Source organism: Carnobacterium sp. FSL E2-0243 (assembly GCF_038003605.1).
Taxonomy (GTDB): Bacteria; Bacillota; Bacilli; order Lactobacillales; family Carnobacteriaceae; genus Carnobacterium; species Carnobacterium maltaromaticum.
In genome coordinates this window covers 173,015-230,685 of sequence record NZ_JBBOPM010000001.1, presented here as the reverse complement: position 1 = coordinate 230,685, position 57,671 = coordinate 173,015, and the positions used below count along the sequence as shown (strand labels likewise).

General features: G+C 35.6%; 51 protein-coding genes and 3 other annotated features (2 of these 54 running past the window's edge). Of the genes, 8 read left to right on the top strand and 43 right to left on the bottom strand.

Annotated elements, in window-relative coordinates; translation table 11 throughout:
• The 13 genes from MHI00_RS01010 to pplA form a co-directional block, all read right to left on the bottom strand.
• Window positions 1-334, bottom strand: the start of a protein-coding gene (locus MHI00_RS01010) for a LacI family DNA-binding transcriptional regulator (RefSeq protein WP_010052023.1). 602 nt of this gene lie to the left of the window's left edge; 334 of the gene's 936 nt are visible here — the first part of the coding sequence; its start codon is at window positions 332-334; its stop codon lies beyond the left edge, outside the window.
• A gap of 67 nt (window positions 335-401) precedes the next feature.
• Entirely contained in the window at window positions 402-704 is a 303-nt protein-coding gene (locus MHI00_RS01005; RefSeq protein ID WP_010052022.1) for a hypothetical protein, read from the bottom strand.
• A gap of 203 nt (window positions 705-907) precedes the next feature.
• Window positions 908-1,273, bottom strand: a complete 366-nt coding sequence (gene rplL / locus MHI00_RS01000) for a 50S ribosomal protein L7/L12 (RefSeq protein WP_010052021.1) — start codon at window positions 1,271-1,273, stop codon at window positions 908-910.
• A gap of 74 nt (window positions 1,274-1,347) precedes the next feature.
• Window positions 1,348-1,851, bottom strand: a complete 504-nt coding sequence (rplJ, locus tag MHI00_RS00995; protein ID WP_010052019.1) for a 50S ribosomal protein L10 — start codon at window positions 1,849-1,851, stop codon at window positions 1,348-1,350.
• Window positions 1,852-2,067: 216 nt separating this feature from the next.
• Window positions 2,068-2,198: a sequence feature (ribosomal protein L10 leader region), on the bottom strand.
• Window positions 2,199-2,242: 44 nt separating this feature from the next.
• Complete coding sequence (gene rplA / locus MHI00_RS00990; RefSeq protein ID WP_010052018.1) at window positions 2,243-2,932, bottom strand: 50S ribosomal protein L1; 690 nt, start codon at window positions 2,930-2,932, stop codon at window positions 2,243-2,245.
• Window positions 2,933-3,036: 104 nt separating this feature from the next.
• On the bottom strand, window positions 3,037-3,462 hold the full coding sequence (gene rplK, locus MHI00_RS00985) for a 50S ribosomal protein L11 (RefSeq protein ID WP_010052017.1): 426 nt from the start codon (window positions 3,460-3,462) through the stop codon (window positions 3,037-3,039).
• A gap of 347 nt (window positions 3,463-3,809) precedes the next feature.
• Window positions 3,810-4,727 carry an alpha/beta hydrolase gene (locus MHI00_RS00980; protein ID WP_341110250.1) on the bottom strand — a complete coding sequence of 306 codons (918 nt, stop codon included), beginning with the start codon at window positions 4,725-4,727 and terminating at the stop codon, window positions 3,810-3,812.
• Between the two features lie 80 nt (window positions 4,728-4,807).
• Window positions 4,808-5,356 carry a transcription termination/antitermination protein NusG gene (gene nusG / locus MHI00_RS00975; RefSeq protein WP_010052014.1) on the bottom strand — a complete coding sequence of 183 codons (549 nt, stop codon included), beginning with the start codon at window positions 5,354-5,356 and terminating at the stop codon, window positions 4,808-4,810.
• Between the two features lie 130 nt (window positions 5,357-5,486).
• Window positions 5,487-5,660, bottom strand: coding sequence for a preprotein translocase subunit SecE (gene secE, locus MHI00_RS00970; RefSeq protein ID WP_010052013.1), 174 nt, complete (start codon window positions 5,658-5,660; stop codon window positions 5,487-5,489).
• 27 nt (window positions 5,661-5,687) lie between these two features.
• Window positions 5,688-5,840, bottom strand: coding sequence for a 50S ribosomal protein L33 (gene rpmG / locus MHI00_RS00965; protein ID WP_010052011.1), 153 nt, complete (start codon window positions 5,838-5,840; stop codon window positions 5,688-5,690).
• Between the two features lie 119 nt (window positions 5,841-5,959).
• On the bottom strand, window positions 5,960-6,901 hold the full coding sequence (gene menA, locus MHI00_RS00960; protein WP_187958231.1) for a 1,4-dihydroxy-2-naphthoate polyprenyltransferase: 942 nt from the start codon (window positions 6,899-6,901) through the stop codon (window positions 5,960-5,962).
• 135 nt (window positions 6,902-7,036) lie between these two features.
• The gene (locus tag MHI00_RS00955) at window positions 7,037-8,146 is read right to left on the bottom strand and encodes an FAD:protein FMN transferase (RefSeq protein ID WP_016356677.1); all 1,110 of its coding nucleotides are present in this window, start codon (window positions 8,144-8,146) and stop codon (window positions 7,037-7,039) included.
• Window positions 8,147-8,389: 243 nt separating this feature from the next.
• Window positions 8,390-9,328, bottom strand: coding sequence for an extracellular electron transfer flavoprotein PplA (gene pplA / locus MHI00_RS00950; RefSeq protein WP_010052004.1), 939 nt, complete (start codon window positions 9,326-9,328; stop codon window positions 8,390-8,392).
• A gap of 354 nt (window positions 9,329-9,682) precedes the next feature.
• On the opposite strand from pplA, the gene MHI00_RS00945 reads away from it, so the two are divergent.
• The 6 genes from MHI00_RS00945 to MHI00_RS00920 all read left to right on the top strand — a co-directional run bounded on the left by MHI00_RS00945 (window position 9,683) and on the right by MHI00_RS00920 (window position 14,682).
• The gene (locus MHI00_RS00945; protein WP_010052003.1) at window positions 9,683-11,545 is read left to right on the top strand and encodes an FAD-dependent oxidoreductase; all 1,863 of its coding nucleotides are present in this window, start codon (window positions 9,683-9,685) and stop codon (window positions 11,543-11,545) included.
• Between the two features lie 208 nt (window positions 11,546-11,753).
• Window positions 11,754-12,236: a NusG domain II-containing protein gene (locus MHI00_RS00940; protein ID WP_010052002.1), complete on the top strand. Its 483-nt coding sequence runs from the start codon at window positions 11,754-11,756 to the stop codon at window positions 12,234-12,236.
• 50 nt (window positions 12,237-12,286) lie between these two features.
• Entirely contained in the window at window positions 12,287-12,844 is a 558-nt protein-coding gene (locus MHI00_RS00935) for a Gx transporter family protein (protein ID WP_010052001.1), read from the top strand.
• The gene (locus tag MHI00_RS00930) at window positions 12,841-13,821 is read left to right on the top strand and encodes a polyprenyl synthetase family protein (protein ID WP_010051999.1); all 981 of its coding nucleotides are present in this window, start codon (window positions 12,841-12,843) and stop codon (window positions 13,819-13,821) included. Before MHI00_RS00935 ends, MHI00_RS00930 begins: the two co-directional genes overlap by 4 nt.
• Window positions 13,822-14,215: 394 nt before the next feature.
• A complete protein-coding gene (locus MHI00_RS00925; protein ID WP_010051997.1) occupies window positions 14,216-14,401 on the top strand; it encodes a class II bacteriocin in 186 nt (61 codons plus the stop codon).
• Between the two features lie 14 nt (window positions 14,402-14,415).
• Complete coding sequence (locus MHI00_RS00920; RefSeq protein ID WP_010051996.1) at window positions 14,416-14,682, top strand: carnobacteriocin-BM1 immunity protein; 267 nt, start codon at window positions 14,416-14,418, stop codon at window positions 14,680-14,682.
• A 302-nt stretch (window positions 14,683-14,984) separates the two neighbouring features.
• On the opposite strand, the gene MHI00_RS00915 is transcribed toward MHI00_RS00920, so the two are convergent.
• From MHI00_RS00915 to guaB, 18 genes are all read right to left on the bottom strand, one after another.
• The gene (locus MHI00_RS00915) at window positions 14,985-15,566 is read right to left on the bottom strand and encodes an ECF-type sigma factor (RefSeq protein WP_056999229.1); all 582 of its coding nucleotides are present in this window, start codon (window positions 15,564-15,566) and stop codon (window positions 14,985-14,987) included.
• A gap of 60 nt (window positions 15,567-15,626) precedes the next feature.
• Window positions 15,627-16,169 (bottom strand): NYN domain-containing protein, encoded by a 543-nt coding sequence (locus tag MHI00_RS00910; RefSeq protein WP_332552848.1) that lies wholly within the window; start codon window positions 16,167-16,169, stop codon window positions 15,627-15,629.
• A 38-nt stretch (window positions 16,170-16,207) separates the two neighbouring features.
• Window positions 16,208-16,966, bottom strand: coding sequence for a 23S rRNA (guanosine(2251)-2'-O)-methyltransferase RlmB (gene rlmB / locus MHI00_RS00905; RefSeq protein ID WP_016356678.1), 759 nt, complete (start codon window positions 16,964-16,966; stop codon window positions 16,208-16,210).
• A 97-nt stretch (window positions 16,967-17,063) separates the two neighbouring features.
• Window positions 17,064-17,486 carry a Mini-ribonuclease 3 gene (locus MHI00_RS00900; protein WP_010051989.1) on the bottom strand — a complete coding sequence of 141 codons (423 nt, stop codon included), beginning with the start codon at window positions 17,484-17,486 and terminating at the stop codon, window positions 17,064-17,066.
• A 1-nt stretch (window position 17,487) separates the two neighbouring features.
• On the bottom strand, window positions 17,488-18,897 hold the full coding sequence (cysS, locus tag MHI00_RS00895; protein ID WP_341110230.1) for a cysteine--tRNA ligase: 1,410 nt from the start codon (window positions 18,895-18,897) through the stop codon (window positions 17,488-17,490).
• A 159-nt stretch (window positions 18,898-19,056) separates the two neighbouring features.
• Window positions 19,057-19,566 carry a serine O-acetyltransferase EpsC gene (epsC, locus tag MHI00_RS00890; protein WP_015077802.1) on the bottom strand — a complete coding sequence of 170 codons (510 nt, stop codon included), beginning with the start codon at window positions 19,564-19,566 and terminating at the stop codon, window positions 19,057-19,059.
• A 360-nt stretch (window positions 19,567-19,926) separates the two neighbouring features.
• Window positions 19,927-20,149 (bottom strand) — a binding site (T-box leader).
• A 58-nt stretch (window positions 20,150-20,207) separates the two neighbouring features.
• Window positions 20,208-21,680, bottom strand: a complete 1,473-nt coding sequence (gltX, locus tag MHI00_RS00885) for a glutamate--tRNA ligase (protein WP_010051986.1) — start codon at window positions 21,678-21,680, stop codon at window positions 20,208-20,210.
• A 148-nt stretch (window positions 21,681-21,828) separates the two neighbouring features.
• Entirely contained in the window at window positions 21,829-22,302 is a 474-nt protein-coding gene (gene ispF, locus MHI00_RS00880; RefSeq protein ID WP_341110223.1) for a 2-C-methyl-D-erythritol 2,4-cyclodiphosphate synthase, read from the bottom strand.
• Window positions 22,302-23,000, bottom strand: coding sequence for a 2-C-methyl-D-erythritol 4-phosphate cytidylyltransferase (gene ispD / locus MHI00_RS00875; protein WP_287431505.1), 699 nt, complete (start codon window positions 22,998-23,000; stop codon window positions 22,302-22,304). Before ispD ends, ispF begins: the two co-directional genes overlap by 1 nt.
• A gap of 249 nt (window positions 23,001-23,249) precedes the next feature.
• On the bottom strand, window positions 23,250-24,365 hold the full coding sequence (locus tag MHI00_RS00870) for a PIN/TRAM domain-containing protein (RefSeq protein WP_015077806.1): 1,116 nt from the start codon (window positions 24,363-24,365) through the stop codon (window positions 23,250-23,252).
• Window positions 24,366-24,435: 70 nt separating this feature from the next.
• Window positions 24,436-25,812: a DNA repair protein RadA gene (gene radA / locus MHI00_RS00865; RefSeq protein ID WP_010051982.1), complete on the bottom strand. Its 1,377-nt coding sequence runs from the start codon at window positions 25,810-25,812 to the stop codon at window positions 24,436-24,438.
• A gap of 537 nt (window positions 25,813-26,349) precedes the next feature.
• Complete coding sequence (locus tag MHI00_RS00860) at window positions 26,350-31,704, bottom strand: hypothetical protein (RefSeq protein WP_341110203.1); 5,355 nt, start codon at window positions 31,702-31,704, stop codon at window positions 26,350-26,352.
• Between the two features lie 38 nt (window positions 31,705-31,742).
• Entirely contained in the window at window positions 31,743-32,879 is a 1,137-nt protein-coding gene (locus MHI00_RS00855; RefSeq protein WP_010050008.1) for a DUF916 and DUF3324 domain-containing protein, read from the bottom strand.
• An 84-nt stretch (window positions 32,880-32,963) separates the two neighbouring features.
• The gene (locus MHI00_RS00850) at window positions 32,964-33,662 is read right to left on the bottom strand and encodes a WxL domain-containing protein (RefSeq protein WP_341110201.1); all 699 of its coding nucleotides are present in this window, start codon (window positions 33,660-33,662) and stop codon (window positions 32,964-32,966) included.
• Between the two features lie 35 nt (window positions 33,663-33,697).
• Window positions 33,698-34,354 carry a WxL domain-containing protein gene (locus MHI00_RS00845; RefSeq protein WP_015075258.1) on the bottom strand — a complete coding sequence of 219 codons (657 nt, stop codon included), beginning with the start codon at window positions 34,352-34,354 and terminating at the stop codon, window positions 33,698-33,700.
• A 27-nt stretch (window positions 34,355-34,381) separates the two neighbouring features.
• The gene (locus MHI00_RS00840; protein WP_341110198.1) at window positions 34,382-35,359 is read right to left on the bottom strand and encodes a WxL domain-containing protein; all 978 of its coding nucleotides are present in this window, start codon (window positions 35,357-35,359) and stop codon (window positions 34,382-34,384) included.
• 36 nt (window positions 35,360-35,395) lie between these two features.
• Entirely contained in the window at window positions 35,396-35,611 is a 216-nt protein-coding gene (locus MHI00_RS00835; RefSeq protein ID WP_010050003.1) for a hypothetical protein, read from the bottom strand.
• 631 nt (window positions 35,612-36,242) lie between these two features.
• Complete coding sequence (guaB, locus tag MHI00_RS00830; protein ID WP_010050001.1) at window positions 36,243-37,724, bottom strand: IMP dehydrogenase; 1,482 nt, start codon at window positions 37,722-37,724, stop codon at window positions 36,243-36,245.
• Between the two features lie 760 nt (window positions 37,725-38,484).
• Here guaB and allW point away from each other — a divergent pair.
• Both allW and allB read left to right on the top strand, forming a co-directional pair.
• The gene (gene allW, locus MHI00_RS00825) at window positions 38,485-39,951 is read left to right on the top strand and encodes an allantoin permease (protein WP_010050000.1); all 1,467 of its coding nucleotides are present in this window, start codon (window positions 38,485-38,487) and stop codon (window positions 39,949-39,951) included.
• Window positions 39,952-39,991: 40 nt separating this feature from the next.
• Entirely contained in the window at window positions 39,992-41,359 is a 1,368-nt protein-coding gene (gene allB, locus MHI00_RS00820; RefSeq protein ID WP_341110194.1) for an allantoinase AllB, read from the top strand.
• A gap of 45 nt (window positions 41,360-41,404) precedes the next feature.
• Here allB and MHI00_RS00815 read toward each other — a convergent pair whose 3' ends face one another.
• The 12 genes from MHI00_RS00815 to MHI00_RS00760 all read right to left on the bottom strand — a co-directional run.
• Entirely contained in the window at window positions 41,405-41,722 is a 318-nt protein-coding gene (locus MHI00_RS00815; RefSeq protein ID WP_010049997.1) for a PTS sugar transporter subunit IIB, read from the bottom strand.
• 29 nt (window positions 41,723-41,751) lie between these two features.
• Window positions 41,752-43,182, bottom strand: coding sequence for a 6-phospho-beta-glucosidase (locus MHI00_RS00810; RefSeq protein WP_010049995.1), 1,431 nt, complete (start codon window positions 43,180-43,182; stop codon window positions 41,752-41,754).
• A 44-nt stretch (window positions 43,183-43,226) separates the two neighbouring features.
• Window positions 43,227-44,525: a PTS sugar transporter subunit IIC gene (locus MHI00_RS00805; RefSeq protein WP_010049993.1), complete on the bottom strand. Its 1,299-nt coding sequence runs from the start codon at window positions 44,523-44,525 to the stop codon at window positions 43,227-43,229.
• A gap of 295 nt (window positions 44,526-44,820) precedes the next feature.
• On the bottom strand, window positions 44,821-45,564 hold the full coding sequence (locus tag MHI00_RS00800) for a MurR/RpiR family transcriptional regulator (RefSeq protein WP_010049992.1): 744 nt from the start codon (window positions 45,562-45,564) through the stop codon (window positions 44,821-44,823).
• A gap of 167 nt (window positions 45,565-45,731) precedes the next feature.
• Window positions 45,732-46,793, bottom strand: coding sequence for a GGDEF domain-containing protein (locus tag MHI00_RS00795; protein ID WP_187957687.1), 1,062 nt, complete (start codon window positions 46,791-46,793; stop codon window positions 45,732-45,734).
• A 247-nt stretch (window positions 46,794-47,040) separates the two neighbouring features.
• Window positions 47,041-51,054, bottom strand: a complete 4,014-nt coding sequence (locus MHI00_RS00790) for a 5'-nucleotidase C-terminal domain-containing protein (RefSeq protein ID WP_341110183.1) — start codon at window positions 51,052-51,054, stop codon at window positions 47,041-47,043.
• A 591-nt stretch (window positions 51,055-51,645) separates the two neighbouring features.
• A complete protein-coding gene (locus tag MHI00_RS00785) occupies window positions 51,646-51,996 on the bottom strand; it encodes a zinc ribbon domain-containing protein YjdM (protein WP_010049986.1) in 351 nt (116 codons plus the stop codon).
• Window positions 51,997-52,217: 221 nt separating this feature from the next.
• Complete coding sequence (locus tag MHI00_RS00780) at window positions 52,218-53,297, bottom strand: AOC03_06830 family ribosome hibernation factor (RefSeq protein WP_010049985.1); 1,080 nt, start codon at window positions 53,295-53,297, stop codon at window positions 52,218-52,220.
• 302 nt (window positions 53,298-53,599) lie between these two features.
• Window positions 53,600-54,799 (bottom strand): M20 family metallopeptidase, encoded by a 1,200-nt coding sequence (locus MHI00_RS00775; protein WP_056999466.1) that lies wholly within the window; start codon window positions 54,797-54,799, stop codon window positions 53,600-53,602.
• A gap of 95 nt (window positions 54,800-54,894) precedes the next feature.
• Window positions 54,895-55,150: a binding site (T-box leader), on the bottom strand.
• Window positions 55,151-55,196: 46 nt separating this feature from the next.
• Window positions 55,197-55,916 carry a pseudouridine synthase gene (locus MHI00_RS00770; protein ID WP_015075246.1) on the bottom strand — a complete coding sequence of 240 codons (720 nt, stop codon included), beginning with the start codon at window positions 55,914-55,916 and terminating at the stop codon, window positions 55,197-55,199.
• Between the two features lie 143 nt (window positions 55,917-56,059).
• The gene (locus MHI00_RS00765; protein ID WP_010049980.1) at window positions 56,060-56,926 is read right to left on the bottom strand and encodes a class II fructose-bisphosphate aldolase; all 867 of its coding nucleotides are present in this window, start codon (window positions 56,924-56,926) and stop codon (window positions 56,060-56,062) included.
• Window positions 56,927-57,369: 443 nt separating this feature from the next.
• On the bottom strand, window positions 57,370-57,671 hold the end of the coding sequence (locus tag MHI00_RS00760; RefSeq protein ID WP_341110168.1) for an LPXTG cell wall anchor domain-containing protein. The gene runs 3,457 nt beyond the window's last position; only the last 302 of its 3,759 coding nucleotides appear in the window; its start codon lies beyond the right edge, outside the window; it ends in the stop codon at window positions 57,370-57,372.

The following is a 57,671-nucleotide window of genomic DNA, read 5'->3' as shown; positions in this document are numbered from 1 at the left end:
GCTGAGTGAAATAATATTTTTCTTTAGCTTTATCATAATTACTTGGCAACAATGTCACCATATACCCTTTTTCAAACGCATTTTCTAATATTCCATTAATAATCTGATCAAAATAAATAAGACTAATCGCTGGAACAATTACACCAATCGTCTTCGACTCCCCTGATTGCAGATCTCTCGCTTGGCTATTCGGAGCATAATCATGTTCCGCAATAACTTTTAAAATGCGTTCTTTTTTCTCTTCTGAAACATAAGGATGCTGATTTAAAACACGCGAGACTGTCGAAACCGAACAACCAGAAAACTTAGCGATATCTTTAATATTCAACTTCAATCACAGCCCTTCCAATTCTTTGGTTATTCTAAGTATAACCAAAGAGGACACCATAACCAAGTTTTAATTAAACCAATTGTCCAGTTGGAACAAAATAATCTTTTAAAATAAAATTTGCAATAACCGGAATAAATAAACTTCCATTCTCAACAATATGAATCAATTGATTTTCAAGAGTCAGTGTCACTTTACGGACACCTTCTTCTTCACCTAAATTAATCTCTTTGATTTGATTCGATTTAACGATGCAGCTATAACCGTGTTCAAATACCGACTTCTGTTGAATATGAATTTGATCTTCCACTAATTTCAACTCCACGTAACAATATCTTAACCCTTCACTATCTATCACTTCAATAATACCTCTCATATTATCTCTCCTCACATATCATTCTGTTAATTTTATCTTACAGTATGAAATGCTTCCCAGGTCAAGAGATATCTTTTCTGTTTCTCCTATGTATTTTTTTACATAAAAAAGAGGAGACTTTGGTTTCCCAAAATCTCCTCTTTAAATTTATTTAATTAACTATTCCGCCTTGTTTAACAAAGCCTTCCTAGCTTTTAAAAAAATTATTTAACTGTTACAGAAGCTCCAACTTCTTCTAATTGAGTTTTAAGAGCTTCAGCGTCATCTTTAGATACGCCTTCTTTGATTGGTGCAGGAGCGCCATCAACTAGTCCTTTAGCTTCTTTCAAGCCAAGGCCTGTAGCTTCACGAACAACTTTGATAACTTTAATTTTTTGGTCTCCAGCAGCAGTTAATTCTACTGTGAATTCTGATTGCTCTTCAGCAGCAGGACCAGCAGCGCCAGCAGCAGCTACAGGAGCAGCAGCAGTTACGCCAAATTCTTCTTCGATTGCTTTTACTAAATCGTTTAATTCTAATACTGTTGATACTTTCAAATCAGCAATGATTTGTTCAATGTTTAATGCCATTGTTATGTTCCTCCATTAGTGGTTATATTTTTTTGTTTTTTGATTAACTTGCAAGTAAGAATAAGGGCTTAAAATTAAGCAACTTCTTCTTCTTTTTGTTCTGCAACTGCTTTGATAATAAGAGCAGTATTTCTGACTGGAGCTTGTAGTACTGATAATAGCATTGAAAGTAAACCTTCGCGATTTGGTAGTTTCGCAAGTGCTTCGATTTCTTCTTTAGAAGAAACTTTTCCTTCAATAATACCACCTTTAATTTCTAAAGCTTCTGCTTTTTCAGCGAAGTCATTGATAATTTTTGCAGGTGCGATAACATCTTCATTACTGAACGCTACTGCTGTAGGTCCTTTGAAAACATCACCTAAACCTGGTAGGTTAGCTGCTTCAGCCGCGCGACTTAAAATTGAGTTTTTAATAACTTTCATTTCAACGCCTGCTTCACGTAATTGTTTACGTAACTCAGTGACTTGGTCAACTGTTAAACCACGGTAATCAACGATAACAACTGATGCTGCATCAGTAAATTTTACTGTTACATCTTCAACGATTGCTTGTTTTTTAGCGATAGCTGCTTGACTCATGTTAGAATTTCACCTCCTGGTAGATTGTCTGGAACTCGTGATTCAGAAATTAGATTGTTCCTTTATATAAAGTGTAGGTCGATTGTTTATTTCCTTACAACAAGTGTAGCTCTATACTCAATCTTCTTACAAGATTTAACAAGGGGACAACTCTCATTTCATTCGTCTTGTGCTTTTCATCATCTATTCTGTCTCGCAAAGCGAGCCAATCATAGTGATTCAAAGCAAAAAGCCCCATGTCACCTTAGACATAGAGGGATAGTTGTATGCTTTCACATATATTCATCCTCGGCAGGTATTTTAAGGCTTACGCCACCTACTGTCTTCGGTAATATTTATTAACCTAAATGATTGTACCAAGTACAATCATTTAGGTCAAGCTATTTTTTAATTAAAATGAACCTTGGTCAACTTTTACGCCAGGACCAAAAGTTGTTGTAACTGTAATATTTTTGATGTATTGTCCTTTAGCAGAAGACGGTTTAACTTTCAACATTGTATCGTTGATTGTTTTAAAGTTTTCTACTAATTTAGCATCATCAAATGATACTTTACCGATTGGAGCTTGTACGTTACCAGCTTTATCAACGCGGTAAGTTACTTTACCTGCTTTGATTTCGTTAATAGCTTTAGTAACATCCATAGTTACAGTACCAGTTTTAGGGTTAGGCATTAAACCTTTAGGTCCTAACACACGTCCAAGACGACCAACTTCTGCCATCATGTCAGGTGTAGCAACGATAACGTCGAAATCGAACCATCCACCACTGATTTTTTGTACAAGATCAGATTCACCTACGTAATCTGCGCCTGCAGCTTCTGCTTCTTTAGCTTTATCGCCTTTAGCGAATACTAATACACGTTGAGTTTTACCTGTTCCGTTTGGAAGAACAACTGCACCACGAATTTGTTGGTCAGCTTTCTTAGGGTCAACACCAAGTCTATAAGCGACTTCTACTGTTGCATCAAATTTAGCAAAATCAATTGATTTTACTAAAGCAACTGCTTCTTCTACTGAATAAGCTTTTGTAACATCAACTTGCTTCGCAGCAGTTTGATATTGTTTGCTTTTTTTAGCCATGTTCTTTTTCCTCCTTGATTGTGGTTATAACGGTTTTACCTCCCACTTAATCCTCATATCTAATTTATTAGTCTATGAGCGATACTGAGAAGCCTGGTTGAAGATTAGTCCTCGATTGTGATACCCATGCTTCGTGCAGTACCTTCGACCATACGCATTGCAGATTCAACAGATGCAGCGTTTAAGTCGGGCATTTTTGTTTCAGCGATTTCTCTAACTTTATCGCGTTTAACTGTCGCAACTTTTTTAGTATTTGGTTCACCAGAACCAGATTCAATACCAGCAGCTTTTTTAAGTAAAACAGCAGCAGGTGGTGTTTTTGTAATAAATGTAAATGAACGATCTTCATATACAGAGATTACTACTGGAATAATTAGTCCAGCTTGGTCAGCAGTACGTGCATTAAATTCTTTACAGAATCCCATGATATTTACTTGTGCTTGACCTAATGCAGGGCCTACCGGTGGAGCTGGATTTGCTTTACCTGCAGGGATTTGCAATTTAACTAACTTAACAACTTTTTTAGCCACGAGACATACCTCCTTGATTGAGTCCGTGATGTGGTTAATGGGGTTAATATTTCCCCTCCCACTTTCTTACATACGTTAAAACGTACCTAAACAATATAGCAGATTCTATCTAACTTTGCAATCTTTTTTCCAAAAACAAAAAATAACCATCTACTATACACTCTTGGCAAGTGAGTAGATGGTCATTACCATTTTATTTACTAGCTACCGTCTTTTGAACGGCTCTACTTTAAAAGAAACCATGTTAACGCATGGTTTCTTTTTCACTTTGAGTATACCATACTTTCCTCACTTCATTCAATATAAAGTGTAACCCAACAGTATTCCATTTCAAAACTGAATACATCTTAGTCTTCTTTCCATAAAAATTGGGTCACAGCTTGGTCAACTGCTTGATTTTCATGCAATAAACTATGTGCAGCTTTTAAACCTGTAAAGGTCATTTCACGATAATCCGCGACCTTCCCTTCAAATATAAATCGAGCTGATAAGGCACTAGCCACCGATACCGACCCATCACTTTTTGTACCATCTTCCTTATCTCCAGCAATAGACAACACAGCTAAATCAACTGGTAGATTATCACGTAAGTTCATGAAATTCTGATACCGCTCTGTTGCCATTAAAGGACCTTCGTCTGTCAAATCAAAATCTGTTACACCATCTGTCCCAATTTCTAATCCATTGATTGGCGCTCCAATCAAAACAAGCTTATCCAGGCTAGGGTAACTTACATCCTGCCCAAATTTAGTTATATAATTTGTCAAACTAACGCCACCCATAGAATGACCAACAGCATTTAGCGTTTCGATACCGTAATTGGTTTTCAATGATTGAAAGAGCTCCTGTAACCACCAACTTTGGTTTTCTTCAGTGCTTTTATTGTCGCTAAACAGTACTTGAATCAAGGGGTTTTTAGCCTTGGAGTCATACTCCCCTTCATAATGAATGCTTGCATCAGGATCAATCGTTGCAACAAGAGATGGGGTACCTTCCTTATCTTGACTAAATCGTTTAATCATCCCTCCAAAAGAACCTTTTCCACCACTGTAACCATGAACAAAAATAGTTGGAACATTCAACATTGGCTCAGATTCAGCCGATGGACTAGCAGAATCTGCAGAGCTTGCGGTGTCTTTTTCTACTATACTTTTTTTAGCTGGTAGTGTCGGCTGATTTTTTGGTGGACTGAACCAAAAGTAAGCACCGCCGATTAAGACGACTAAAAGAATCAAACCCACGAGACTAAGAACTATTTTTTTCATCAACTTCCCTCCTATACGAAATATATAGAAAAAAGAGACGTGAGCATAACCCACAATCTCTTTTATTTTATAGTTTTATTCTATAATGTGTCGATTTGTTCGAAATCAAGCTCTGTACTTGTTTCGCGACCAAACATTTCTACATTTACTTTAAGCTTCGCACGTTCATTATCAATCTCAGTGATTTTACCAGTTAAACCGCTAAATGCACCTTCAATAATCGTAACTGTATCGCCAACTTCGAAGTCGATTTCTTGATGACGAGTACTGATTCCTAAACGACGTAAAATAACTTCAATCTCTTCATTTAACAAAGGAGCAGGCTTGCTTCCAGCGCCATGAGAGCCAACAAACCCGGTTACACCAGGTGTATTACGTACAACATACCAAGAATCATCTGCCATAATCATTTCAACTAAAACATATCCAGGGAATGTTTTTTTCATATTTACTTTTTCTTTACCATTTTTTGTTTCAGTTTCTTCTTCTTCAGGAACAACTACACGAAAAATGTAATCTTCCATTCCCATACTATTTGAACGTGATTCAATATTTTGCTTTACTTTATTTTCATAGCCAGAATATGTGTGTAATACATACCATTGTTTTTCGCTCTCGATCTGTTCCACGCTTAACACTCCTAATTTTTATTTTGAATACAAAAAAACCTTCATTCCTAAAAAGAAGGTTTCTATTGCGTTTGATTTACATCTTAGTATACCATTATTGGTCATAATTCGCCAATTAAAAATCATTAAATTATTTAATAAATAAACCTAAAAGAGACGTAATCCCGAAATCAACAATCATAAAGAAGATTACAAAGAAAAATACTGTTCCAAAAACGGTCATAGTATATTTTCTTAACTCTTTACCTGTTGGCCAAGTTACTTGTTTCATTTCGCTTTTAACGCCACTAAAGAATTTGCCCATCTTGTTTCCCTTCTTTCTTTGTATTTCTTATTTCGTTTCACGATGTAATGTATGTTGGTTACAATATTTACAAAATTTCTTTATCTCTAAACGTTCAGTGCGATTGCCTTCATTTACTTTTTTGGCATAGTTTCTTGATCCACAAACTGAACATGCTAATGCTGTTTTTTTACTACTCATCTTTTCACCGTACTTTCTTTTGTGCAGACGATTATCATCTTATTTAATTTAACATCCCTTTGTTTCCCTGTCAAATTGTATTTCCATTAAATATGAGTATTCTTTTATAAACATGTTATTTAAAATAGCAAACTAATCAGCATTAAGCAAACCAAAGCACCGTTAATTAAAATTAAATTCTTAATTGATAGTACAAACGTTTCTGTTTTGACTTGTTTTTGATTAAAAATAGATAAGTTTTTTGAAACTGGAAATAGTGTTAGTAAAACTGCAAGCATAATTGGATGATATATCTTTAGTACAACCGCCAGAACAACTGCCACGTATGATAAATAAATCAATACATTAAATAGTTGAATTCCTCTTTTACGTCCGATATAAAAAACTAATGTATAGCGGTGGTTGACAATATCTTCATCTAAATCACATAGATTATTCGCCAACATAATATTAGCTATAGTAAAGATTGAAGGAATTGAAACCAATAAAATCACTAAAATCTGTAAATAATTTCCAACTAAAGCAAATTGATAATTTGGAAGAAACTGTAAATTTAACAAAGTGCCTGAAGCTAAATTGACATAGACAGCAATAAAAAATATTCCAAATCCCATTGTGACACCTGAAAATAGTTCCCCAACAGGCATTCGTGAAATCGGCACCGGTCCATACGTATAAAAAATACCAATAAAGAAACAGGCTCCGCCCATAAACAACACTAAAATATCTGTTCTAAAAACTAACCATAGTCCTAAAGCCGCTGCAATAACTAGCATTGTCAAAATTATAGCACGGACTAATTTTTCTGGTATTTTTTCTTGCCCAATAATATTGACTTGATCTTTATAACCCTCATCTTTTGCTTTCAAAAAATCCATAAAATTATTGATTGCAGTTGTCGTCATGTCAAAAATTAACATTGCTGCGAAAAATAAAAGTGTATTGCCTAAGTTAAATTCTTTAAAATATAAAGCCGCAAATAAGGCTCCCAGTAAGAAAGGAAACAAACTGGCTAATTTCGTTTGTATTTCAACCAATTTAAGAAAGGTTTTAATCGACATGTGTTCCTCTCCTTAATAAAAAGTTTGTTGAGCCGGATAACTCCGGAAGAAAAATAGGAAATTCCAAGAAAAGTAGCTCTTTACTTTTTTGGGAATTTATCTTTTTTCCGAGGAGCTGGCTCATAAGAACCGACTTTATTTCAACGTTTCATTTTTTTCAAGAGTATAATCTTTGGAAGTCAGTTTAAAGGTATCTTTCAAGCCTTTTGAAATATACACTTTGTTTTCTTTCGTAACAAAAATTGCTTCAACCCCGTCTATATCATCAATAAATTCAAGTCCACCTTTCACACCTTTTGAAAAGACTGCAGTAGATAGACCATCTCCAGCAATTGACTTATCAGATACAATCGTCACACCTGCAATATCATTATCAAATGGATAACCTGTTTTCCCATTCATTAGATGATCGTATTTAATACCCGTATCTGGGTCTTCATAAAAACGCTCATAAATACCTGAGGTCACAATTGAACGATTGCTTTCAGGAATACTTCCGATAGTAGTACCACGAGTTTGATTTGGGTCTTGGATTCCAACATTCCAGTCTGCACCCTCACGTCGTGGGCTCGTTCCCATTACGAATATATTCCCACCTAAATCAATAATAGCTGTATCGACATCATTATCTTTTAACACAATTGCCACTTCATCCGTAATATATCCTTTGGCAATTGCTCCTAAATCTAATTGCATACCTTTTTCACTTAAGTAAACCGTTTGTTTTTCATCATCAAAAATCACCTTATGGTAGTCTACTAGGGGCAACACAGCATCAATTTCTGCTTGGCTAGGTTTACGGGCATCAGGAAATCCAATACGCCATAGATCAGTCACTGCACCAATTGCCATGTCAAATCCACCTTCAGAAGTTTTACTGTAATGTTGAGCTTCCTTTAGAAGATAGTACATATCATCAGTAACTTCCACTGGTTTCACGCCAGCATTATCATTAATAGCATCGATTTCAGAACCTTTTTCATTTACAGTAATTTTAGCTGCTAGTTCTTTAATCCGATCAAAAGCTTTTTCTAAAACTGCTTCTTTGCCTTCATTATAAATACTGACCTTAACAACCGTTCCCATTAAGAATTGTGTATCAGAATAAGGTTCTTTAATTGTGTTTGTTGTTGAATCTTTTTTAGAAGTTTCTTTTCCATCAGTGCCATTGCTACAACCTACTGCCACAAAAGCGAGTAAAAAAATCAATCCCACTGTTATTTTTTTCTTATTTGCTACTTTCATCTGTTTAGCTCCTTTGTATCAAAACTGAAATAATTAATAGTTTATTGTAAATCGAGAAGAATAATTCACGAAAGATCAGACTAAATTTTATCTTTATTTATTATAGTGCCCGCGAATTTATTTTACAAGTAAAGGTGTGGAGAAAAATGTCCTGTTCTAACATTTCTAAAATCAATAAAGAAAGAGGCTCGGGATTTCCACCCCAGCCTCATTTCTAATTGTTTTTCAGTTCCGTTAAATAAATTATTTAACTTCTTCCATTACAATATTGTCTACTTCAATTTTAGCAGTATCGCCTTTTTGAGCAGCATTGATTAATTGAGCAGCCCATAATTTGAAGGCTTCTGATGAATGTGTAGCTCCTGAAACAACTTCAACAGCACCAGCATCTTGTTTTTCAACTAATGCTTTGTTTAATGTTGGGAAGAAGTCAGCTGGACCAACGCCGGCAGTTTTCTTCATCATTTCTTGGTATTCTTTATTTTCTGATTTGATTTCACCTTTATCGTTTGTTCCATCGTAGTTAGATTTAGTAATCTTTCCACCTTCAACAGTCATTTCAAATGTTTCAGTCCAACCGTTTGATGCATTTTTAGTTGCTAATGAATACGTACCATCTTGTAAATCAGCTGTATTCGCAATTTCAATTGTTTCTTGGTTGCCAGCTTGTGCTGCTTGAACTAATTGTTGTGCATAATTTCTAAATGCTTCTGATGAATGTGTAGCTCCTGAAACAACTTCAACGTCCGCTGCATTTTGTGCTGCGACTAAAGCTTCATTTAACTCAGGGATAAACATTGCTGGACCAGTTTTTGTTTTAGCTTCCATTGCTTTTTGGTATTCTTTATCGTCAGACTTTTTATCGCCTTTTTCATTTATATAGTTATAGTCAGATTCTGTGATTTTGCCATCTTTAACAGTCATTGCAAATTCAACTTTCCAACCTTTATCGTCGTAATCTTTTTCTACAAGTTTGTAAGTACCATCTTTAAGTTCGCCACCTGCAACTTGTTTCATTTCTTTAGTTTCTTCTTTTGAAGAGCTATCTTTAGCTACTTCGCTTGATGCTGCACTACTTTCTGAAGAACTATCTTTTTTATCTTCGTTACCACCACATGCTGCCAACACAACTGTTGAAGCAAATACTAATGATGCAACTGACATCGCTTTTTTGAATTTCATAATAAAATTCCCACCTTATCCTTTTTTAGTCTGTCCAGCTCATATCCACTCCACGTTTGTAAATAAATTCACAAAGATAAGTTGAACATCTAAGTATATAATAACCATTTTATTTCGATTTGTCTATCTTTTTCACAAATTTTAAAGTAAGAAAATCATGAGAAAATGAGAAGTGTATATTTTCTGATTCAGTTGTTATTAAATAATTCTCATTTTTCAACAAAACACTTGGTTATGGATAGACTTTTCGCTTCATTTCTTGTATAATCAATAAGGTTGTGAACCTTTTAACTATAAATCTTATAGTTGCACTTATTTTATCATATTATATTTATTGGAAAAGGAGAGAAAAAAATGACTGGAAAGAATATTGTTGTTATCGGCGCTGGTTATGCTGGAGTTGCAGCAACTAAAAAACTAGCAAAGAAATACAAAAAAAATAAGGACGTTACAATTACTTTAATTGATCGTCATTCTTATCACACAATGATGACTGAACTACACGAAATTGCAGGCGCTCGTGTTGAGCCTACCGCAGTTCAATATGATTTACAAAGATTATTCTGTCGTTTGAAAAATGTTAATTTAGTGACAGATAATGTAACAAATGTGGATCATGATACTAAAACAGTTACCACAGAACACGGTAGCTATAGCTACGATTACCTTGTTTTAGGTATGGGTGGCGAACCAAATGATTTTGGTACTCCTGGCGTTAAAGAATTCGGATTTACTTTATGGTCATGGGAAGATGCAATGAAATTACGTGGGCACATTGAAGAAACGGTTGCTAAAGCAGCTAAAGTTCGTGATGCCGCTAAACGTAAAGCAATGCTAACATTTACTGTTTGTGGTTCTGGTTTTACTGGGATTGAAATGGTTGGTGAATTATTGGAATGGAAAGACCGCTTAGCAAAAGACAATAAAATTTCTGCTGACGAAATTTCTTTAATTGTTGTTGAAGCTGCTCCAACAATCTTAAATATGTTAGATCGTAACGACGCTGGTAAAGCAGAACGTTATATGACTAAAAAAGGCATTAAAATATTAACGGATGCACCAATTGTTGAAGTTAAAGAAGATCATATCGTTTTAAAATCTGGCGAAACAATTCCAACAAGTACATTAATTTGGACTGCTGGTGTTAAAGCAAATTCTGATACTGCTGAATTCGGTATGGAAGCTGCTCGTGCTGGACGTCTTGTAGCAAACCAATATATGGAAGCTAAAGATTTAGAAAACGTTTATGTGATTGGCGATTTAGTTTACTTTGAAGAGTTTGAAAATACACCAACTCCTCAAATCGTTCAAGCTGCTGAATGTACAGCACACACTGCTGCTGCTAACTTAATTGCAGATATTGAGGGAACTGAAAAACACGCTTATAAAGGAAACTACCAAGGTTTCATGGTTTCTATCGGTTCGCGTTACGGTGTTGCTTGCCTATTCAATAAAATTCACTTAAGTGGTTTCTTAGCTATCTTAATGAAACATATTGTTAACTTGAAATATTTCTTTGATATTCGTTCTGGATATTATGCATTCCAATACATTATGCATGAATTCTTCCACATTAAAGACAATCGTAATATTTTCCGTGGTCACTTGTCACGTTACGGTAACGTATTATGGAGTGTTCCACTTCGTATCTTCTATGGTAGCATGTGGCTCCTTGAAGCTGGTAAGAAAACCTTCGGCTGGTTCGGCGGAGAATCTTGGTTTACAGATTCTGTAAAACTTCCATTTGCTTGGTTACAAGCAGAAACTACTTCTGGTGCTTCTGAAGCAGTTGAACAAGTTAAAGAAGTTGCAAAACCTATCTTTGGATTTAGTTATGCTTATGGCGAAGAACCTATGATGGTCTTCGATAAAGCACCTAAATGGTTTGAATGGTTGATGGAAAAAATGTTGCCAACAGCTGATGTTGCTTTGTTCTTCCAAAAAGCTATGACAATTATTGAATTATTAATTGCACTTGCAATTATCGCTGGTTTATTCACTTGGTTGGCTAACGCTGCAACAATTGCTTTAGTTGTAAGTTTTGCTTTATCAGGAATGTTCTACTGGGTAAATATTTGGTTTATCTTTGCCGCATTAGCATTAATGAATGGTTCTGGACGTGCCTTTGGTTTAGATTACTATGTTATCCCTTGGGTACAAAAAGTTGCCGGAAAATGGTGGTATGGTACACCTAAATCTCTATACGGTGATAAATAAATCATTTAATTAATGGTTAAGGCAGTTACTTGACTGCCTTAACCATTCTTTTTTTTAATAAAATCAATATCTTACATATTTGAAGAGTTATCGCCTAATTCCAATGGGAAACTATTGCTAAATAGCCCCATCTTTCTTATACTTAGCTATATGCATTTAATAACAGCTTCCCCTTTAAAATAGCCATTACTATAGGAGTGATATATAAATGAAAACAAAGTTTAAAGCACTAATTCCTTATTTTAAAATGATACGTCGTTGGGATATTATTATTATTTTAGTCCTGACCATCGGCTCTTTTCTACCCTTAGGTCTTTTTTACCTGAACCAAGCTACAGCTGAGACAGATTCTCCAAGTGGGGAACGACAATTGATTGCACATATTTCAGCAGATGGCAAAGAAGTTAAACAAATTGTATTAACTGGACATACCGGTACCGATACTTATCGTTACGAAGATGAAGATGGTGATTTCAATTTATTAGAAATCAAAGATGAAACCATTCGGATGATTGATGCTGATTGTAATGATTTAGTTTGTGTACGAAGTTTCGGAGCCATTTCAAAACCTGGCGAAACAATTTTGTGTTTGCCTCACAAATTAATTGTCGAAGTTCGTTCTACTGATGGAATTAACGATGGCGGAATGGTTTCCTTTGGTGGACTCGATACCCTCTTAGCAAATAAGTAACTAGACTTCTATTTTAACTTGATAAATTACACGTAAAGGACAGACCTTCTATGACCAAAAATCAAAAATTAGTTTATATAGCTTTATTGGCAGCCCAAGGGGTTGTGATTGGTTTAATCGAACGAAGCATTCCTTTCCCCTTTGCTTTTGCACCTGGTGCTAAATTAGGTTTGGCCAATTTAATTACTATTATCGCTATCTTCACCTTACCCTTTAAAGATAGTTTTACAGTTGTTTGGATGCGCCTATTGTTAACAACCTTACTAGGTGGGACCTTGTCAACTTTCTTATATAGTTGCGCAGGTGCGTTACTAAGCTACTTTGGGATGTTGATTGTTAAACAATTAGGACCAAAACGGGTCAGTATTATTGGGATTAGCGCTACAGGCGGTATTCTTCATAATATTGGTCAATTGGCTGTCGCCAGTTGGATTGCTCAAACGTGGACCGTCATGCTTTATTTACCAGTGCTATCCTTTATGGGGATTTTAGCAGGTGTGGCTATTGGAATTGCTGCAAATTACTTATTAGAACATGTTGAGACTTTACGAAACTTTCGTGCTGTCTACGGTCGTTTTGACCAACAAACGAAAGGAGAACACAAATGAAGATTCATCCTATGTGGGACACTTATCCAGAACTGCAGATGGAGCTGGAAAAAACCGTTGAACTCATCGAAAAAAATATTAAAATTCGCAATAAAGAAATCGAAGCTACAATCTTGGCTTTAATCCATTCTGGCGGAAAGCTTTTACGACCTGCCTATTCTTTATTGTTTTCACGTTTCGGACCGGATCAAGATGCTGAAAAAGCTCGTGCTGTTGCTGCTGCTTTAGAAATCTTACACATGGCAACCTTAATCCACGACGATATTGTTGATGATTCGCCTATGCGCCGAGGAACGCCAACCATTCAAGCAAAATACAGTAAGGATGTCGCTGTTTACGCCGGTGATTACTTATTTACCGTTTGTTTTAAATTATTAGCTCGTTATTCAAGTTCTCTTGAAAGTATTCAAATTGACACTCGTGGCATGGAACGAATCTTAATGGGTGAGCTAGATCAAATGCATCTACGTTATAATCAAAAAATCACAATACGCCAATATTTGACTCAAATTTCAGGTAAAACAGCGCAGTTATTCGCTCTTAGCTGTTATTCTGGTGCTTTAGAAAGTGGCACATCTGAAAAATTTGCGCGTTCATGCTACCATATTGGGAATCATATTGGAATGGCATTTCAAATTATGGACGATATTCTTGATTATTCTCAAGACGCAAATATATTTGGAAAACCTGTTTTAGAAGATGTTCGGCAAGGCGTTTATAGTGCACCTTTAATATTCGCTCTTCGCAAATATCCTGAAAAATTTAAACCGTATTTAGATAAAAAAGATCAAATGACAAATGACGATACTCAAATCGTTCATAAATTAGTTCTTGATTTAGGTGGCTTGGCCGCTGCACAAGAGTTAGCAGAAAAATATACCACCAAAGCTTTAAAAGAATTAACTAAATTACCTGAAACTCCTGAAAAAGCTATTATTATTCAATTAACTCGTTCTTTACTAACTCGTTATGATTAAAAAGAGAGAATAAGCTACATATTTCGTAGCTTATTCTCTCTTTTTAACTTTTGGGGATCCCAACCAAAATCCGACATTTTTGAAAGACAGGAAATCAATGAAGCATCTTTAAGAAGAAATTGGGGTTTGAAATAGAATGATTTATATTTGTTTTTAGTCATTCATCGCTATGTCCTTTTGAAAAACAAACTCATTTATTATTTTTATATGTTTGTTATTCACGAGCTTTTGTTTATGTAAGTTTATCAACTAATATCATTTCTATGGAAATTAAAAAAGGTCTTAGCCTCGTTCGAGATACGTTTATCCATGGTTCAGGATGATTTTATCAACGAGTTAATTATTTATGCTACAGTAAACTTGTTACTAAATACTTTATAAGGAGTGTATGTACATGAAAAGCGTTAAAGAACTAAATAAAAAAGAAATGCAACAAATTAATGGTGGAGCTATCTCTTATGGCAATGGTGTTTATTGTAACAAAGAGAAATGTTGGGTAAACAAGGCAGAAAACAAACAAGCTATTACTGGAATAGTTATCGGTGGATGGGCTTCTAGTTTAGCAGGAATGGGACATTAAAGAGGTATCTAGTTATGATAAAAGATGAAAAAATAAATAAAATCTATGCTTTAGTTAAGAGCGCACTTGATAATACGGATGTTAAGAATGATAAAAAACTTTCTTTACTTCTTATGAGAATACAAGAAACATCAATTAATGGAGAACTATTTTACGATTATAAAAAAGAATTACAGCCAGCTATTAGTATGTACTCTATTCAACATAACTTTCGGGTTCCTGACGATCTAGTAAAACTGTTAGCATTAGTTCAAACACCTAAAGCTTGGTCAGGGTTTTAACTTTAGTTCCAGATGAGTTAAAATCCTAAAAAATAAGGAATAATGGTAAATCAGCATTCCTTATTTTTATAGTCATCACACTATAACTTTACTTAAAGATGTTCGATGGCTATTTATAGAAATACTTTATGCAAAAATCCTATTGATATCTAACAATTTATCTGTTTTCCAAGATTTCAACATTTCTAAATAATTTAAGTATTATATCAAGAAAAGCTAAGCAAATCGATTGATTAGCTTAGCTTTTTTAGTTTTTATCACGTTACTAGATTAATTCGAATTGGAAAGTTCTGTCACCAGATTTAGTCATTAAATTTTGTTCGGCATCGACTAAGAGCGTTTTTAACTGATTGAATACTCTTATCATAATAAGTTGCAATTTCTTCGATTTCATAGCCTTTTGTATGTGCTAAAAGGACTTGTTTTTCATATAGACTAAGTAATTGATAATATCGATGTTCACCTTCTCGAGCCAATAAAAGTGCCTCAGGTGTCGCATCTTTTTGAGGTGCATATAAGTAATTTTCACTGGAGTTCGTCTCACGAACTTCATCTAGTGATCCTAAAAATTTATTGCCTTTACGCTTTATTGCATTTTGACGCCGAATTAAATTAAAATAAAATTGCTGCAATTTCATTTTATACAAGTTTCCAAAACTCATGCCTTTTTCAACTTGATGTTCATGAATCACTTGAAAAAATAAAATGCGAGCTTCTTGCATGATATCATCCTGATCATAATCAATGACATTATATTTTCTAGAAATTTTTAAGGTTAAAAATCGATAACGCTGAAATAATTGTTCGAAAAATTCAGTATCCCCACCCTTAATTCCCTTGATTAATTCCGCATCCGGTACTTTCTTTTTTTCTTCATTTGTCATCCCAACACTCCTTTGTATAACGCTTACATACTCTTTTAAATAAACAATAAAATTTAAAAGTTATAAATTTCTATTGTCTTTTTTTTCAGAAAGTTGACTTAACAGCTGCTCTAAATCTACTAATTGCTCCAAATCCCATGGTGAATTACGTCTAATCGTTTGGGAATGGAATTTTTCAGTTTCCATTTTGATGCTTTTATTCGATTCTTTCAAATCTTTGTAGAGCTCATTTGCAGATTTACGCAGTGCTCCCCTAGAGAAAACAAGCCACTGTTCGGCTAAATCGCTAGTTGCTACTGTCACTTGGGTTAATCGATTGTTTTTCTCTGATACTATCCGTTCAATAAAACTATCCGCAGTTTCTCCTTCTTTGGTAAAGATAACTGTGACTGTATATCTTTGATAGGACTTTTGAATACCAGGAACGAGTTGTGCATCAAATACTACCCAAATTTCAATTCCCTCATAACGCTGATAATTTGATAACTGATGCAACAGACTGTCCCTAGCATCTTCCATTTGATCTTGGTCTTTCAGTTTAACCAATTCTGGCCAAGCACCAATCATATTATATCCATCGATGATTAAAAGATCTTTTTTCATAGTATTTGATTCACCCCTTCCCTCTTACTATTTTTTAGTTATAGCGCATTACGACCACGGTAAACTTCATACATCAATAAACTTGCTGCGACACTCGCATTTAAACTTTGAACATGTCCAACCATTGGTATTGTGACCATGCCATCCATTTGTTCTTTGACCAATCTAGAAATTCCTTTGCCTTCATTTCCCATAACAACAGCAATTGGTAATTTCGTATCCCATTGGCGATAATCTTGACCTTTCATATCCGTTCCATATAACCAAACGCCTCGGTCTTTTAGCTCGTTAATTGTTTGAACTAAATTTGTAACACGGACAACTGGTACATGTTCAATTGCACCTGTTGAAGCTTTAGCAACCGTTGCAGTTAAACCAACAGCACGTCGTTTAGGTATGATAATCCCATGGGCTCCGCTAGCATCAGCTGTTCGCATGATTGATCCTAAATTATGAGGATCTTCTAAACCATCTAAGATAATAAAGAAGGGATCTTCTTTTTTCAAAGCTGCCGCTGCAAATAAATCATCTAATTCGGCATATTGAAATGCCGCTGCGGCAACAACAATTCCTTGGTGATTCATACCGTCTACTAGCGTATCTAGTTTAGATTTTGGTACCATTTGAACTTGGATATTTCTTTTTTTAGCTAAACCTAAAATCTCAGATATTTTAGAACCACTTAAACCTTCTTGTAAAAAGATTTTATTGATATCGCGTTCTGATTTTAAGACTTCAATTGCCGGAATTCTACCAGCAACTAAATCACGATCCTCTTCTATTTCAGATTGGTCCATGACTTGTTCAATTTCTTTGCGACCGCGGTTTTCATCACGCTTGGGTTTGTGTGCTTTACTAGGACGACGATTTTGTTGCGTTACCTTTTTGCCAAAGTTACTTTTTTGATTGCTCATTTTGGTCCTCCTCTGTTTGTTGAATACACCATTGAATTAATTCTTCCATTCGTTCAGTTTGTTTAGATAAATGCAGATAGCCCATTAGTGATTCGAAACCAGTTGCAACTCGATACGTAGTGATATCAGCATTTTTAGCCGACGTGTGACTTTTAGAATTTCGGCCACGTTTGTACATTGTAATTTCATTTTCGGTTAATAACCCATCCACCGCTAACATTTGTTGCATTAATGCATTCTGAGCCTTAGCTGAAACATATTTTGTTGCTGATTTGTGCAATTGGTTAGGTCTCGTCTTACCTGATTGAATTAAATAATCACGAATATACACTTCGTATATTGCATCACCAATGTAAGCCAACGCTAAACCATTCAGTAGGGACCAATCTTTTTCAGTTGTCATATTATTCTCGTCTCCATCTCGTTCCTTGGGGAGTATCATCAATGATAATGCCCTCTGCTTTTAGTAAATCCCGAATCTCATCGCTTTTAGCAAAATTTTTCTCTGCTCTAGCTATAGTTCGTTCGCTTAGCAATTGTTCAATATTTTCATCTAATAGTTCAGCTTGATTTTCTAGAGTGATTCCAAAAACTTGAAGCAACTCTTTAAACAGCCCTAACATAGCTTCAATAACTGCTTTAGACACTTCAGCTTGTTCACTATAAATGTTCATAACCTTAGCTAACTCATAAATCACAGTAATTCCATTAGCCGCATTAAAATCATCATCCATCTCAGTGATAAAAGTCTGTTTAAATTCTGCTAATTGTTGGAAATAGTCTTGATCTGTCGGCAATTCTATCGTTGCATCACTTAAGCGATAATGAAGATTGCTCGCTGCCATTTGAACTTTATTTAAATTATTTTTAGCTTCTGATATAGTTGCCTCATTGTAGCTAATCGGACGTCGATAATGAGTTGTTGCCATGAAAAAACGTAATACTTGAGGATCAACTTGCTTAATTAGCTCATGAACTAAAACAAAGTTTCCTAAAGACTTACTCATTTTTTCTTCATCCATTGTCACAAAACCATTATGCATCCAGTAATTAGCAAATGGATGTCCGGTTTTTGCTTCACTTTGAGCAATTTCGTTTTCATGATGCGGGAACGTTAAATCTTGACCACCACCATGAATATCAATTGTATCACCTAAATATTTTGTTGCCAAAACTGAACACTCGATATGCCAACCTGGACGTCCAGCACCCCAAGGAGATTCCCAACTAATTTCATCTGCTTTAGCCGATTTCCATAACGCAAAATCGACAGGATCTTCTTTTCGTTCATTTTCTATTTTTTCTAAACGGTTACTCGCACCAATTTCTAACTCATCAATTGACTGATCACTAAGTTTACCATAGTTCTTAAATTTTCGTGTTCGATAATAAACATCACCATCTGACTCATAGGCATAGCCTTTATCTATTAATACTTGGATAAATTCAATAATATCAGGCATATTTTCCATTACTCTTGGGTTTTTCGTAGCTTTCTCAACACCCAAAGCTGTCACATCTGTATAAAAAGCCTCAATAAAACGGTCGGCAACATCTGGCGCTGTGATATTCAATTCTTTTGCTGCCTGAATAATTTTATCATCTACATCGGTAAAATTAGAAACAAATTGAACTTGGTACCCGCGGAATTCAAAGTAACGACGAACCGTATCGAAAGCAACAGTGCTCCGTGCATTTCCGATATGAATATAATTGTAAACAGTTGGACCACAAACGTACATTTTAACTTGCCCTTCTGTTAAAGGAACAAATACTTCTTTTTCACGAGTCATTGTATTGTATATTTTTAACATTTTCTCATCTCCTTAAATAAAAAGTTTGTTGACCTGGATTAGCTCTGGCAAGAAAATAGAAATTCTTTTGTTTAACCTGCCTTTAGTTTAGAAAAAAGAATCTAAAAAGTCAAAACAACTATCTGGCAAATTAAGCCCTTAAAAAACCTTATTATTCAGTTAGCGCACTTTTACAACTTTAGCAGGAATTCCAACCGCTGTAGTATGAGCTGGAATAGACTTCAAAACAACTGCAGAAGCGCCAATCTTAGCATAATCTCCAATTTCAATGGGGCCTAACACTTGAACATGGGCTGACAATAAGACATGATTTCCAACTTTTGGGTGCCGCTGTCCTGTCTCTTTACCTGTACCTCCAAGGGTTACACCATGAAAAATAATAACATCATCCCCTACGATTGCCGTCTCTCCAATGACCACACCCATCCCGTGATCAATGAATAAACGTCTTCCTATTTTTGCACCTGGATGAATTTCAATTCCTGTGAAAAATCGAGAGATCGTAGCTAGTATTTTAGCTAGAAGATAGAGTTTATGCCGATAGAAAAAATGCGCCAAACGGTGGTTTAAAACTGCATGAAAACCCGGATAGGTTAAAAGTATTTCAAGTGTACTTTTAACGGAGGGATCATTTTTTTTAATAACAGAAATTTCCTCACGAATAGACATTTTTTCTCATCTCCTCTGGATTGTATATGATGCTGGTTTTAGTAAAAAAAATAGTCTGTATTTTAAGGATTTTATCCTTTAAGGACCAAAGTTGCTAATGAACTTAAGGATTTCATCCTTTAGTGAATTCGTACAGAGCGACTTTATGGAGACTTTGCTTCCTTTTATTTCTCCGATGTGTACCATTCTTCTAAGCAACAGAATATAAACCTTTTCGGATTACAGTCGTCCTGCGGCCGATGCATACCATGCTTCTAAGCTGCTGAAGCAGCAAGAATCATGGCAAAGCAACAAGAATCATGGCAATCCTGGCAAATCATAACAAATAGGCGCCCTCTATACACATACCTATGTATGTATACAAAAGACGCCTTCTAATTGCGTGGTTCCACTTTTATTCTTAATTAGCCTAATTAAGGGTAATTAACTCAAACAGGTTAACGGGTGTGAACCGGTCTTAGCTACTTTAAACTTCACTAGGACAACTCCGAGAGGCACTTTATTTAGCTTCTGACGTCTGATTTCACCTACACAGACTCTCTTTGGACATTCGCTAAACTACTTTTCTCATCACTGCTTTTATTATTCATAATCTTACTTTAATTTGCTCGTTTATTTGATTAAGGACTATAGTACTACGTTTAGCCTAAATTTGCAATAGCTGCTTCTAAATGGGCTTTCGCTTTTTCGCGTCCTAATAATTCGATTGTTTCGCCTAATTCTGGTCCGTGTGATTGGCCTGTAACGGCAACTCGGATTGGCATAAATAAGTTTTTACCTTTAACTCCTGTTTCTTTTTGAACTGTTTTGATTCCTGCTTTAATGCTAGCAACATCGAATAATTCAATTTCACCAAGTACTTTATGGAAAGCATTTAAAACGACTGGTACTGTTTCGCCTGCTAAAACTTCTTTGGCAACATCGTCTAGTTTAGGAGTGTCTGTGAAGAACAACTCAGATAATTCAACGATTTCAGCACCATAACTCATTTGTTCATGGTATAAACTCACTAGTTGACGCACCCATTCAATTTTTTCAGGTGTTGGATTGGCTTCAACTAAACCTGCTTTTACTAAATGTACTAAAGATAGGTCCGTTAATGTATCTAAATCTGTCGCTTTTACATATTGGTTGTTAATCCATTCTAGTTTTTTACCGTCAAAGGCTGCTGGTGATTTACTTAAACGCTCAGGATCAAACATTTTAATGAAGTCTGCTTGGTTGAAAATTTCATCTTCTCCAACTGGTGACCAACCTAGTAAACCTATAAAGTTAAACATCGCTTCTGGTAAATAACCTAAATCACGATATTGTTCAATAAATTGTAAGATACTTTCGTCACGTTTGCTTAACTTTTTACCAGTTTCGCTATTGATAATTAAAGTCATATGACCAAAAGTTGGTGGTGTCCACTCAAATGCTTCGTAAATCATCAATTGTTTCGGTGTATTTGCAATATGATCGTCACCACGTAATACATGGCTGATTTCCATATAATGATCGTCAACTGCTACTGCGAAGTTATAGGTTGGAATACCATCACGTTTGGCAATAACAAAATCTCCACCAATACTGCTTGATTCAAAACTAATTGGTCCTTTAACTAAATCGTCAAAAGAATAAGTTGTATCACGAGGTACACGGAAACGAATAACTGGAGTTAATCCAGCCGCTTCTTTTTCAGCTTGTTCAGCTGGTGTAAGGCTCGCACATTTCCCACTATAATGTGGCATTTCGCTACGTGATTTTTGAGCATCACGCTCTGCTTCTAATTCTTCTTCTGAACAGTAACATTTATACGCACGGTTGCTTAGTAGAAGTTGTTCAATTAATGGATTATATATAGATCCTCTTTCAGATTGACGGTAAGGGCCATAGTTCCCTGGCTTATCTGGACCTTCATCCCAATCCATTCCTAACCATGTCAAATTATCTAATTGGCTAGATTCACCATCTGCGATATTTCTTTTTGCATCTGTATCTTCAATTCTTAAAATAAAATCTCCACCGTTGTGACGCGCAAATAAGTAATTAAATAGTGCAGTACGGGCATTTCCAATGTGCAAATGTCCTGTTGGGCTTGGTGCGTAACGTACACGAACTTTTTTAGCCATAGTCAATTCCTCTTTTCTCTTTTTTGAATTGTGTTCTCTTCTTTATTTTAACACTTATTTAACTTTGAGAGAAGGCTGAAGACGTTTGTTTTGAATATCTTCACTTAATCTCAGAATATGTTACTTTCACAACTAGTTTAAATGGACCTTATTTTTTTCCTAGTAAGCAAACTGCCATCACAGCAATGCCTTCTTTTCGACCAACAAATCCCATTTTTTCTGATGTAGTAGCTTTTATATTAATCTGGCTGCTATCGGATTCACAGTCAGCAGCAATATTTTGTTTCATTTCTTCTAAATATGTCTGCATTTTAGGCGCTTCTGCAATAATTGTTGCATCAATATTTCCCAGGAAATATCCTTCGGTTTTAAGAATCGCCCAAACTTCACGAAATAATTCTCGAGAATTTGCATCTTTAAACTGGGCGTCTGTGTCAGGGAAAAAATGACCGATATCTCCTTTTCCGGCTGCACCTAATAGAGCATCGATAATGGCATGCACAAGGACATCTGCATCAGAATGACCTAATAAACCTAACTCATAAGGTATTTTCACACCACCAATTATGCAATCGCGCCCTTCAACTAATTGATGAACATCATAACCTTGACCAATCCGCATTAGTTACCTCTCTCCTTCATCTTCAAAATAGCTTCACCAATCACTAAATCGTCTGGTGTTGTTAATTTAATGTTCATATAGCTGCCTTCCGTGACTTCCACAGCATGTCCGTAATGTTCAACTAAAGACGCATCATCTGTTCCAAAAAAGCCTTCTTGTCTAGCACGTTCATGAACTTCTTGAATAAAAGATATTTGGAAAGCTTGCGGAGTTTGAATTTGCCATAATTCCTCTCTTGGAATTGTCTGATCAACTTTTCCTTCCACAACCTTTTTAATGGTGTCTTTAACAGGTACACCGACTATAGTTGCATTTGTTCGCTGAGCTTTTTGATAGAGTTTTTTGATTAAATTAGCTTCTAAAAAAGGACGAGCCCCGTCATGAATCAATACCACACCCGTCTGTTTTTTTAAGTATTGTAACCCATTATATACACTATCTTGCCGTTCTTTTCCACCAATGACAACGGTAATAGGAACTTTACCAGCAAATTCATTTTGAGCTAACACTGCTTCAATCAATTCTTTTTCCTTTTTTTCAACAACCAAAACAATATGCTGACAGTCGGCATCATTAACAAAAGTAGTTAAAGCATACTCAATTACTGGTTTTCCCAATAGATGCAACAAGATTTTATTTTTAGAAGCCTTCATACGCCTACCTTGCCCTGCTGCCAACAATACTAGCTCATAGCCCACTAAAATCACTCCTTTGAATAAAAAGTTTGTTGAGCTGGTTAACTCTGGCAGAAAAATAGGAAATTCAAAGAAAAGTGTCTTTTTACTTTTTTGAGAATTTATCTTTTTTCCGAAGAGTTGGATCATAAGAACTAGCCTTGATAAAAAGTTTGTTGAGTTCGCTCAAGTTCGATTGAAGAATAGGGAAATTTGATGTGACGCTTTTTGTCACCTCGAAATTTCATCTTTCTTCCATAAAACGAATCTATTTTATTCTTTTTCCTTAATTCCTCTTTGAGCATGAACAGGCTTAGCGAAAATCATACGACCAGCCGCCGTTTGCAATGCACTTGTCACAACAACTTCAATACTCTTATTCATATAGTATTGTCCATCTTCAACAACAATCATTGTTCCATCATCTAAATAAGCCACACCTTGATTTCGCTCAGTTCCAGCTTTTACTACCATAACATTCATGTTTTCACCAGGGATAACCACTGGTTTAACGGCATTTGCTAGCTCATTAATATTTAGAACTGGAACATTTTGAAATTCACTGACTTTATTTAAATTGTAGTCATTTGTCACAACAACGCCATCTAAAAGTTTCGCTAATTTGATTAATTTGCTATCAACTTCAGTTATATCTTCAAAATCTCCATCATACATTTCAACTTGAATATCAGATTCTTTTTGTAAAGCATTTAAAATATCTAAGCCACGACGACCTCGGACACGTTTTAAACTGTCTGCTGAATCAGCGATATATTGTAGCTCCATCAAAACAAAATTAGGAATCATTAATGTTCCTTCAATAAAACCAGTCTTAGCAATATCATAAATTCGACCATCAATAATGACACTTGTATCTAAAATTTTATATTTACGGAAATCATCATCAAATTTGCGCTCTAAAACTTTACCATTTGCATCTTCTTCATTGCTTTTTTTAGCTCGTGGTTGAATAAGCTTGCGCCATTCTTCTCTTCTAGTAGTCCCAATACGGAATCCTAAATAAGCAAACACCATATAAATAATAATTGGTAGAATTGTACTTAGCACTGGCCATTTTAAGCCCATTAAAGGCATTGTTACTAGGAAGGCTAACAATAAGGCTATAATTGTACCTAAGCTCCCAAATAAGAGATATGCAGCACTTTGTTGACTCAAGTACACCTCTGCTTTTTTTACACCGCGCTCAACATACTTCACAAGAACCAATGAGAAAAGTAAGAATATAATTGCACCAATAATAATATTTGTGAAAGTATTGTTAAGAAAACTATTTGTTACATTAAATAAGCTCCAGACATCTGGTAAAAAACTTGCTCCTATGCTTCCGCCAACAACGGCAAAAACTGCGGTAATGATTTTTTTTGTCAAAGAAATTCCTCCTTCTATACGTTCTAATTTTAAAGGGAACGCCTCTCACTAAATGAAAGACATTCAGCCTTTATTTGTCACCTAATGCTTTTCTGATTGTATCGGCAACTGTTGACACACCTACGATTTCAACATCTTTTGGAAATGTCCACCCACCAATATTATTTTTAGGGATAAACATGCGTGTAAAACCTAACTTAGCTGCTTCTTGAACACGTTGATCAATACGACTAACACGACGAACTTCTCCAGTTAACCCAATTTCACCGATAAAACAGTCCTTAGCCCGGGTCTCTTTTTCTCGGTAACTTGAAGCCACACTAACCGCAATCGCCAAATCAATTGCTGGCTCATTCAGCTTAACGCCTCCAGCAGCTTTCAAATAGGCATCTTGATTTTGGAGCATTAATCCTGCTCTTTTTTCTAACACTGCCATAATTAATGAGGCGCGATTATGATCGACACCACTTGCTGTTCGTTTGGCATTTCCAAAAACAGTTGGAGTAATCAATGATTGGATTTCAACTAAAATTGGACGTGTCCCTTCCATTGCTGCTACAACAGCAGATCCGGTTGCTCCATCTAATCGCTCTTCTAAAAAGAGTTCTGATGGATTTAAGACCTCTACAAGTCCGCCTTCGCGCATTTCGAAAATACCAATCTCATTCGTTGAACCAAAACGGTTTTTAACCGCTCGTAAAATTCTAAATGTATGGTGTCGATCGCCTTCGAAGTAAAGAACTGTATCAACCATATGTTCAAGCATTCTTGGTCCTGCTATTGCACCTTCTTTCGTCACATGACCGACGATAAAAATTGCAATATTGTTACTCTTGGCAATCTTCATTAAATCAGCTGTACTTTCCCGAACTTGAGAAACACTTCCGACAACACCTGAAACATCTGGTTGACTCATAGTTTGGATCGAGTCAATGATCACATACTCAGGCTTTAAATCTTCAATTGTTTGACGAATCGCTCCCATATCTGTTTCTGGGTAAATATAGAAATCCGCACCTTTAACACCCAATCGATCGGCGCGCATTTTAATTTGGCTGGCACTTTCTTCTCCCGAAACGTATAAAACTTTTCCGCCTGCTATATTTAACTGAGCAGAGACTTGTAATAGTAACGTTGATTTACCAATTCCTGGATCTCCGCCAATTAAGACCAGCGAACCTGGCACGACACCCCCGCCTAACACACGGTTTAGTTCATTCAATTCAGTTTTAACGCGCGGAACTTTTGATACAGTAATATCTTGAATCGCTTCTGCTTTAGCAGTTTGACCGGTCATACTGACACGGTTCTGACGATCATTTTTATCTACTTCTAATTCTTCCATCATTTGATTCCAAGCGCCACAGTTCGGACATCGTCCCATCCATTTAGGCGACTCATATCCGCACGCCTGGCAGACAAATTTTGTGGCTTTTTTCTTCGCCATCTCACTATGTCCCCCTTTTGCTCTCAAAAACGTATCTATTACATTCTAACATAGTTTACGTAATTCTTGCTTAAAAATACCACAAAATTCCTTAAAAAAACCTTATATTTTCACACTTAAGAGCATTTTTAAAAAGCCATGTGAAATGAATCTTTTTTTAACTAACTTTCCAACGAGCGATTCAGGAAGCTAAATTGTTTTTTTGACAATTTAAATCAGTACCTTGTTACGACAAAAGTAAAGACTAGTCTTTAAATAAGAATATATTTATATCATCCGTAAAAACAACATTTTGAAATCGCCGAAGGGATAGTACATTCAACATGCAACTAGCTTTTATTAAATAGTGACACCTATATCCGTTCTAGAGTAACTGTTTCGTTGCCCTAAAATCTGTCTCTGCTAGTTTATTTGTTTGGTCACTTTTATTTTAGCAGAGGTGTTCTTATTTTTGTACAAAAAAATAATCCAGATACCAATCAATTTGACTGGTATCTGGATTTTTAATTAGAACTTATGTCCAAAGCTCTTTTAACTTTAAGGTGCATCAGATAACAACCAGGTAACCTCACCTTGATAGCTTCCAACTTTGGCATCTGGGCTGACTTTTAATAAAAGTCCTGCTGTTTCTGCCCATTGAATCGTTGGGAAGGTTTCGCTTCCTGTTGCGATTTTTTGACTTGTTCCATTAATAACAACATCTTGTGTTTGGCTCTTTTTCAAAACCAATGCACTTCTTAATTTTTCTTTTGCCTGATCTTCAAATGGATTAGCACTGGCAAGCAGCGACCAATTTGAACCAATTGTGTTCTCTATTTCAATTTTCCAATCAGAGTGCATACGCTCCACATAGGGCGTTTTTTGACTTAACTTCGTTGTTTTGTAATCCAACTTTTTCGGTAACTCTTTAAATTTAAGTTCACCACCAACAGCTAACTGGCTAGCTTTTTGTAAACTAGCTCCTGAGTCCACTCGTGTTCCTTTAAAAGTAGCACTATAATTTCCAAATACTGGTTCAATCCCATTTGTAATGAGTTCAACTGGAATTTCAGTACCATCTTCCATATTCCATGCTTTAGGTTCGACCTTTTGATAGACCAAATCATCTAAAGTTCCCTCTTCAGCACTTTGGCGAACATCAACTAACTCAAAAGAGGTATTCTTGGCATCCAATACGAGGTTATCTACCTCATTAAATACAGTACTTTCGGGATTATAAACATTCACTGGAATTCTTTCTGTAATTTCTTTTTGCTTCCCATCAGTTAACGTTGCCTCTATCCATTGAAAACCTATTACGGAAGAATCTAATGATATTGGATTTTTTAAAGTAACATTTGTGCCTTTGACTTCTTTAAATAAGGTTTTTAAATCATTGCTAATCGCTTCACCAATTTTAACCTTTTGAACGTTTGGTTCACCACTTAGTTCAGTAATGGTTAATTCAAATTTTTGGGCGACTGAACGAGTCCCATACTCATCAATGCCAATAATAGAAACTGTATGAATACCTGGAGAAAAGTCTTTTCCTTCAATCGTTCCTTGGTAATTTTGGACGACATTATAAGGAATATTCGTGTAATCATCTAATTGAATTAACGTTTTATCCTTGTCATCCATTTCCAAATACACACGGTAATTCATATTATCTGCATCTGAAATAGTTCCATCAATGACTATTTTTTCATCTTGATACATGGAAGCTTTTTTTTGATTCAATGTAACTTGAGGTGCTGCAAGTACACCGTATTTTAAAATTTGTTTGAATGAAACACTCTCATTACTTCCAACATTTACACCTGGATTTTTCATTGAAACACCTGAATCGCCTAAATCAACGGGCTGGTTTTCTTTTAACTCCACCGGTGAAGGATACGAACTACCTCCAGCATCACGATATCGTTTCCCTGTTTCCCAACCAAGACCATCAGCGTTTTGCGTACTGTATTGTCCAAAATTTTGAGTTGAGTTGTAATATCCAGCTGCCCAGTTTGGCATTGTTTTTGTGTCAGGTATAATAGCCAAAGAAGATTGACCATACGTTAGATTAATACCTTCAAAATTATTAATCGGTGTAACGGGTACTGAATCTGATCCAACAAAGGTATCAACATATTGACTAATCCCAATTTTTTGCGTATCTACTCCCATATTCTGCACTTCATATGTTATTTCAACAGCATTATTCCCTAACAATCGTTGAATTAGATTAATTTTATATCGATCTAAATAATAAAATGTACGTCTTAGAGAATTGGTTTCTTTATGAATGCTATAAGCAGATTCTACCACGTTCTTCCATAAAAAACCTGAGCCAACTATATCTGATGTACTGGCTGGGAATACACCATTTATAATTAAATTCGCTTCAATAGAAGTACTAAACATCCATTTACTCCCATCATAGGTGTACCACCATGCCCCATTGTTCCATTCAATCTTATAGCCGTTATTTGAAATCACATCGCTTTTTGTTCCATATTCCCAGCCATCTTTTAATGGTTCATCTGTGGTGTAAACAACAATTTTTTTTTCAAGAATTTTATTTGTATCTTTCCTTGTTGCTCGAATCGTTGCACTATAACTTCCAAATTTCGGCTTCACATCATGTGAGAAGACTGTTACAATAGATTCTTCCCCATTTTCAGTTTGCCAAGCTTTGGCTTCACTTTGTTGTAGAATCAATTCCGTTAAACGATTTTCTTGGTTCGCTTTAGTTATCTCTTCTGATGTAAGTCCTATATTTTTTACGTCCAAAACAATCTTATCTACATCATTAAATATCGTCGTTTTATCATCATAAACCGCTACAGGTACTTTATATACCTCTTCTTTTAAATTCGAATCTATCAAGATTGCCTCTACCCACTTGAATCCAACTGTAGTAGAATCTACCTCAGAAACCGATTTAAGTTTGGTTCCATTTCCGACAATATTTTTAAATAATTTTGTTATATCTGTTTGAATCTTTCCACCAATTTTTACTTTTTGAATTAATGGTACTCCACTTACTTCCTTGATTGTAAAAGACATCGTTTTAGCTTCTGATCGAGCACCATACTCGTCAATCCCAACAATAGATACTGTATGACTGCCTTTCGTAAAATGTTTCCCTTCAATTGCTACTTGATAATCTTGTGTTTTTTGATAAGGTACATTTGTAAAGTCTTTTAATGGAATTAATGTTTTATCCGTATCATCCATTTCTAGATACAAGCGATAGTTATGGTTATTGACATCGGAAATGGTTCCCGTGATATCAAAACTTTCGCTAGTATACATAGAACCCATTTTTTGATCTACCGTGAGAGCCGGTGGAACCATTCCACCAAACTTTATAATTTGCTTAAAGATAGTGGATTCCCCAGGTGCAACTAGAACCCCTGGATTTTTCATAACTGCCTCTATATCATTTAGATCCATAGGTTGATTTTCTTTTAACTCAATAGATGAATCGGGTTGTCCTATTCCAGTTTCCCAGCCAATCCCAGCTACCGTTTTTGGACTATATCCATTGAAACCTTTTAAACTACCGTATCTTCCTGTTGACCAGTTTGGCATTGTTTCTGCATCTAGCATCATGGCTAATGAATTCGTGTTTGCCATGTTCAGTCCTTTAAAACTATTTAGTACTCTAATTGGAGAAGAATCAAGAATATCAACATATTGACTGACACCAATTTTTTGTGGAACAGAATCCTTATTCGTCACTTGATAACTAACTTCCACTGATCCCTCATCTAACATTTTTTGTAGAATATCAATCTGGTAGGTTTTATAGGGGAAGCTCCGTTTCAATGTGTTTGTTGCTAAATTTTTAGTATACACAGATTCTGCTAAATTTGCCCATAAAAAACCACTCTTCGTATTTTCACTGGTCCCTGTCAAAAAACTACCATTTACAATTAAAGCAGCTTCTATTGAAGTCCCATAGACCCAGCTATTGTTGTTGTATGTGTACCACCAATTTCCGCTGTTCCACTGGATTTTATTGCCGCTTTTTTCAATAACATCATTGGCTGTTCCAAATTCCCAGCCATCTTGTAAGGGAGTATTTGTTACTGAAAAGAAAATTTTCTTTTCTAGCGTTTTATTCGTATCTAGTCTTGTTGCTCGAATGGTGGCCTCATAATTCCCTATTTGAGCTTTAATTGTATGAGCAGGAACCGATAAAATTGCCTCAACTCCATCCTCCATTTGCCATGCTTTGGCTTCGCTTTCTTGGAGAATCAACTCGTTTAAACGATTTTCTTTGATTGCGGCATCGATTTCACTTACTGTAAAGCCTATATTTTTTGCAGTTAGGCTAATTTTTTCTGTCTCACTAAAGACTGTACTAACAGGATTGTAGATCGAAACTGGAATTTTAAACGTTCCTTCTTTCAAATCATCATCAATCAAGATAGCCTCTACCCATTGAAATCCTACATTTGTTGTATCAAATTCGGCAACATTTTTTAGCTTTGTACCATTTCCTTTAATATCTTTAAATAGGGTAGTTAAATCCGGATTGAGTCCTTCACCTAGTTTCACTTTTTGAATTAATGGTACTCCACTTACTTCCTTGATTGTAAAAGACATCGTTTTAGCTTCTGATCGAGCACCATACTCGTCAATCCCAACAATAGATACTGTATGACTGCCTTTCGTAAAATGTTTCCCTTCAATTGCTACTTGATAATCTTGTGTTTTTTGATAAGGTACATTTGTAAAGTCTTTTAATGGAATTAATGTTTTATCCGTATCATCCATTTCTAGATACAAGCGATAGTTATGGTTATTGACATCGGAAATGGTTCCCGTGATATCAAAACTTTCGCTAGTATACATAGAACCCATTTTTTGATCTACCGTGAGAGCCGGTGGAACCATTCCACCAAACTTTATAATTTGCTTAAAGATAGTGGATTCCCCAGGTGCAACTAGAACCCCTGGATTTTTCATAACTGCTTCTGAATCACCTATATCCAGGGGTTGATTTTCTTTTAACTCAATAGATGAATCGGGTTGTCTTTTTCCAGTTTCCCAGCCAATCCCAGCTACCGTTTTTGGACTATATCCATTGAAACTTTTCAAACCACCGTATCTTCCTGTTGACCAGTTTGGCATTGTTTCTGCATCTGGCATCATAGCTAATGAATTTGTCTCTGTCACATTCAATCCTTTGAAATCATTAAGCACTCGTATTGGAGAGGAATCTAAAATATCGACATATTGACTAATACCAATTTTTTGAGTCTCACTATTTTTATTTGTGACTTGGTAACTGATTTCCACTGATCCATCGTCCAATAATTGTTGAATAATATCAATCTGATACGTTTTATATGGGAAGCTTCTCTTCAACATATTCGCTGATACATGAATAGAGTAAACAGATTCATTTTTACTTCCCCACAAGAAACCCGAATTTTTATTTTCAGATGTTCCAGCTAAAAAACTTCCATTTACAATCAAAGCAGCTTCTATGGATGTACCATATAGCCAGCTATTATTATTATAGGTATACCACCAAGATCCACCATTATTCCAACTGATTTTATTGCCATTTTTTTCAATAGTATTCGTTGCAGCACCAACTTCCCAACCACTATCGCTCATTCCTCTGAGTATATTTTCTGCTTGTTGGGGCTGTAGTAGTTCCTCTTGTGACTCAGTAAGTGAGTTGGTTTCTATGCTATTTTCTTCACTACTATTTTCTTCACTACTGCTATCTAAGTTTACTTCGTGGGTATTGATTTCAGAACTACTAGTACTAATACCTTCACTAGTTTCTTCATCCATCTCTGCAAATATACGTCCTTTTAAAAACTCGTAATTTGCATAAACAGTCCCACAAATTAAAATGAGTGAAAAAAGAAGCACTACTATTTTTTTATTTTTTTTCAGCATTTTGATTCTCCTTTCTTATAGGGTAAATATGACTCATTCTATTCTCTTCTAGTTTTATTACTTGGTCTGCTTGTCGGTTCTGAACTACTTTTTCTTTTTCTTAATTCCTGTTGCTTTTTACGCTTTCTTTGTTTCATTAAACGTGCGCGTTTTTCTGCCGCTTTTTTCTTTTGATGACGGTAAATAAAGAATCCGATTACTAGAATAAGAAAGATCGTTATTCCTGCAACCACTGAAATAATCAAAATCCAGTTCGGTTCTGTTTTTTCTAATTCAACAGCTTCTTTGTTTAAGTCGGTTGAATCTTTTGCAGATATAGTAAACTCTTTATCAAACTCCCATTTGTCTTCTCCAGATTGGGCAATGAGTTTCAACCTATAGGTACCTGCATCTAAGCTTTGATTATCCCAATTTATAGGGAAATCAAAATTCGAATTAGGTGCCATTGAAAGACCTTTTTTATCGGTTTCATGAAGCACTTTTTCACTACCCTTTTTCATCACTTTTGCATTGATAGATACGTCTTTCATAATCGTTGCTTCTGTATTTTGTAGATTTGCTGTAACCGCTGTTCGGTAATTTAATAATACTGGTTTAATATCATTTAATTCCATGACTGGCTTGACTTCATTGGTGTTTTCACGTAGTTGAAGTCCAATGACATAAGAATATTTATTTTTGATTTGCACATCTTTTTCTTTATCTTTGGTATTTGAGTCGTCTTCTTTTTTAGAAATATAAAATCCACCTAAAATCAACCCGTCAAATTCTTTTTCGGGCATTTGAATAGTGAACGGCACTTCTTTCGTTTCTTTCGGTTCTAATGTCACTTCCTGTGCTTTCGAAATAATAGATGTCACCGGATTTTTCAGCGTGGAATCCACTTTTTCATCTGCCTTACTATAATCAATCACCCCATTTTGGTTGGTCATCGCTACATTTGGAGAAATAAGAATCGTGGCTTTCTCATCGCTAGAATTACTGACAGTTAAAGTAATGTCTTGTCTTTGATTTGGCTCCATTTTTAAATCGAAATAAGTAAGTGTTTTGTTGATTTGGTTTTCTGGTATGTTTGCTTTAACAGAATAAGCCATCGTTTCTGCAGCTTCTCCTATCATTGGCATATGTTGGAGCCCGATTAGACAGACAACGAGTATCGAAATGATTTTTTTCATCTTATTGTGTTCCCCTTTTCCTAACTAGAATAGAAAGGACCATTGAACAATCGGTCCTCCCTATCGAATTTTAAATTTACTACTTTATTTTGGTGCGTCTGCTAATTCCCATGTAATAGAAGACGTATATTCTGTATTCGCTTCTGGTGTGCCAGCAACCACATTTAATTGAACTGCTTCATTGGCTTGATCTGTTCCTGACCAGACAGTTACCCATGTCCCACGTCCACCTTTATCCATCGCATTCATAAATGGTTTACTATCTGTATTATCAAATAAAACATCTGATTTAGTTGGGGCTACAGAAATATTGCTTGAACTTCCTGCTTTGACAACACCATCTTTAAAGGCTAACGTTGCACCTCTCAACACTTTATTTCCGCTTTTAAATTCGCTCATTTTAGCTGATAAGTGCCAGCCTTCTCCTGCTCCTCGTAAATCCGTTACTTGGACAAATGGATTGGCATTCTTCGCTTTATAAGCAATGTCTTTCCCTGTAATTTTATGTTCACCAAATTTGATATTAGAAACATAATCAATTGATAATGGGCCTGTTTGTCCCGTACCTGCATTTTCTGGATCTGTTTCGTCAATTGGGCTTGGTACATTTGGATTATCTGGATTGGTTGGATCAACTGGTGGAGTTACTACCCCTTCACCAGCAGTAAAATTAATTTTGTTCTCTGATGTATGTGTACTTGATACTTCTGCTTGGACTTTTGCTCCTCCAAAAGCGAATGAAGCCAAAGCGAATGTTGTAATTATTAATGAGCTTTTTTTCATTTTTCTCTACCATCCTTTTCATTTCTCTGATCTATTTAAGGTGCATCTTCCAATGACCACGTTATGGTCGAAACATAACTCGCTACTTTATTCCCTGCAGGAACTGCTAAAGTAACTTTTTCTCCATTTCCTTCAAAGGCATTACTCCAACTTGAACGACCCTGTGTGGTTGTCGCGCTCATGATGCTCGTTGCTGTTGGCGATAAATTCACTTTAAATGCAGATGGAGTTAAAAGAGGGTCCACACCTTCTGCTGTTGTTAATTTACCTTCTGGAATCGTCATAACAGCACCTTTTAAGGTTAATGATTTATCTGCCGTTTCAAAAGCTGTTGCACTAACTTTTAAATTCCAACCTAAATCTTGTCCACGAGAATCCGTTACTTGTAAACCTAGCTTCGTGCCTTCAACTGGTGTTGCTTCAAGTGGAGCTTTTGCTTCAGAGCCTAATTTTTTAGTTGGAAAATTAAAGCTAGAAACCGAATCTAAACTTAATGGGCCTTTATTTAATGTTGGAGGTTGAATTTCTGGATCTAACAGCTCCGGAACCGTTGTATCGTCGCCTGCTTGTAATTCAAAATTTGCTTTCGAAGAACCTGCACTTGCCTCAGCTGCCTCAACAGATTGACTTCCTAAAATGGCAACACTCATTAACACACTCAAACCTAGTATAGAATACTTATTTATTTTCATTTTTATTTCCCCTTTGATTGTTATTTTTTATTTAGGCGCATCCATTAATGTCCATGTAACTGTCGACATATATTCGCCTTTTTTGTTTCCAGCAGGAACAGTTAGCTTGATTTCATCTTTATCAAAAAAGTTTGTCCATGTTCCAGCACCGCTGCCAGTTTTTGCATTCATGAAAGTAGCAGGCGCATCATTAACTTCGACCGCATACAATTCTGGTGCTAGCGAAACATTTCCTACATCTTTTAATGTACCTACTGGCAATACTAATTTTGCGCCTTTTAATGTTTTAGTTGCATCAGTTTGGTCTACAAAAGCCGTTTGAGATACTTGAACATTCCACCCCGCTTCTTCTCCACGCTTATCCGTTACTTGAACATTGGGTCTATCTACAACAGAAGTGTAAACTTGTTCTTTCCCTTCTAACTTATGTGAGCTAAATAGCAACGGAACAACATGATCAATCGTTAAAATCCCTTCATTTCCAGTCTCGCCTGATGGATCTGTTGGGTCTGTTGGGTCTGTCTTTCCTGTGTCCGAATCTCCTGGAGTTAAATTAATGTATCCATGAGATGTACCGCCTTTACCATCTTCACTACCTGTAACCACATCTTGTGGTGCAGCAGTTGACGTACTTGCTCCTAGCAACATACCGCTCCCAATCAAACCTAACATTGTCATTGTTTTTAATTTCATTTTTCTTCCTCCTCGTTTTGTCCTTAATTTTTCAACTGCTATTGCAGCTCCTAAAAAAACCAACCCTGTTATAAGTAAATTTCCATCTGCAGTTTCTCCCGTTTGTGGCAATTTTGAGCTCGTTCTATCGACCCCCGTATTAGGCAAATCTTTATTTTTTGGAAGAGAAGTATTTCCTGCTCCCATATCTTCTTTTTCAGTAAAAGAAATACCTGCTTGACTAGTAGCTGTATTGGCAAAACTTGTTACTGTAAAAGAAAAAAAACAAAATAAACTAAACCCCCACAATAGAACGTGCTTTATTGTCTTCATCTTCGTCACCCCCTCTCCGATCAAGGAACATATATTTTATCTAGATTGCTTCAAAGCTAACCCAGCATCCCACTCTTCAATTGATAAAACTCGATTTACATTGTGAAATTTACTTTTAATAATCGCACAAATCTGATCATGTTCTATATGATTCTCTTGTAAGAACAGTAATTTTCTTATCTGGACATCCTCATTTGTTATAAAAATGACATAAAATGAATACATATCCATCCAAAAATCTTCTATCTTCATTGTTTAGCCCCCTTACTTAACTTTTAACTCGCTATGAAGTTAAATCAGATCTATAAAAGAATGATTCTATTGAAATAATTATTACTTTTACATAATCTATTCTAATCTACTTGACAAAGCTCCCTCATCCCAAAAATTGATTAGCACTTCCTCATTTTTTGAAATAAAATTAACCTCATACTATAATTACTGTCTTTTTTTACATAAATATTTAATTTTTTTTGTTAAATCTCTGGTTTTTCATCTAATTTTACTGGTTAACTATGTCGGTTAACATCACCAAGGACTAATTTTCCCCTTCTTGATTCTGATAACTATTTTTAATTTTTTACTATATATATATTGCATTAATTGGAATTCTAGTTAGTGTTGGTTATAAAAGTACACATAAAAGAATAACTTACTTTAAATCTGCTAACCGAAAAATGCTTAGTGAATAATCATTTTTAGGTATCGCACTTTAAAATTCACCTGTTTTTAGAAACTAAATCTAATTTTTCCACTCTAATTTGTGAACTAAATATGGCTTTTATTTGAACTCGTCCAGTTTTCATTCTAAAATTTAAACAAAATAAAAAAACAGTTCGCTAAATCTTAACGATTTAGTGAACTGCTTTTAGCTTTTACTATTTTATTGTAATGAATAGTTTGGTGCTTCTTTAGTAATTTGTACATCATGTGGGTGAGATTCACGTAAACCTGCACCACTCATACGGATAAATTGTGCATCATCACGTAGATATTTCAAATCAGCTGCTCCAACATAGCCCATCCCGGCTTTTAGACCACCGATCATTTGGAAAATAATGTCACTAACGCCACCTTTATAGGCAACTCGACCTTCAATTCCTTCTGGGACTAATTTGTTAGCTTCATTTGTGCCACCTTGGAAATAACGATCGCTTGAACCTTTTTCCATTGCGCCTAAACTACCCATACCACGGTATGTTTTGAAACGACGGCCTTGGAAAATTTCAAATTCGCCTGGTGATTCGTCTGTTCCAGCCAACATACTACCTAACATAACAGCATGTCCGCCGGCAGCAATTGCCTTAACAATATCGCCAGAATATTTAATTCCACCATCTGCAATAATCGTACGTCCATATTCACGAGCCACTTCAGCAGCATCATAAATAGCTGTTAGTTGAGGAACCCCAACTCCGGCAACAACCCGAGTCGTACAAATTGAACCAGGCCCAATTCCAACTTTAACCACATCTACACCAACATCATAAAGAGCACGAGTTGCTTCGCCTGTTGCTACGTTTCCAGCGATTAATGTTGCTTCTGGGAAATGTTCACGAATTTCTTTGATTTTACGAATCACACCTGCACTATGTCCATGAGCAGTATCAATGATAATTGCATCTGCACCAGCGTCTAATAGCGCTTCTGCGCGTTCAAAGGTATCTGTTGTTACTCCAACAGCTGCAGCAACTAACAAGCGACCATGCTCATCTTTAGCGGCATTAGGGAACTCGATAACTTTTTCAATATCTTTAATTGTAATCAGACCACTTAAACGTCCTTCAGCATCAACAATTGGTAACTTTTCAATTTTATGTTTTTGTAATGTTTTTTCAGCATCTTTTAAAGATGTTCCAACTGGAGCTGTCACAAGTTGATCTTTAGTCATAACTTCATCAATTTTAATACTGTAATCTGTTACAAAGCGTAAATCGCGGTTGGTTAAAATACCTACTAGAATTCGATCTTCCATATTATTGACAATTGGAACTCCACTAATACGGTAACGGCCCATCAATTCTTCTGCATCTGAAACTAAATGATCAGGAGTTAAAAAGAATGGATCAATAATAACGCCACTTTCAGAACGTTTTACTTTTCTAACTTCGTCAGCTTGTTGTTTTGTACTCATATTTTTATGAATAACACCTAAACCACCTTGACGCGCCATTGCAATCGCCATTTTTGAATCTGTGACTGTATCCATACTCGCACTCATCAAGGGAATATTTAGTGTAATATTTTTAGCCAATTTGACACTCATGTCAACATCGTTTGGTAGCACATGACTTTCAGCAGGGACCAATAAAACATCATCAAAAGTGTAGCCCTCTTTAGCAAATTTCGTTTCCCAGTTAGACATTTCTCACAACCACTCCTTCAGTTTTTTTCATTAATTTGAATAAGATTTTAATTACAAAATTAACAGAGAATTAGCCATCCGTCAAGCCTATACGCTTATGAATTCTCTTACAATTGAAAAAAACTGAAAAGAAGGCTAATTTATGTCTTTTTTATGAAAAAACAATGAGAAAAAACTGTTTCTACTATAGTATTAAAAATACTGGACAGGTTAATTTTTAGCTCCTTAATTTTATTAGTTTAAAGAAATTTTCTTTGGTTGATACATTTCTGACTTCTATTTTTTACATGGAAAATAGGAACTACTCCTTTACAAATTTATGGAACAAAAATGGCGGTTACCTTGCTAGTTTTTTAGAGGATTACTTCTTAACTCTATTAGCTAATTTTTTTCATCATTAAAAAATTGTCCTTATCATCCTAAAAAAGGATAAACAGCTTGATTTTTATCTATTATAGCTAAAAAAGAAAACTTACTTTAGCCACATTGTATAAAGAATTCTCGTGCTAGACCCGATAAAATTAAATTAACATTTGAGAATAGTGAGTTTTTCAATTGCTTCTTTAAAAAAGCTTCTCCTATTTTCTAATTATAATAAAAAAATTATGGTTTTATTAAATATTGTAAGCGCTTTTGTTCGTGAATATCTTGAGCGCATAATTGAAATTACTGATTCTTAACACATCTTGTTTAAACCCTTTGATTTTCACAGACTTTATAAAGATAACTAAAATCTTACTATTAGGAGGTACAGTCAAAAATGGCAGAAAAAGATGTTTTTGCCCACGAGGCAGATATCGAAAAGTACAAAGAGAGAGGCTATAACGACGATCTTTTACCTAAAACAAAAGACCGGCGTAATATGAATGCAAAAAATTATTTTACTTTGTGGATGGGTTCGGTGCATAATATTCCTAACTACACAGCTGTTGGAGGCTTTCTATTTCTTGGATTATCACCCATCAACGTGATCCTAGCTTTGATTATTAGCTCAATGGCGGTTGCGGCTTTTATGGTTTATAACGGTCGCGCTGGTTCTAAGTACGGAATTCCCTTTGCCATGCATTTACGTTCAACATATGGTGATTTAGGGGCTAAACTACCTGGTTTCCTAAGAGGATGTGTCGCCGCTATTGCTTGGTTTGGCTTACAAAATTATGCAGGTTCATTGGCATTATTAATTCTTATTGGAAAAATTTGGCCTAGTTTTCTAACATTAGGTGGAGATTTCAACTTTTTCGGTTTAAGCTTACCTGGTTTGATTGCTTTTACCATTTTCTGGGCAGCAAATTTATTAATTGGAATTGGTGGCGGCGGAGCGTTAAATAAGTTTACAGCTATTTTAAATCCTTTAATTTATGTTGTTTTTGGTGGTATGGCGATTTGGGCAATCAAGGTTGGTGGTGGTATTGGACCGATTCTTGCCTTTACACCAAGTGGCGCTGATGTTCAGAATAATGCCCCACTCTTCGTTTATTTAATTATTATCACATCAGTTTTATCCGTATGGGCAGCTCCTGGTGCTAGTGTCTCTGACTTTACGCAAAACGCGACATCAACACGAGCTCAAACAATTGGACAAACAGCTAGTTTTCTAGTCGCCTATATCATTTTTGCTTTCTCTAGTGTAGCGATTTTAATTGGTGGTTCGATTCATTACGGTGTCCAAGAGTGGAACGTCTTGGAAATAGTTGAAAAATGGGATAGTTTACCAGCTATTTGCTTAGCTATGTTAGTCTTCTTATTAACGACTATTTCAACAAATGCGACAGGAAATATTATTCCAGCAGCTTACCAATTATCAGCACTCTTCCCTAAAACGATTAATTACAAGAAAGGCGTCATTATTGCTTCTGTCATTAGTTATTTGATTATGCCTTGGAAATTAATGGAAAATGCGAATAGCATTTTTGCTTTCTTAAACATCATTGGTGCTGTTTTAGGACCAGTTGCGGGTGTCATGTTAGCTCATTTCTATTTTGTTAAAAAGCAAAAAATTGATTTAAATGCGTTATATATGGATACAAAAGCTGACAATAGTCAAAATCCTTACCGTGGTATCAATAAAGGAGCCTATGTGGCAACTATTGTCGCATTACTTGTTTCGATTAGCGGTCAATTTATTCCAGCACTACAAGTTATTTCAAGTTTATCTTGGCTGATTGGCTTTGGTTTAGCCTTTATTCTTTATTTAGTGCTTAAAAAATTCATACCCGAAAAAGTATAAATTAGCTTTGCTAAAATAAAAATTTTTAGGAGGAAAACAAATGAGTTATGATTTATTAATCAAGAACGGGCTAGTAATTTTAGAAAATGAGGCTATTGAAACAGATGTAGCTGTCAAAGATGGGAAAATTGCAGCAATTGGAAATAATTTAAGTGCAGCTTCGGAAACAATTGATGCGACAGGATTAATTGTTAGTCCCGGCATGGTCGATGCTCATGTGCATATTACAGATCCTGGAGGCGGCTATCGCGACCAATGGGAAGGGTATTTAACAGGTACAAAAGCTTGTGCCAAAGGTGGCGTAACTTCATTTATGGAAATGCCTTTGAATCAAGTCCCTGCAACAGTTGATGGGAAATCTTTACAAATTAAATACGATGCTGGTAAGAATAAATTAACTTCAGATGTTGGCTCATTTGGTGGTCTTGTTCCTTTTAATTTAGAGCATGGCATTGAAGAGCTAAATGATGGAGGCGTCGCAGCCTATAAATGCTTTATGGCAACTTGTGGAGATCGTAGTATTGATGGCGACTTTATGAATGTCGACGATTACTCTCTCTATGAAGGGATGAAACACATAGCTAAAACTGGAAAAGTTCTTGCAATCCATGCAGAGAATGCTGCGATTACTGATAAATTAGGGGAACTAGCCTATAAAAATGGGGAAACGACTTTGGCAGCATACGTTGCTACTCGTCCCGTCTTTACAGAAGTTGAACCAATTAAACGAGCGATTTTATTTGCTAAAGAAACGGGTTGCCGTATTCATATTTGTCATGTGGCTTGTCCAGAAGGCGTGGATGAAATTACCAAAGCACGGAATGAAGGTGTAGATGTGACCTGCGAAACATGTACCCATTATTTATACTTTGATACTTCCGAGTTAGATGCCATTGGACCAGTTGTAAAATGTTCTCCGCCAATTCGTGACAAAGAAAATCAAAATGGCATGTGGGAAAAAGTTTTAGCAGGTGAAATTGCATTTGTAACTTCTGATCATTCTCCTTGTACACCTGATTTAAAAGCGACAGATAATGCTTTTGAAGCTTGGGGAGGTATCTCTGGTGTCCAAAACAATGTGGATGTTTTATTTGATGAAGGCGTTCAAAAACGTGGGATGTCCTTAACTCAATTCGCTGATATCATTGCTACAGCTCCTGCTAAACGCTATGATTTAGATGCTAAAGGTAGTATTTCAATTGGGAAAGATGCTGATTTCGTGTTAATCAAACCCAATGCACCTTACACGTTAAAAGCTGAAGATTTAGAATACAAAAATAAAATTAGTCCTTACATCGGACGTGAAATTGGGGCTCAAGTGGCTCAAACAATTTTACGAGGTATTTCTATTTATAGTCAAGAAACTGGTGTGACAGAAGCGCATCCAGGAGAGTTCATTCTAAAATAAAAAGTAAGACTAAGTAGAGAAATTATTCTACTTAGTCTTATTTTTTTATCCTAACATTGCCAATGCCGTTGCTAAAACTTTATCACCCTTCATCATGCCATAATCTGCCATATCAATGACTGCCACAGGAATGCCTTTGGGCTCTAATTTTTTCGTCATATCATCTTTCAAAAAACGAACTTGGGGTCCTAGCATAACAACATCAATGGGCTTCGTACTGATATTATCATCAACTTCTGTTGCAGATACGGCAAATATATCTGCATCAATGCCTTGGTTTTTAGCAGCTTCTAGCATTTTTTTAACTAGTAAACTTGTACTCATTCCTGCCGCACAAGCTAACATAATGGTTTTCTTTTCCATATCCCTCACTCCAATTCATTTAATAGAGACTACAATTGTTCTCCGTTTGTTGCAATGACTTGTTTGTACCAGTCAAAAGATTTCTTTTTACTACGCTTTAAGGTCCCTTGACCTTCGTTATCTTTATCGACATAAATAAATCCATAACGTTTTTTCATTTCGCCTGTTCCAGCTGAAACTAAATCTATACAGCCCCAGGGAGTATAGCCTAATAAGTCAATACCATCTTCTTCTACGGCAGTTTTCATCGCTTTTATATGCGCTTTTAAATAATCAATCCGATAATCATCATCAATTGTTCCATCAGAATTTAATTGATCAATTGCTCCAAAACCATTTTCGACAATGAATAACGGCAACTGATAGCGGTCATAGAACCAGTTCATCGCATAACGCAAACCAACTGGATCAATTTGCCACCCCCAATCTGAAGCTTTTACATAGGGATTTCGGACTAAATCTTTTGACTCATCGTAGTCATATTGCGGATTATCAAATTTTGACTCAGTCGTAAAGGACATATAATAACTAAAACCTATATAATCAACACAGCCTTCTAATAGAAGCAATTTATCTTCAACTGTAATGTCTAAGTTAAATCCTTTACGTTGAAAATACTTTTCCAAATACGCTGGATAATAACCTCGAACGTGAACATCCGTAAACCAATAACGTTTATGCATGGCACTAACAGACATCATCATATCTTCTGGTTTGCAAGATAATGGATAAATCGGGCACATGGCAATCATACATCCTATTTGAAAATCTGGATTAATTTCATGTCCAATTTTCACTGCTAGTGCACTTGCCACTAATTCATAATGCGCTGCTTGATACATAATTTTTTCACGATTTTCACCGGGTTGATAGGCGATTCCGGAATTTGTAAAAGGGGCAAAGTCTTCGTTATAATTGGCTTGATTATTGATTTCATTAAATGTCATCCAATATTTTACTTTGTCTTTGTAGTGAGTAAAACAAACTTCAGCAAACCGAACGAAGAAGTCAATCATTTTTCGATTGCGCCAACCTCCATATTCTGTTACTAAATGATAGGGCATTTCAAAATGCGACAATGTAATAACTGGTTCAATCCCATATTTTAAACATTCGTCAAATAACTCATCATAAAATTTTAGTCCTAACTCATTGGGTTCACTTTCATCGCCCTTAGGAAAAATTCGCGTCCAGGCAATTGAGGTACGAAAACATTTAAATCCCATTTCAGCAAATAACTTAATGTCTTCTTTATAGTGCGTATAAAAATCGATACCTTCATGATTTGGATAGTTTTTCCCCTGCAGAACACCATTTGTAATTTCACGAGGAACTCCATTAGCGCCAACTGTCATTACATCAGCGACACTAACGCCTTTCCCATCTTTATTCCAGCCACCTTCTAATTGATGAGCAGCAACTGCACCACCCCATAAAAAATCTTTGCGTAAACTACTCATGCTATCAAATCCTTTACTTTTTTTGAGAAACTAATGAAGTTAAACTAAACAATTGGTTTTCCTGCTTCTACATCGATATTCATTGAATCAACTTTACGAATGAATGGTAGATAGATGAAGAATCCGATGACTAAAACAACTAATTGTAAAACAGCTGCACGCCAACCGCCAATTAATAAGCCTGAAATAATTGGTGGAGTAGTCCAAGGAACTTGAACCGCAGTGAACAATGGAACTAAACCACTATATAGAGCAAAATAAGTGATTGTTGCTGAAACTACCGGTGTGGCGATAAAAGGAATAACCATTAAAGGATTCATCACAATTGGTGTTGCAAAGATAATCGGTTCGTTGATATTAAAAATAGCTGGTGCTAATGACATTTTACCGAGTTCTTTAAATTGAGCTGATTTGGCAAAAAATACCATGAAGACAACAATTCCGATTGTCATTCCTGCACCTGTTACAGTTAAAAATTGATCCATAAATTGTTGTGTCACAATATGTCCGCCATTTGCCAAAGTTAATTCTTTACCAGAATCAATAATGGCTTGATTTTCCAGAGAATTTGTTTGCAATAATGAACCCATAATCCCACCAACAATTGTTGAACCATGGACCCCAAAAAACCATAAGAATGGAACTAGGAAGGCAATCATTAATGCTCCACCAAATGAATCTGTGATACCTTGTAGTGGTGTTTGAATCACTTTGTAAATCCATTCAATCATTGTTAAGTTAAAGACTTTATCAAAGAAGATATAGACACCCAACGAACCTGTAATTAAAACCGCTGCTGGAATTAAGGCCGTGAATGAGTTCGCTACGTTTTCAGGGACACTTTCTGGTAATTTAATTCGAATATCGCGTTTCATAAACCAAGAGTATACAGAACCAACAATCAATCCAATAATAATGGCACTAATCATACCTTTACCGCCGGTCCAATCTTTATTAATAATATTGCCGATTGTTACGCTAGTTTCTGGATCGGTAATACTTGAAGACATTGTTAAAATAAAGATTACTAAGGCAATCATTCCGGCAGCCATACCTTCATAACCTTCACTTTTCACATACGAATAGGCAATGCCCATTACTGCGAAAATCGCCATAATTGCAAATGATGCTCCATAAGCTTGGTTAAAATAAGCTCCAAAACCTGAGTCTGTCACCCATTTTGCCCATGATTCTACTGGTAAGTTAGCTAGTAAAAGAAAGACTGATCCGACAATTGTAAAGGGCATTGTGTAAAGCATCCCATTTTTCAAAGCCACAATTGGCTTAACATTGATAAATTTCAAAATTTGAGGTATTAATTTCGTATTGATCCAATTTCCCATTAATAAAACTTCCCTTCTTGAGATCCGATTGATTCTTAATAAGTGCTATTTTGTGGTTTCAATAACCACTTTTAGTAAAACGGTTCCATTTTCAAGTAAACTAAGTTTTTTTATGCTAACCTATTACGCTCATGATCATAATAAGTTCCTTCTTACAAGTAAAATATAACTTAAAAAAAGTTCAAAGAAAACCCTTTCATCACTTAAAGAGAAATGTTTCATCAAAAAAAACAAGTTTCTTCTTTGTGGATGAAATCCCCAGAGAAAACTTGTTAAAATAACAAAAATTAAATTTTCAGCGCGCTAATAGTTCTTGTTCAGCTCTATGTGCTAAAATTTCAATTAAGCTGACTACAGGAATTTGTGTGGTTAAATTCACTGCTGAATCATACTGACGAGCGTGCTCATCTGGCATATAATAAGAAATATTCAAGTCTGCTATTTTAGCCAAAGTAGAGGATTCTGCATTTGTAATACTGAGTATTTTTGCACCTGATTTTTTCAGATCAATGACTTGCCCCACTACTTCTGTTGTCTCTCCTGATACAGAAAGTGCAATAATTAAACTATTTTCAACGCCTTTACTCGGGGCTGGCAAAAAAGGATCATTAATAGAATAAGAATTAATCGCAACATTCGAAAAATAACGTTGCCCATAAGCCCCTAAAATACCACTCGTACCAATCCCTAGAAATACAACTCTTTCAGCATCACAAATTAATTTTGTTGCTTGTTTTAAGGCTTCTTCAAAGCTAGCTTCTGTAATTTTCTTAAAAAAAGAAGCTACTTGAAAACTCGGATCATACAGTTGCTCAATCACTGAATCGCCTGTTTCTTCTTTTAATTTATACTTCAACTCTGAAAAACCCTCACAATTCATTTTGGAACAAAAACGTAAAATAGTTGATGTTGAGACATGGCTTTTTTCAGATAATTCACGGATAGTCATTTTTTGGACAGCTTTAACATTTTCAATAATGTAGTGATAGACAGTCAGTTCTAACCCACTTAATTTTTTAATTTGCTCATAGTTAAACATATTCTCAGTCCCCCAGTAAAATTGATTATTCTTTATACCCCCTGATTCTTTTCTAGTATACTAGAATTTAAGATAACATTAAACTGCTTTAAAACAGATTAAAAAAAGCCGAAAAAAATTAATCCTTCGACTTTTCAGTATAGAATGAAATTAAAATATCTACTATTTTAGCCTGAAATCTTACTATGCTTGTCTTCGTATAAATTCACATCTGCTTCTTTATACATTTCCTCAATTGAAAGAAATTTTTTATTTTTCATCGTATGACTAGATCCAATAGAAACTCTTATTTTAGTTGACTCAGTTTCGTTTACTTTCACCTCATTAAATAGAATATCTTGCTTAACTATTTTAATTAAATCAGCTATTTCTTGTCTTGCATAGCTCCCTTTAATTAGAATAGCAAACTCATCACCGCCTATTCGGTATGGAATAGCATGTTGAATTGTAGTATTCGATAATGTAGTTGCTACTTGCCTCAAAACTCGGTCGCCAACATCGTGTCCAAATGTATCATTTACATTCTTAAATTTATCAATGTCTAAAAGTAGTAAAATATATTCTTCTTTTTTTTCATGATAGTCCATGATTATTTTATCGAAAGAGTACCGATTCGATATGTTCGTTAAATGATCAATTTTTGATAATTCTTCTAACATTTGAGCGTTATTTTTATTTTTTTGAATCTCTTTCGCAAAACCGTAGGCTATAATGGTTCCCAGTGCCGTATATACCCAAACTAATAACAAAATAAATACTCGGTTTTTTTCAATCACATTTATATAAAAATTAACAGATATTAGACTCATTACTATCCCATAAATAACCCATAATCTATTTTGAATTGACTTATTTTTTATTGTTAAATCAACAAAATATAACACTATTCCTAAAATAAAATACGTAGCTGCAGTATTTTGGGCTACTTGTGAAACAGAGATAAAGAGCCTTGCAACTCCAATCAATACTGAGGCTACAAGACCTGGAAGCCCTCCCAAGAAAGTCGTTACTATAATAATAGGAACGGTTCTAAGATCAATAATCACATCTCCTAAAAGCCGAATTGAAAAATTCATTAAAATAACCCCAATACTTGCAGCAAATAAACCATACAATAGTCTTATGAGGACTGATGAATTTTTTTCATTTGGTAGGCCATAGCCTTTAGAAGATAAATAAATGGCACTAATTATAATTGCTAAATTTGCTATAATTTCTTTAATCATCATTACATTCCTCCAAAAAAAGGTGTTCCTTTTGATTGAAACATCCTTACTTTGTTATTATAGCCTTAAAACCATCTATCTACTATAGCTTATATATAAAATAATCGTCACCAACTTTATAAGCTAGCAACTATTCTTTTTTTATTATGATGTGCTTAATCCAACGTATTAGTGGAAGAAAAAAACCAGTTCCATACAGAACTGGTTTAATCTCTATACATACCTTGCAAAACTAATCTTCAAGACTTTTTTAGCTTACTTTTTTTCTTCGTGTAACATAGCTAGCTGCACCACCAACAACAATCAGCACAAATCCACTAAAGAACCATGAAAACTCTGATTCACCAGTTGCTGGGAAATTCGTCGTAGGTTTCTTGCCATTAGTAGCCTGACTACCGCCTGTTCCAGTATTTGTTCCTGTATTGGTCCCAACATTTCCTGAACCCGTTCCAGTTCCACCTGACCCATTTCCGCTACCTTGACCTTCTTCGCCAACTCCGCCATTGCCTTCGCCAGGCTTACCTGGTTCGACAGGTTTACCCGGTTCAACAGGTTTTTCCATTTTATTGAAATCAGCTTCAGTCATTGAAATAATTCGTTCTCCTGGTAATTCTTTCGCATACTTCGATAGATCAACGACTTTTTCAGCTGCACGAACAAGTCTTAGTTGACTAGCCTCACGCAAGTAGTCAATCACAATTTCATCCATTGATGGACCTTCTTCACGGCTGCCACCAAGCATTGTGAAACCATCTCCACCTGCCGCCAAGAAATCATTGGTTGTTACATAATACGTTTTATCGCGTTTTAAGTCTTCATATTTTCCAGTAGTTTCATTTAATATCTTCACACGTAAAATACGTTCTCCAGCTGTACTTGCTTCTGGATTAGCTCCTTTTTTATTGGAATCGTAGTAGACTTTAATGGACTCTGAAGTTTGTAAGAAGCCACCATTTGCACCTAATGCTGGTAAGCCATTCTCATCTAAAATCACCTGACCGGCTTCATCCATTTTTGGTAATGAACGTAATGAATGTTCAAACATGGCATAGACTTGGTCTCCTGTTGCCGCAACTTGAGAAATAATATTCCCAAATGGTAACACAGAAATAACGTCGCCTTTCGTCACTTTTCCAGCTGGAATATTGGCGCGAATCCCGCCTCCGTTAATCACAGCAAAGTCAGATTTATTTGCAAAGCCAGTTTGTCCATAATCAGATAAAGCATCACTGATTAAATTACCTAAGTTGGTTTCACGCGCTCGCACATTGTCCCGCTCACCATTTAATAAATAAGGATTATTCTCCATGATGACTTCGGAAGTACCTTCTTTAAAATTGGCTTCAGCTTGATCAACGATAGCTTTCACAGCAACATCTTCTTCTAAGTCTGCTAAACTACTTGCGGAAGCAAGGGAGGCTTTAATAGCAACTGGATCACTAAATTTCGCTTCAACTAACCCAACATTATTCAAATGATTTCCCGTTTGAGCCAACATAACTTTACCAAATTGTTTACCTGCTGGTAATTCTGAATGGGAATGACCATCAAGGACAACGATATTAGCATTAGCAAAATCAGGGTCTTCTGATAATGTTTTTGCCAAGGTATCGCCACGCCATTGGGTTGGTGTTGTTTCATCAATCCCTAAATGTGTTAAGAAAACATAGGCATCAGCTTGACCTTTAAGCTCAGCTAAAACAGCTTTAGCTTCTGGTATCGGGTCTTTAAAGGTTACACCTTTGATATTATTCGGATGAGTTTTTGTCGCTGTCTCTGGCGTTGTTAAGCCAATAATCGCATATTTTTTGCCATTTTTTTCAACAATTGTATATGGATCAAAAGAACGAACCCCATCTTTATAAATATTCGCTGAAACAATTGGGAAATTCAACTTTTCTTTATATTGCATCGCAACATCATAGCCAAAATCAAATTCATGATTCCCAACGGTCATAGCATCGTAGCCAACTTCATTCATGGCTTTTGCCATATCAAACCCTTTACTATAGTTTGAAATCGGCAAGCCTTGGAAGGCATCACCAGAATCAACCATTAAGGTTGGATTGACTTGTTTTTTATAGGTTTTAAGTTTTGCCAAACCAAGTGCATTATTTTTACTATCTGGCAACATGCGCCCATGCATATCATTTGTATGCATAATGGTTAATTTTTCTAGACTTGCTAATACGTCATCTGGAATTGCTCCGGCTGCAATTAGTTCATCTGCATTTAACGTTTTAACATTTGGTGTTCTGCCTGTATCTGAATCCACAATTTTAATTTGATCATTTATACCTAATTTAATTTGCTCAATGATATAAGAACGGAGTGGATGCTCTAAATCAGCACCAATAATCTCCCAATTTTTTCCATTCTCTACTTCGGGATCAATTTCGCCTTTTTCAGCAATATAGTCCACAATCGAGCTTCTCAAGGTGATTGGATCAGATACGTAGTAAGGCTCTGCTGTAATAATTCCATCTGAAACCAAACCTTCATAACGATAATTGTTAATGGCTAATTTAAAGGTATCTGAATCTGCAACTGGCTTACCTTGATAAGTCAAATCAACAATTCTTGAGCCTGTTGGCTTCGAAATATCAATTTTGTAATTCACACCTGTAAACATATCATAGTTATATACGCGAATTTTTTCATTAAAACCAATTGTGACATCGCCTTTTTTATATTGATTGTAATAATTCGCTTGGCTTTCCATGTAACGTTTCAGCTGATCGCCTTTAATTTCAACACCAATCAAAGTATTTGGGTATTTGTAAATATCAAAGACATCCGCAAAGGTAATTGGGCCAGCATCTAGATGGCTATTTGCTTTAAATAAAGCACCCGCTGCGATATCTGCTCCAGTCACTTTCATTTGCACATTATTAATTAAAGAAATCATAGCTGTTGGTTGCAATTGTGCCTCTGGAATCCCAGGAATTTCAGCTTCTGGTAAGAAGTCTGCTTTAGCTGTTCCAATAGGATCTTGGATAAATTCGACTACGGTTTCATGAGCATCTTGAGTCAACTCTTTGACAGCTGGATCAGCGACTTTATTAGCTGTTTGTAGAACTTCAACACTGCTCCCTGTCACTTCCCATTTCGTATCAGGTTTGTTCAGCTCAAGCTCAATTTTAACGACACCAGTACCTGTATCTTTAGCCGCTCCAACTGGTTTTTCTTTACCTGTATAATCCGCCATTTTTTGAGCAACTTCTTTATGATCGTGACCAATCACAAAGGCATCAATTTCAGGAACTTCTTTAATTACATTTTCTGCGGCAGCTTCTGGATCACTATTTTTCAAGCCTGCATGAATGGCTGCAACAATTACATCGACTTGTTCAACATCTTTTAAGATGCGTACTTGCTTTTTAGCTTCCTCACGTAAGGAACGAAATTCTAAACTTTCAACTTTAGCGCCATCCCACATGGGAACATGGGGAATTGTTAAGCCTAAAACACCAACTTTTACGCCCTTTACTTCTTTAATTTTATAGGCATCTACTAGGTTTGTTCCATCGGCTTTTTTATAAGTATTCGCTGATAGTAATGGGAAATTGGCATCATTTCTAATTTTTTCAATTAAACCTAAGCCAAAATTGAATTCGTGATTTCCTAATGACATTGAATCATACTGCATATAGTTCATCGCTTTAATCATCGGATGAGTCTGAGCTAACAATTCAGGCTTCACATTATATAAATCGTCTGTCAATAATGTCCCTTGAATATTGTCACCGGCATCCACTAATATCGTATCTGGATCTATGGCACGCGTTTCGTTCACAATCGTGCTAATTTTAGCCAAACCGCCATCTTTAGACGCAGAATCTTCATAAGACCAATCCCACAAACTGCCATGCACATCTGTTGTACCTAAAATCGTCAATTTACGCTCTTCGGGTTCTGGCGCTGTTGGTACTGAATCTGCTTCTGAAGTTAGAGGAGCCTGCTCTTTTTCAACGGGCGCCACTTCTTCTGGTACACTTGTTTCTTCTATTTTAGTAACATCTGAAGCTTTTTCGGGTGGTTCTTCAATCACAGGTGATTCGACAACCGGAGTTTCGGTATCCGCTTTCATTTCTATTTGTTCGATGTTCTCTTCTAACACGACTTGCTCTTGATTCGCATCAGTTTGATTGAGACTCTCCACAGCCAAAGCAGCTGGAGCTACTCCTCCAAACAACAAAAATAAAACCGCAACAACATTAATCGATTTAAAAAGATGACGCTGAATGTGTTTCTTTTGCTTCATTTTTCTTCCTCCAATTTTTTATTCACACTCTTTTATAAAAATTAGCAGCTACCTCTCCCGTAGCAAATGAGTTAATTTTAAAAAATAAGTGTCTTTATTTATTTTAGCAGATTGGATGAAAAAGTCCATAAAAAATACTAATTTACCGATAAAATGTAAGCCTTTTCTCATAATGCAAATCAATGTTTCTGGATTACATCGGCTTCTTCTGATTGATGTATAGTTTTCTATAAAAGGATCACAGTCCATCTTTGATGGATGTGTATCATGGTTCTAAGTTGCTAAAGCAACAAGAACCATGACAAAGCAACAAGAACCACAGCAAACCAAAATTTCCGGGTTACATCGTCCCCTTCTGGTCGATGCATAATTCTATAAAAGGATCACAGTCCATCTTTGATGGATGTGTATCATGGTTCTAAGTTGCTAAAGCAACAAGAACCATGATAAAGCCACAAGAACCTCTGTAAACCAACATTCAAGGATCACAGTCCATCTTCGATGGATGTGTATCATGTTTCTAAGTTGCTAAAGCAACAAGAACCATGATAAAAAAGTGAGTTGCTAAAAAATTAGCATCTCACTTTACACTTAAATCTTTTTAACAAACTCTGATTTCAATTTCATAGCGCCAAATCCATCAATTTTACAATCAATATCATGACCTGCGTTTAAATCACCATCGATTAAACGTATATTTTTTACCTTTGTACCTAATTTAATTGCTGTTAAGTAGCCTTTGACTTTCAAGTCTTTAATCACTGTGACAGTATCCCCGTCAGTTAAGATATTTCCATTTGAATCTCTTACAGCGTTAGCCTCTTCTGCTTTTTCAGCAGCATCCGCTGACCATTCGTGGGCACATTCTGGACAAACTAAAAGATTGCCATCTTCATAAGTATATTCTGAATTACATTCGGGGCAATTTGGTAAATTTTCCATTCTCACATTCCTCCATTCGCTTTTTATTATTTCTATCCATACTTATTCATTATATACGATTCAAAATATATTTCAATGATCTGTAAGGGTTCTGGGAATTATCAAGTAGCCCTACCCATTGGTGGGTATACAGAAAGCGGTTCTCAAAAAAAATAACTCTACTATTTTTTCAAATAATAGAGTCATTTTATTCTCTTTTCAAAACATTAGTTTACTTTATATTAATAACGTAAAATCAACGCAATATGATGATACTTAGCTAAATAATCATTTGGGACAAAAACAACTTCTCCACCAAATTCAGTAACTGTATGGATAATCTCGTTCACAATATCATCGACTACTTCTGCCTGTGACGTATCCTCTGTGACAATCAATGTTCCTTCTTCAATCACAGCTGATTGGAAAAAGTCTTTTTCGACATACAGTTTCTTCCCGCGACCTTCCGTCACCGCTTTATAAATATTGCTCAATTCATTAACAAGCTTATTTTCATTCTCTGCAGTTTCTAAATCTGCTAAAGATTGATCTAATTGATCTGAAACATAGGCTTCAATAACAGGATAAGCCAACTCTACAATTTCATGATTGGTAATTTTTGTTCGATCAAAGCTCCCATGAATACTCCCAATAAACCACTCATCTTGGTTGGCAATTTCATGATAATATTCAATATTACGTTGGACACCTGCCAATATTACTGGAAGTGGATTTTCACGATAAATTTTGTAGAAAGCATTATCAGCTCGGTTGAAGAACTCTTTAATCAAATTATTTTGAACTGCCCCAATTGAATTTTGAGTTGGATCAGTTTCATAAAATTCCGTATTTTTAAAAGGAAAATCATCTGTTTCAAATTCTTGAACAAACGTATCATTAAAGAACTCAAGAACTCTAACTTCCTGTTGACTAAGAGTGAGCACGTAATAATGCTCTGTTTGTTTCACTGCTCGAATCAAATTACGTGTCGAGAATTTTTTATCTATTTTAACAGTATCTTTTTCAATTTCAATTGGCAACTTAATCGCTTCTTTAAAATCTTCAGAAGCAAATAAAATTAAGGTATCTAGGTTTTGCTGATGATTTAATTCAGTCTCTAAAGCCCTTAAATTATCCATCACTCCCCAAACTTTGCGCTTATCATACAACTCTAACAATCTTTCTTCCGTTTCATTGATTAAATTTTTTAAAACAATCGCATCTTTCTGATTCTTAGGTGATGTTCTATGGGTTCGTAAAGAAATCGTCACCGCTGGATCATGGGTAAAATCGCTAATTTTCTTTAATTCTGAGTAGTCCATATCGTTCCTCCTTTAAAATAAAAAGCTTGTTGAGACGGGTAACTCTGGCAGAAAGATAGGAAAATACATGCAAAGTATCTTTTTACTTTGTAGGGATTTTATCTTCTTTCCGAAGAGTTGGCTCATAAGAGCTGGCCTTGATAAAAAGCTTGTTGAGACGGGTAGTTCTCAAGAGAAATCCGCTCTTAAAAACAATTAATTTTTCCCTAGATTAATCATAAATGAGTCGGAATCTTTTAGCAAATGTTAGCCCTTACTTTCTCAGGATTTTATTAAAATTTAAGCAATAAAACGATCAAAATTTATTTTGGTTGTTGCGCCAAGCTTTCTTGATGCTTGGCTTTTACTTCGGCCAATAGTGCATCATCTAAAATCAAGTCTAGAGCGGTGTTAGCTAAAAGATCTGCTCCCAATAAAATAGAGTCTAGCCCTTTTTGGCTACGAGCAGCAGCTTTAAATTCAATACTATGGCCAGCAATATACTCATCAGAAATTGAGATTGTTGGTTGAATTGTTGGAATCACTTGACTTACGTTCCCAACATCCGTTGAACCTCCTCCTGCTGGTGAAAATTTTTCAGCTACATCAAATCCTGCTTCGTTTAAATGTTTTAGATAAATTTCATCAAAACGATACGTCGGAACCGTATCATCCACGGAATTTTGAAATAGACCAAATTTATACGTTGTTCCCGTTGCTAAAGCGGCACCTTTGACAATATTTTCAACTTTTTGATACACATCATTTAAGGTACTTCTAGCTGCTGCGCGCAGATAAAAGCGAGCCGAAGCATATTCTGGCACAACGTTTGCTACATCACCACCGTGGGTAATAATACCATGGATGCGTACGTCATCTGATAAATGTTGACGTAATGCATTGATGGAATTGTAGACTTGCAAAACAGCATCTAGCGCATTGATGCCCTTTTCTGGAGCTGCGGCTGCATGAGAAGCCTTACCGAAGAACTCAATATCAACAGGATCATTCGCTAACGAATGAGCTGTTAAGCCATTTTCATAGCTAGGGTGAACACATAAAGCTACATCAACATCTTTAAAGAAACCTTCTCTGACAAAGCTACCTTTAGCTGAGCCGTTTTCTCCACCTTCTTCACCTGGTGTTCCATAGACTCTAATTTCTCCACCAACTTCATCAATGATTTGTTTTAGTGCACTGGCAGCTAAAACTGAAGTTGTTCCAAATAAATTATGTCCACATGCATGGCCAATTCCTGGTAAAGCATCATACTCAGCTAAAAAAACAATCGTCGGCCCAATTTTTTTGGCTTGGTAACGAGCATCAAAACCAGTCCGATGTCCAGCGACATCTACTTTAACATCAAAGCCTTCCGCTTTAAGTTGTTGAACCAACGCATTTGAAGAGTAATACTCATAGTTACTCACTTCTGGATGATCATGAATGTCTAAAGCTAAGGCTTGATACGTGTCCTTTCTTGTTTCAATAAAATTCTTTAAGGTCTTTTGGTTTGTCGTTGTCATATTTTTTCCCCCTCGTATAATATAAAATCTAGCCTAAAAAAACTAATTTATTTTTGTAAAATAAAAAAACTCCCATCCAATGCATGAATAAACATACAAAGGACGGAAGTTTCCGCGGTACCACCTTTTTTATAGCGCTAAATAAACGCTATCTCTCCAATACTTGAATCTTTATTGATTCGCATATCTTAGCACTATAACAGGTGCTCCCGTAATGATTTAAAAGAAATTTTCTAGTTCAATCATTAATACTCCAAGACCATTTTCCACTAATAAGCCACTGTCTCTTTTCACCAACCGAGACTCTCTAAAAGCTTTTTATTACTGTACTTTTCTCTTCACTGTATTCTCATTATTTTTTCATTATATTACCATTAACTATCAAACTTGTAAAGCTTTATTTAAAATAAGGTTTCAATAAATCCAATTCTCTCTGATTTAATGGACGATACGTTCCTACTGCTAAATCTTCATCCAAAGTTAAAGGTCCCATGGTTAGCCGCTTCAAGTAAGTTACTTTTTTTCCAACTGATAAAAACATTTTTTTAACTTGATGAAATTTACCTTCACTAATTGAAAGCAGAACATGACTTTCGATTGGACTTTGAGCTAAGATAGTTAGTTTAGCCGGTTTACATTGAATATCACCATGAAAAATAATGCCTTTATCAAATGCTTCTTGATCCTCAGTAGTTGCTAGGCCATTAACCTTAACTTCATAGGTTTTAAAAATTTCTTTGTGAGGCACTAATAATTGATGCGCTAGCTGACCATTATCGGTAATCAGCAATAATCCTTCTGTATCTTTGTCTAAGCGACCAACAGGAAACAATCCCGCACGAATATCCTCAGGTGCTAATAAATCAAGTACCGTTTGATTTTCTTCGTCTCTAACAGCACTTACCACACCATTTGGCTTATTCAACATATAATATACATGAGTATTATGTGTGACCTTTTTTCCTGCAACTAAAATTTCTTGTAACTGTGAGTCTGCATTATAATTATCTGTTAAAATAAGCTCACCATCAATGCGAACTTGTTTTCCCTTGATTAGCTTTTTGACTTGCCGTCTTGATCCATAACCAGTTTCTGATAATAATTTATCTAATCGCATAAAAACTCTCCTTCTAACTTGTTATTCATTAGCCTTAACATTGAACTATGTATTGGAAAATAAAAACGAAGAGGCTAGGAATTTTCATCCTAGCCTCTTCTATTCGTATGGAACATGGAGCATTACAGAAAACTTAGGTTTAATTAAGCTTTTCCGTTTGAACCAAACCATTCAATTCTTTGTTCAACTAACTCTTTAACAGCTGTTGTACCAGGAGCTAATAATTTACGAGGGTCAAAACCTTTACCTTCTAAATCTTTACCTTCTTCGATATATTTGCGTGTTGCTGCTGCAAATACTTCTTGACACTCAGTGTTAACGTTAATTTTTGAAACGCCTAATGAAATAGCTTTTTTAACTTGTTCAACTGGAATTCCAGATCCACCGTGTAATACTAATGGCATACCATCAGTAATATCAGCGATTGCTGATAATGTTTCAAAGCTTAAACCAGTCCAGTTAGATGGGTAAGAACCATGAATGTTACCAATACCTGCTGCTAAGAAATCAATTCCTAAATCAGCAATAATTTTACATTCTTCTGGAGAAGCTAATTCACCAGTACCGATAATTCCGTCTTCTTCTCCGCCGATGCTTCCAACTTCACATTCAACAGAAACGCCTTTAGCATGAGCTTGTTTAACAACCTCTTTCGCTTTTTCAAGGTTTTCTTCGAATGGTAAATGAGAACCATCAAACATAACTGAAGTATAACCAACACGGATACATTCTAGAGCATCTTCATAGTCACCATGATCTAAATGAAGAGCAACAGGAACAGTAATCCCCATAGAGTCAATCAAGTTTTTAACTAGATTGTAACAAACTTCATAGCCACCCATATATTTTGCTGCGCCCATTGATGTTTGAATCATGACAGGTGCGTTAGAAGCTTGTGCTCCCTCTAAAATCGCTTTTGTCCACTCTAAGTTGTTTGTGTTAAATGCGCCAATCGCGTATTTACCTTCACGCGCTTTTTTTGTCATTTCTGCTGCTGATACTAATGCCATAAATTAATTCCTCCTAATGAAATTTTTTATTCCGTATTACTTAAATTCAACCTTGAAGTCCATTAATTTTGCAATTAATTTCAGCCATCGAAGAATTCAGGAATCTACTATCATATTGTATCAATATAATGGGAAAATTTCCATAAAGATGGCAAATAATTTTAAAAAAATCACATTTTTGTCCCGATTAGGTCATAAAATCAGTAAATTATTGGTAAATTTAATCAAAAAAGCGATTTATTGGTCTATTTTCGTCCCACTCATCTATAAATAACAACTTTCGTTAAATGCTTACCAAAGCAAAATTATTATTTTTATAAGCTTAACTATATTAAATAGAGTCGTTTTTCCCCAAATACAACTTAAAAAATTTCGTTATTTGCTTATTTATTCGTGTAAAAAGGATTGAGCTGTTAAAAATAACAACTCAATCCTTCTATTTTTTATTCTTTTTGACGATCTTTATTTCGTTTATTTAATAGGAATGCAATACCTGCTAAACTTAACAGGCTTCCCATCATTAAACTTTGATTTGCTGTTTCTGAGGTTTGCGGCAATTTCTCTTTTATTACTTTTGTTGGGTTTGGTTCTTTTGTTAATGTTGTTGTTGGTCCACCAGTATTTGGCAACTGATTATTTCCTGGTTTTTCAGGTGTTACTGGTGGTATAACTGGATTCTTTTTGATTTCAAAAGTATCTGTCGTTATAGAAATCTCACCCTCAGTTGAAGTTTCTGTAACTGTCA

What these genes read in the sequence shown, in the direction of transcription:
- MHI00_RS00800 (WP_010049992.1), bottom strand. Translation starts at nt 45,564, where the DNA reads ATGTTTAACTATGAGCAAATTAAAAAATTAAGTGGGTTAGAACTGACT.
- cysS (WP_341110230.1), bottom strand. Translation starts at nt 18,897, where the DNA reads ATGTTAAAAATATACAATACAATGACTCGTGAAAAAGAAGTATTTGTT.
- MHI00_RS00775 (WP_056999466.1), bottom strand. Translation starts at nt 54,799, where the DNA reads ATGACAACGACAAACCAAAAGACCTTAAAGAATTTTATTGAAACAAGA.
- MHI00_RS00925 (WP_010051997.1), top strand. Translation starts at nt 14,216, where the DNA reads ATGAAAAGCGTTAAAGAACTAAATAAAAAAGAAATGCAACAAATTAAT.
- MHI00_RS00915 (WP_056999229.1), bottom strand. Translation starts at nt 15,566, where the DNA reads ATGACAAATGAAGAAAAAAAGAAAGTACCGGATGCGGAATTAATCAAG.
- MHI00_RS00795 (WP_187957687.1), bottom strand. Translation starts at nt 46,793, where the DNA reads ATGATGATTAAAGAAATTATAGCAAATTTAGCAATTATAATTAGTGCC.
- radA (WP_010051982.1), bottom strand. Translation starts at nt 25,812, where the DNA reads ATGGCGAAGAAAAAAGCCACAAAATTTGTCTGCCAGGCGTGCGGATAT.
- MHI00_RS00815 (WP_010049997.1), bottom strand. Translation starts at nt 41,722, where the DNA reads ATGGAAAAGAAAACCATTATGTTAGCTTGTGCGGCAGGAATGAGTACA.
- rplA (WP_010052018.1), bottom strand. Translation starts at nt 2,932, where the DNA reads ATGGCTAAAAAAAGCAAACAATATCAAACTGCTGCGAAGCAAGTTGAT.
- MHI00_RS00940 (WP_010052002.1), top strand. Translation starts at nt 11,754, where the DNA reads ATGAAAACAAAGTTTAAAGCACTAATTCCTTATTTTAAAATGATACGT.
- rpmG (WP_010052011.1), bottom strand. Translation starts at nt 5,840, where the DNA reads ATGAGTAGTAAAAAAACAGCATTAGCATGTTCAGTTTGTGGATCAAGA.
- MHI00_RS00945 (WP_010052003.1), top strand. Translation starts at nt 9,683, where the DNA reads ATGACTGGAAAGAATATTGTTGTTATCGGCGCTGGTTATGCTGGAGTT.
- pplA (WP_010052004.1), bottom strand. Translation starts at nt 9,328, where the DNA reads ATGAAATTCAAAAAAGCGATGTCAGTTGCATCATTAGTATTTGCTTCA.
- MHI00_RS00930 (WP_010051999.1), top strand. Translation starts at nt 12,841, where the DNA reads ATGAAGATTCATCCTATGTGGGACACTTATCCAGAACTGCAGATGGAG.
- MHI00_RS00900 (WP_010051989.1), bottom strand. Translation starts at nt 17,486, where the DNA reads ATGACAACTGAAAAAGATTGGTCCCTACTGAATGGTTTAGCGTTGGCT.
- MHI00_RS00955 (WP_016356677.1), bottom strand. Translation starts at nt 8,146, where the DNA reads ATGAAAGTAGCAAATAAGAAAAAAATAACAGTGGGATTGATTTTTTTA.
- MHI00_RS00770 (WP_015075246.1), bottom strand. Translation starts at nt 55,916, where the DNA reads ATGCGATTAGATAAATTATTATCAGAAACTGGTTATGGATCAAGACGG.
- MHI00_RS00855 (WP_010050008.1), bottom strand. Translation starts at nt 32,879, where the DNA reads ATGAAAAAAATCATTTCGATACTCGTTGTCTGTCTAATCGGGCTCCAA.
- MHI00_RS00845 (WP_015075258.1), bottom strand. Translation starts at nt 34,354, where the DNA reads ATGAAAATAAATAAGTATTCTATACTAGGTTTGAGTGTGTTAATGAGT.
- guaB (WP_010050001.1), bottom strand. Translation starts at nt 37,724, where the DNA reads ATGTCTAACTGGGAAACGAAATTTGCTAAAGAGGGCTACACTTTTGAT.
- MHI00_RS00810 (WP_010049995.1), bottom strand. Translation starts at nt 43,182, where the DNA reads ATGAGTAGTTTACGCAAAGATTTTTTATGGGGTGGTGCAGTTGCTGCT.
- MHI00_RS00835 (WP_010050003.1), bottom strand. Translation starts at nt 35,611, where the DNA reads ATGAAGATAGAAGATTTTTGGATGGATATGTATTCATTTTATGTCATT.
- MHI00_RS00790 (WP_341110183.1), bottom strand. Translation starts at nt 51,054, where the DNA reads ATGAAGCAAAAGAAACACATTCAGCGTCATCTTTTTAAATCGATTAAT.
- epsC (WP_015077802.1), bottom strand. Translation starts at nt 19,566, where the DNA reads ATGTCTATTCGTGAGGAAATTTCTGTTATTAAAAAAAATGATCCCTCC.
- allB (WP_341110194.1), top strand. Translation starts at nt 39,992, where the DNA reads ATGAGTTATGATTTATTAATCAAGAACGGGCTAGTAATTTTAGAAAAT.
- MHI00_RS00980 (WP_341110250.1), bottom strand. Translation starts at nt 4,727, where the DNA reads ATGAAAAAAATAGTTCTTAGTCTCGTGGGTTTGATTCTTTTAGTCGTC.
- rplJ (WP_010052019.1), bottom strand. Translation starts at nt 1,851, where the DNA reads ATGAGTCAAGCAGCTATCGCTAAAAAACAAGCAATCGTTGAAGATGTA.
- ispF (WP_341110223.1), bottom strand. Translation starts at nt 22,302, where the DNA reads ATGCGGATTGGTCAAGGTTATGATGTTCATCAATTAGTTGAAGGGCGC.
- rlmB (WP_016356678.1), bottom strand. Translation starts at nt 16,966, where the DNA reads ATGGACCAATCTGAAATAGAAGAGGATCGTGATTTAGTTGCTGGTAGA.
- secE (WP_010052013.1), bottom strand. Translation starts at nt 5,660, where the DNA reads ATGGGCAAATTCTTTAGTGGCGTTAAAAGCGAAATGAAACAAGTAACT.
- menA (WP_187958231.1), bottom strand. Translation starts at nt 6,901, where the DNA reads ATGTCGATTAAAACCTTTCTTAAATTGGTTGAAATACAAACGAAATTA.
- MHI00_RS00805 (WP_010049993.1), bottom strand. Translation starts at nt 44,525, where the DNA reads ATGGGAAATTGGATCAATACGAAATTAATACCTCAAATTTTGAAATTT.
- MHI00_RS00860 (WP_341110203.1), bottom strand. Translation starts at nt 31,704, where the DNA reads ATGCTGAAAAAAAATAAAAAAATAGTAGTGCTTCTTTTTTCACTCATT.
- MHI00_RS00910 (WP_332552848.1), bottom strand. Translation starts at nt 16,169, where the DNA reads ATGAAAAAAGATCTTTTAATCATCGATGGATATAATATGATTGGTGCT.
- MHI00_RS01005 (WP_010052022.1), bottom strand. Translation starts at nt 704, where the DNA reads ATGAGAGGTATTATTGAAGTGATAGATAGTGAAGGGTTAAGATATTGT.
- MHI00_RS00780 (WP_010049985.1), bottom strand. Translation starts at nt 53,297, where the DNA reads ATGGACTACTCAGAATTAAAGAAAATTAGCGATTTTACCCATGATCCA.
- MHI00_RS00785 (WP_010049986.1), bottom strand. Translation starts at nt 51,996, where the DNA reads ATGGAAAATTTACCAAATTGCCCCGAATGTAATTCAGAATATACTTAT.
- allW (WP_010050000.1), top strand. Translation starts at nt 38,485, where the DNA reads ATGGCAGAAAAAGATGTTTTTGCCCACGAGGCAGATATCGAAAAGTAC.
- rplL (WP_010052021.1), bottom strand. Translation starts at nt 1,273, where the DNA reads ATGGCATTAAACATTGAACAAATCATTGCTGATTTGAAAGTATCAACA.
- MHI00_RS00920 (WP_010051996.1), top strand. Translation starts at nt 14,416, where the DNA reads ATGATAAAAGATGAAAAAATAAATAAAATCTATGCTTTAGTTAAGAGC.
- MHI00_RS00765 (WP_010049980.1), bottom strand. Translation starts at nt 56,926, where the DNA reads ATGGCATTAGTATCAGCAGCAGAAATGACAAAAAAAGCGCGTGAAGGT.
- MHI00_RS00935 (WP_010052001.1), top strand. Translation starts at nt 12,287, where the DNA reads ATGACCAAAAATCAAAAATTAGTTTATATAGCTTTATTGGCAGCCCAA.
- MHI00_RS00840 (WP_341110198.1), bottom strand. Translation starts at nt 35,359, where the DNA reads ATGAAGACAATAAAGCACGTTCTATTGTGGGGGTTTAGTTTATTTTGT.
- MHI00_RS00850 (WP_341110201.1), bottom strand. Translation starts at nt 33,662, where the DNA reads ATGAAAAAAAGCTCATTAATAATTACAACATTCGCTTTGGCTTCATTC.
- gltX (WP_010051986.1), bottom strand. Translation starts at nt 21,680, where the DNA reads ATGGCTAAAAAAGTTCGTGTACGTTACGCACCAAGCCCAACAGGACAT.